Source organism: Nocardioides caldifontis, from assembly GCF_008087345.1.
Classification (GTDB): domain Bacteria; phylum Actinomycetota; class Actinomycetes; order Propionibacteriales; family Nocardioidaceae; genus Marmoricola_A; species Marmoricola_A caldifontis.
Genome location: NZ_ML701735.1, coordinates 336,740 through 393,398, shown reverse-complemented (window position 1 = coordinate 393,398; position 56,659 = coordinate 336,740). Strand labels below are relative to the sequence as shown.

Genomic DNA, 56,659 nt, shown 5'->3' with positions numbered 1-56,659 from the left:
GCGTGAGCTCGAGCCCGCGCTCGTTGGAGAAGTTCGCCTCGGCCAGGGAGACCTCCCCGAGCCGGCCGTCCTCGATCCACCGCTTCATCTCCCGGTGCCCGGACAGCCGCCGGGAGCTGTGGCCGACAGCGAAGACGCCGCCGGTCTCCGCCACGACCGCGGCGATGCGGTTGGCGTCCTCCAGGCTGTGGGCGATCGGCTTGTCGGTGTAGACGGCCTTCCCCGCCCTGAGCGCCTGGGTGATGACGTCCATGTGGGTGTCGTTGGGCGTGGTGATGATGACGCCCTCGACCGCCGGGTCGGCGAGCAGCTCCTCGTAGCTCCCGGCGGACCGTTCGATCCCGAACTCCTGCTGGAACGCGGCCCGCTTCCCCGGATCGCGGCTGAAGCAGCTGTAGAGCTCGACCTTGTCTCCTCTCTGCGCGCCGCGCGCGAGCACCCGCGCCCACCGCCCGAGACCGACAGAGGCGAGTCGGACCTTGTCACTCATGCTGTCTCCTTCGATTCGTTGGTCGCGCGGGTGCGGCGCGCGTTCATCACCACGTCGATGCCGGCGAGGACGCCGGTGGCCACCACATCGGTGAAATCCTTGGACCGTTCGACGGTGGCCCAGTGGGGGTTGCCGTACCACCCGTCGTCCGCGAGCTCGGTGACGTCGGTGATGAACCCGTAGACCTCCGGGGACCTGCGCATCTCGTCCATCTCCAGGGCCCCGGCCGGGCGGGTCGGCTCGCCGACGACCTCGGTCTTCACCAAGGACTCGTCGTAGGCGAGGATCGCCAGCGTCTCGATGCCGCCCCCGTGGGTGAGCTCCCCTCCCTCGGGACGGTAGAGCCGTTGAGCGGTGTAGCAGGCCTGGGCCGCGATGAACGTGACGTCGTGCCGGTCCTGCAGGTCGGTCGCGACCGCGTTCATCGAGGCGATGTTCCCCTCGTGCCAGTTCACGAGGATCACCGTCCCCGCGCCGCCCGAGATGAGCTCGGTGCAGACGTCCTCGAGCAGGGCCTCGAACGTCGACCGGCGCAGCGTCACCGAGCCCGGGTGGCCCGCGTGGATCGGCGTGACGCCGTATGGGCAGAACGGCGCGTAGACGGCTCCGAGCCGGTCGGCGACCTCCTTCGCCACCAGCTCCGCGGCCATGGTGTCGGTGCCGTTGGGCAGGTGCGGGCCGTGCTGCTCGATGCTCCCGATGGGAAGGACGACGATGCCCGAACGCTCGATCGCCGCTCGCGCCTCCGGGCTGGTCATCCTGGCCAGGTCGTTCGTCACGTCGTTCGATCCTCCACTCGGGTCGGGACGGTCACCACGGGGTCCCGCAGTGGCTCTCCGGACAGGAGCCGGGCGGCTTCGTCAGCCGCCTTCTCACGCATGTCGCGCTCGGACTCCTCGGTGTACCAGGCCATGTGCGGGGTGAGCAGGAGCTGGTCCTGCACCTCGACGAAGCCACTGACGTCGACGGGCTCGTGGGGATAGACGTCGAGCGCCGCGCGGGCGGGACGCCCCTCCCGCAGTCCCCGCACGAGAGCGTCGAGGTCCACCAGCGATCCGCGAGCTGTGTTGACCAGGACGCTCCCCGGCCGCATCCGCGCGAGGCGGGTCGCGTCGAGGAGCGGGGTGCCGTCATGCGTGCCCGGGGCGTGGAGGCTCACGACGTCGCAGGACTCCAGCAGCTCGTCGAGCCCGACCGACCGGACCCGGGCGTCGGCGGCTGCGACGTCGACGTACTCGTCGTGCGCGAGGACGGTGAAGCCGAGCCCCGAGAAGTAGTGGGCGGCCTGTCGACCGATGCGGCCGAACCCGACCACGCCGGCGACGAGGCTGCTCGGCAGGTGCAGGGGGCGCAGGTCGGCGAACCCCCAGCCGCCGGCGCGCACTGCCCGGTCAGCCTCGGGGAGGCGACGGACCAGCGCGGTCGCGGTGGTCACGGCGTGGAAGGCGACGGCCTCGGTCCCGTAGTCCGACACGCGAGCGACGGCGACACCCTGCTCCCGGGCCGCATCCAGGTCGATGGAGTCGGTGCCGACGCCGTACCGGACGATGCCGCGACACCGCAGGCCGCTCAACACCTCCGCGGTGAACTTCGGCGCGGATCCGGCGAGGACCACGTCTGCCTCGGCAGCGACCTCGAGGATGGCTCCCGGGCCGTCACCCGGGCCGCTGACGAGCTGCGCCCCCAGCGGGTCGAGCACCTGCTTCTCCACGGCGAAGTCCCGGTAGCGGGTGCCCAGGATCGCGACGAGGGGAGCGCTCACGTGTGTCCTCCCAGGGGTCGGTGTGACGTCGGCAACGTACTGCCAATCGTTTGCATGGTCAACCCTGCACAGCGGCGCGACCATGACGGGCGCGGGCGCGCGGTGGAGCACACTGGGCGCAGGGACGAGCGGCAGGAGGCGGGCCGATGAGCCGGGGTCTTGCGGTGCTCTGCCTGCAGACAGTGCTGTTCCAGACCGTGACGTTCCTGCTCCGCGTGACCGCCTCCTACGGGGCGGTCGGGCTCGACGTCGGTGCCGCGTTGCTGGGCTTCCTCGCGGCGGCCTTCGCGCTGGTGCCGTTGGTGCTGGCGCTGCCCGCCGGCGGCCTGGCTGACAGGTACGGCGAGAGCCGGGTCATGGTCGCCGGGGCGGTGCTGGTCGCGGCGACCGCGGGGGTGCTCGTGGTGCGCGCCGACAGCTTCGCCGTGCTGGTGTCGGCCATGGTCGTGCTCGGCACCGGCCACCTCCTGTGTGCGGTCGGACAGCAGTCGCTGGTCGCGGAGCTGGCTCGTCCCGGACGCTTCGACAGCGCCTTCGGCTACTACACGTTCGCGGGCTCGGTAGGCCAGGCGGCCGGCGCCGGTCTGCTCACCCTGTACGGCGCGTCGGCAGCGGTGCCCGACACCGAGGACGCGTTCCGCGGTGCGGGCGTCCTCGCGGTGGTGCTCGTGCTCGTGAGCGTCCTCGTCCGCCCCGCCGGCCGTCGGAGCGGCCTCGCGCGCACCGAGACCGGTGGGCTCAGTGCCGTGCTGAGGACGCCGGCTCTGCTGCGCGGCCTGCTGGTGAGCAGCCTGGTGCTCGCGGCCATGGACGTGACGCTGGTGTACCTGCCCCTGCTGGGGGCCGAGGAGGGGCTGGCGGTGGGCGTCGTCAGTGCGCTGCTGACCGCGAGGGCGCTGGCGACCATGTCCTCCCGGGTGCTGACCGGTGTCCTCACCGCCGCCCTGGGGCGCCGGTTGCTCCTCACCACCTCCATCGCCGTCTCCGGCGTCGCGACCGCGGTGGTGGCGCTCCCCGCGCCGCTGTGGGCGCGCTTCGTCGCCGTGGTCGTCATGGGGTTCGGACTGGGGGTGTGCCAGCCGGTGATGCTGGCCTGGCTCGCGGAGATCTCGCCGCCCGGGCTACGGGGCCGCGTCGTCTCGCTGCGGCTGGTGGGGAACCGGCTCGGCCAGACCGTGATCCCGGGAGCGCTCGGCCTCGCGGCCGGCGGGCTCGGTGCCGCGGGGGTCCTGGTCGCCACCGCCGGGGGCTTGCTCGGTGCTGCCCTCGCGACGCGCGGCGTCCCCATGGACCAGGAGCCGGACCCGGAGTGAGAAGGGGCTGCGGCCGACCCCAGCGCCGCGCCCGAGCCATCCATACGTTTGTATTCCGACCGCCACGAGGTGCACGATGTGCTTCGAGCCGGCACGATCCGGGCCGCGGCGTACGGACGCCGGCGCACCGTGGCCGAGCGCACGGCGTGAGCCGGGCTGCCTCGCGGCTGCCCTAGACTCCTCGAACCGACCGCAGGAGGTGACCATGGGTAGCTCTCCTGAGTCCCGTGCGGTGGGGCAGCCGGCCGGCGGGGGCAGGAACCGCTCCCGCCCACCGACGCTGCGAGAGGTTGCGAGCGCTGCGCAGCTCGACATCTCCACGGTCTCGCGGGCCCTGCGCCCGGAGACCCGCGACCGGGTGAAGCCGGAGACGGTGAAGCGGGTCCTCGCGACAGCCGAGGCGCTGGGCTACCGCGCGAACCCGTTCGCCAGGGGGCTGAAGGTGCAGCGCTCCATGACGATCGGGATGCTGGTGCCCGACCTCGGCAACCCGCTGTTCCCCCCTATCGTGCGCGGCATCGAGGACGGTCTCCGGGACCGCGGCTACGCGATGATCCTGGGCAACACCGACCAGGACCTCGGTCGTGAGGAGAACCTGCTCGACGTCTTCCTCCAGCGCCGAGTCGACGGGCTAGTGCTCGCGACGGCGCTCCGGTCCTACCCCCTGCTGCAGAACCTCGTGGATGGCGGTGTGCCGGTGGTGCTGGTCAACCGCACCACCGACGAGGCGCCGATGTCGATGGTCGCAGGGGACGACCACCAGGGTGTCGGCCTCGCGGTCCGCCACCTCGCCGACCTCGGCCACCAGCGGATCGCCTTCGTTGGCGCGGCGCTGTCCGCCTCCACCGGTTTCAACCGGTACCACTACTTCCGGGCCTGGATGCACGCCCTCGGGCTGGAGGTCGACGAGGAGCTCATCGTCTTCGCTCCCTGGTTCACCAAGGACGCGGGTGCCGAGGCCACCAAGGAGCTGGTCGGTCGCGGGCGACCCTTCACCGCCATCGTCGCCGCGAGCGACATGATCGCTCTCGGCTGCTACCGCGGGCTCCGCGCGCACGGCCTGCACGTGCCGGACGACGTCTCCGTGGTGGGGTACAACGGCTCGCGCTGGTGCGACGAGTTCGACCCGCCGCTCACGAGCATCCACGTCCCGAAGTACCAGATCGGGCGCGAGACCGCGCGGCTCCTGCTCAACATGCTCGACACTGCGGACACCTCACCGGCGAGCGTGCTCCTCCCGACGTCCCTGCAGGTGCGGGCCTCGACCAGGCAGGTGTAGCCGTCGGGCGCCGGCGGCCCCTGACGCGTCTCGCGCCAAGCGTTTGCGGAGAGCCCCGGCCATCCGTTGACACCGTGGCTCGGGCTTCCTACTGTAGTGGCCTGCCAAACGTTTGCCAGCGACGGAGGACTCGATGTCACCGACCCCATGGCCGAGCAGTGAGCCGAAGTGGCTCGCCACCGACGTCCTCGTCGTGGGGGGCGGAGTCGCCGGTTGCCTGGCCGCCATCCAGGCCCGCGACGAAGGGGCCGCCGTGCTGGTCGCCGACAAGGCGAAGTTCCTCGAGCGCGCGGGCAGCGTGGCTGGTGGCGTCGACCAGTTCATGACGCCGCTGAACACCGAGGCGGAGTGGGACAGCCCCGAGCACCTGATGAAGTTCGTCCCCGGTCTGACCGACGGGCTCAGCGACCTGGACGTCGCCGAGCGCGCGGTCCACGAGCTTCCCCGGGTCTTCCAGAGGCTCTGCGACATCGGCATCGACTTCACCGACCCGACGACCGGTGAGTACTTCCGGACCCGTGCGTTCGGGCTCCCGGGGGAGTACCACCTCAACTTCGACGGCAGCAGGTTCAAGTACAAGCTGGGGCGCTACACCGTCGGCCACGGCGCCAAGTTCCTGCCCCGCACGATGATCACCGACCTGGTCACCGACGCGGCCGGTGAGCGCGTCGTCGGCGCCGTGGGCTTCAACTGCCGCACCGGTGAGCGCTACGTGATCCGTGCTCGCTCGGTGGTGGTGTGCACCGGAGACATCAACCGGATCTCGCGCAACATCAGTGGGATGCCGTTCGACAGCTGGCACTTCCCCTACAACACCGGGGACGGCCACGCGATGGCCTTCCGGCACGGCGTGCGGCTCACCAACATGGAGCTCGTCGAGGCCACGCTGACGCCCCTCGGCTTCTCGGTGCAGGGCACCAACTCCTACGCCGGCCAGGGAGCGTACTTCCTCAACCGTCACGGTGAGCGGTTCATGTTCAAGTACGACCCGAAGGGCGAGAAGGCGCGGCGCACGATCCTGGTCAACGCGGTGATCGAGGAGGTGCTCGCCGGCAACGAGCCGCTCTACATCGACATCCGCCACCTCCCCGAGGAGCAGCTGGACGACTTCGTCCGGACGCTCGGTGTCGACCGGTACACCTTGCCCGGCTACTTCGCCCAGCGGAACCTGGACATCCGCAAGGAGCTGTTGCCCTTCGGGATCTCGGAGATGTCGATCCGCCGCGGAGGTTCCTACTTCCGTGGCAGCGGGTTGGTGGTCGACACCTCCGGGCAGACGAACCTCACTGGGCTCTACAGCGCCGGTGACTGCTCCATGGTGAGTGGCGGCATCTCCGTCGCCGCCGCGATGGGCGCCATCGCGGGCCGCGGAGCCGTCGAGTCCCTCGGCGCGGCGGAGGACGAGGACGCTGCCCTCGACCCCGGTTCCCTGGACACGGCGCTGGCCCGCATGGAGGAGCCGCTGCTGTCGAACAGCGGCCGTCGCTGGTCCGACTTCGAGGACGACGTCCGGGCCCTGGTGACCGACTTCGTCGGGATGCGGCGCACCGAGAAGGGCTTGCGCCACGCCCGGGAACGGCTCAGGGCGCTCGCCGCCGAGGAGGGGGAGCTCGACGCGACCGGTTTCCACGAGCTGATGAGGACCCTGGAGTCCAAGAGCATCCGGCTCGCCGCCGAGCTGATGACCGAAGCGGCGCTGCACCGCACGGAGAGCCGCTCCGGCGCTGCGCACCGACGGCTGGACCACCCCGAGACCGACGACCTGCACTGGAAGAGGGCGATCGTCCTGAGGCAGAGCGCCCAGGGCGAGCTCGCGCTGGAGTCGATGACCGAGAGAGAACCCGAAGTCGCCGTAGGAGGGCAGGCTTGATGACGACCGACACTGCTGCCGCAGGCGCTGCCGCGGCGCCGGCCCCGCACAATCCCATCGACGTCGACCCCGAGACGTGCGTCAGGTGCATGATCTGCGACTACGTCTGCCCGGGCGACGTGATCCACAAGGAGCCGCGCTCCAAGAGCCTCCCGGTCATCGCGTACCCCGACGAGTGCTGGTACTGCGGGCTCTGCGAGCAGGCCTGCCCGGCGGACGCCATCACGGTGGTGTTCCCCGAGAACATGCTCGCCCCGACGACGCCGGTGACGTCGCTGCTCGGGCGGGATCCCGAGTGAGGGCAGCGACGCTCAGGAGGTGAGGCGGCCATGACCCTGACGGAGAGCACCGACGGGGACCTGGGGGAAGCAGCACGGACTGCCGTCGTCGACGTCGCCGACGTCGTGGTCCGGTTCGCGGGCGACTCCGGCGACGGCATGCAGCTGACCGGCGGAAGGTTCACGCAGGAGACCGCACGGCTGGGCAACGACCTGGCGACACTGCCGAACTTCCCGGCGGAGATCCGGGCGCCGCAGGGCACGCTCGCCGGCGTCTCGTCGTTCCAGATCCACTTCGCCGGCCGACAGGTCCGCACCCCCGGCGACTCCCCTGACGTGCTGGTGGCGATGAACCCCGCCGCGTTGCGGGCGAACGTGGGCGACCTCCGCCCGGGCGCCACCGTGATCGTCGACAGCCACGACTTCACCGGCCGCAGCCTGGCCAAGGCGGGTTACGCCACCGATCCTCTCGACGACGGGACGTTGGGCCACCTCGACGTCCAGGCGGTGGACATGACGGCCCTGACCGTCGAGGCGGTACGGCCGTTCGGGTTGTCGCGCAAGGACGCTGCCCGGACGAAGAACATGTTCGCCCTCGGCCTCGTCTCGTGGATGTACGGGCGCCCCGTCGACGGCACGGTGGCCTTCGTGAAGCAGCGCTTCGCGCGCACGCCGGAGCTGCGCGACGCGAACGTGGCCGCGCTGCGGGCGGGGTGGAACTACGGCGAGACCACCGAGGCCTTCGCGGTGACCTACCGGGTGAAGCCCGCAGCGACGCCTCCGGGCACCTACCGCACGATCACCGGCAACACGGCCCTGTCCTACGGGCTGGTCGCGGCGGGCGTCCGCAGCGGGCTGACGGTGTTCGCCGGCGCGTACCCCATCACGCCGGCCTCCGACATCCTCCACGAGCTCAGCAAGCACAAGGCGCTGGGCGTGACGACCGTCCAGGCCGAGGACGAGATCGCCGCTGTCGGGGCGGCGCTCGGGGCGTCGTACGGCGGTGCGCTCGGCGTGACGACGACCTCCGGCCCCGGGCTCGCCCTGAAGGCCGAGACCATAGGGCTGGCGGTCATGCTCGAGCTGCCCCTCGTGGTGGTGGACGTCCAGCGCGGCGGGCCTTCCACAGGGCTCCCCACAAAGACCGAGCAGGCCGACCTCCTGCAGGCCTTGCACGGCCGGAACGGCGAGGCGCCCGTACCGGTGGTCGCACCGAGATCACCTGCCGACTGCTTCGACGCGGCGCTGGAGGCGGCACGCATCGCAGTCACCTACCGGACGCCGGTGCTGCTGCTCTCCGACGGCTACCTCGCCAACGGCTCGGAGCCGTGGCTCCTCCCGGCCACGGAGGCCCTGCCCGTGATCGACCCGGCCTTCGCGGACGGACCCAACGACGGCGTCTCCTTCCTCCCCTACCTTCGCGACCCCGGGACACTGGCCCGACCCTGGGCCGTGCCGGGCACGCCAGGGCTCGAGCACCGCATCGGCGGTCTGGAGAAGGCCGACCGCACGGGTGACATCTCCTACGACCCGGCGAACCACGACTTCATGGTGAGGACGCGACAGGCGAAGGTGGAGCGGATCGCGGCCTCCCTCCCACCGCTGGAGGTCGACGACCCTTCCGGCGACGCCACGGTCCTGGTCGTGGGCTGGGGGTCGACGTACGGACCGATCGGCGGCGCGTGCCAGCGGCTGCGCGAGGAGGGGTGGCGCGTCGCGCACGTCCACCTGCGTCACCTGAACCCGCTGCCACCTGGACTGGGGGAGCTGCTGCACCGCTACGACCGTGTGGTGGTTCCCGAGATGAACCTCGGCCAGCTCTCCCGACTGCTCCGGGCGGAGCACCTCATCGACGCAAGGTCGGTGACCAGCGTCCGTGGCCTGCCCTTCGCGACCGAGGAGCTCGCGGGCGAGCTGGAGCACCACCTGAGGGAGGCTTGCTCATGACGACGCACGCGCAGCAGGACCTGCCCTTCCCCGGGCTCGCGGGCGTGCCGGAGGCGGACGCTCCCCAGACCAGGAAGGACTTCGCCTCCGACCAGGAGGTGCGGTGGTGCCCCGGCTGCGGTGACTACGCGGTCCTCGCCGCGGTCCAGGGCTTCCTGCCCCAGCTCGGGTTGCGCAAGGAGAACATCGTCTTCGTCTCGGGGATCGGGTGCTCCTCGCGGTTCCCCTACTACCTCGACACCTACGGCATGCACTCCATCCACGGACGTGCCCCTGCGATCGCCACCGGTCTCGCAGTGACGCGTCCGGACCTCTCGGTCTGGGTCGTCACCGGTGACGGTGACGCGCTCTCGATCGGCGGGAACCACCTGGTCCACGCGCTGCGGCGCAACGTGAACGTCACGATCCTGCTCTTCAACAACCGCGTCTACGGTTTGACGAAGGGCCAGTACTCGCCGACCAGCGAGCTGGGGAAGGTCACGAAGTCGACCCCCTTCGGCTCCGTCGACGCCCCTCTCGATCCGGTCCGGCTCGCCCTGGGCGCCGAGGCGACGTTCGTCGCCCGCACCATCGACTCCGACCGTCAGCACCTCACGGAGGTCCTGACCGCCGCAGCGGCGCACCGCGGTGCTGCCCTGGTCGAGATCCTGCAGAACTGTCCCGTCTTCAACGACGGTGCGTTCGATGCCCTGAAGTCGAAGGACTCCGCCGCCGACTCGATCGTCCGGCTCGTGGAGGGGGCGCCCGTGCGCTTCGGCGCGCCGGGGGAGGACGGGCTGGGGGCGCGGGCCGTCGTACGTGAACCTGCGTCAGGGATGCTGCGGGTGGTGGACCAGGTGGCTGCCGACGACGAGGTCGTGGTCCACGACCCGCAGGACGTTGCGACCGCCTTCGCGCTGGCCGGGATGTCAGCGTCCGGTGCTGCGGCGCCGACCCCGGTCGGGATCTTCCGGCAGGTGCAGCGTCCGACGTACGACGACCTGGTGCGCGAGCAGTCGCGGCAGGCCGGTTGGGGGGAGACCGACCGCGAGGCGGGGCTCGAGGATCTCCTGCACGGCGGCGACACCTGGTCCGTGGCCTGACCGGGGCTGATCAGAGTCCGGCAGCCGCGGGCCGGAGGAGAAGGAGCACCCCGACCAGCGAGACCCCGGTCGCGACCAGGGTGGCCCAGGCGGCGAGCGCCACCGTCCGCCGCTCCACCTGTCGCACCGCGGCGACGGTGACGGTCGCTCCGAGCCCGAACATGGCCGCGGCGAGCGCCAGGCTCGCCGCCACGTCGACGCCGTCGAGCACGACGGTGGGCAGCAGACCCGTGCTGCGGACCACCACAGCTGCCGCGAACGCGACGACGAACCACGGCACGACCGGTCCGTCGGACGCCTCGCCGCCGCCGCCCGCGAGCCGGCGGCACGCCACGAAGACGACGCCGAGCAATGCCACTCTCGCCAGCTTCACCGTCGTCGCCGGAGCCAGGGCCGCGGGACCGAGGAGAGCAGCGGAGCCGACGACCTGGGCAACCTCGTGCACCGACGCGCCGATCCACACCCCGGCGCGCACGTCGTCGAGGCCGACGAGGGCGGAGAGCAACGGCAGCGTCGGGATCATGGCCGTCCCGAACGCGGTGACCAGGGCGATCGCGACCGCCACGTCGGCAGCGCGGCGGCGCACTCCGGACTCCACGGCGGCGATCGCTGCGGCGCCACACACGGAGAAGCCCGCGGCGACCAGGGCGACGAGACCGGCATCCAGCCCGAGACGCCGGCCGACCACCCACGTGGCCGCGAAGGTCACGAGGACGACGGCGACCGCGATGAGCAGCCCGGGAACGCCGACGTCGCCGAGCTCTGTCAGCGACAGCCGCAGGCCCAGGAGGACCACGCCGCCGCGCAGCAGCACCCGGGTCAGGACCGGGTCGTGCCAGGCCCGCTCGCGGACACGTCCCACGTTGGCCACCACAATGCCGGCGACCAGCGCGACCAGCAACGGGCTGATCAGCGGCAGGAGGTGTGTGACGGCCACGGCGACCAGCGCGACGCAGGCGGCCGGTGCGAGAGCCGGCGGTGGCAGGCGTGGCCGCGACGCGCCCTTGGCCTCCACGCTCGTGCTCACGCTGCCAACTCTCGGCGGAGCACAGCTGCGGTGGAAGGCGGCAGTCTGACCATGCGATATAAGGTCGGGTTATGGCACGGGCTGACGTGGAGGGGCTGCGGTTGCTGCTCACGGTTCGTGAGGCGGGCAGCATCGCCGCCGCAGCGGCCCGGCTCGGAGTCACGCAACCGGCCGCCTCGTCCCGCCTCCGCGCCCTGGAGAACCGGCTCGGGCTGACCCTCGTCGTGCGCCGCCCCGCCGGGTCCCACCTCACGGAGGCAGGACACGCGCTGTGCGGTTGGGCCGAGCCGGTGTTCGAGGCGCTCCACCAGGTCGAGCTGGGGATCGATGCGCTGGTCGCCGACGCCGGCAGCGACATGACCGTCTCCGCGTCGCGGACCGTGGCGGAGCACCTGCTGCCGACCTGGATCTCCCGGCTGCGCCGTCGCCGCCCCGACCTCTCCCTGCAGCTGAGCGTCACCAACAGCCGGGGTGTCCTGGAGGCAGTGAACGGCGGGAGCGCGCAGATCGGCTTCATCGAGACGCCGCTCCCTCCGCCCCGCGAAGTGGCCTCGCGGATCGTGGGGTGGGACGACCTCGTCGTGGTGGCTCCGCGGAGCCACCCCTGGGCGCGAAGGCGCCGTTCCGTCACGGCTGAGGAGCTGGGGCGTGAGCCGCTCGTCGTGAGAGAGGCGGGGAGCGGGACGAGGGAGACGCTGGAGCGCTACGTGGGTGCGCCGGTCACGGCCGTGGCGATGCAGGCGGACTCGACCAGCGCCATCGTGGGAGCGGTCCTCGGCGGGCTCGCTCCGGCCGCCGTCCCGCGACGTGCGGTCGTGGACGAGCTGGCGGCCACGAGGCTCGTCGAGGTGCCGCTCGACACCACCTTGCGGCGCCCCTTCCGTGCGGTCTGGCGCAGGGGCGAGCGGCTCCGGGCGCCGGCGACCGACCTGCTGGAGTGCGCCGTCGAATGACCGCGGACGCCCGGAGGCGCAGTGAGCTCAGGCCGTCAGCTGGGAGAGGAGCCGCTTGAGGTTCCCGGCCGACACGGCCGCCACTGTCTGCTCGTCGATCCCCGGCACGGAGCGGAGCAGGCCGAGAGGGTCCTGGTCGCCCATCTCGAAGGGGTGGTCGCTCCCGAGGACCACCCGTTCAGGGCCGACGACGTCGAGCAGGAAGCGGAGAGCGGCCGGCGAGTGGACAACGGTGTCGTGGTGGATCTCGGCGAGCCACTCGCTGGGCGACCTGGTCAGGTGGACGGCGGCACCGCGCGCGTTGCGGGCGTAGCCGTGGTCCCACCGGCCCAGCTGGTAGGGAGCGAAGCCACCGCCGTGCACGAGACAGAAGCGCAGCGCCGGGTGCCGCTCGAGGACGCCTCCGAAGATCAGGTGGGCGACCGCGATGGTCGACTCCGCGGGGTTGCCCACCAGGTTGCCGAGGAAGTAGCGGGAGACGCCGCGACCCGACAGCGACGCGTAGGGGTGCAGGAGCACGAGGCACCGCAGCTCCTCGGCGGCCTCCCAGAACGGTTCCAACGCAAGGTCGTCCAGCTCGCGCCCGTCGACCGTCGTGGCCAGCTCGACGCCCACCATGCCGAGGGACGCCACCGCATGACGGAGCTCCTGGGCTGCCCGGTGGGGGTCCTGCAGCGGAACGGTTGCCAGCGCCTCGAACCGGCCCGGCACCTGGGCAGCGGTGGCGGCCAGCGCCTCGTTGAACATCCGCGCGTAGCGAGCGCCCACCTCGGCCGGCAGGGCGTAGGCGGTCATGTCGATCCAGCTGGACAGCACCTGGACGTCGATGCCGGCCCGGTCCATCGCGGCGACACGCTGCTCGACGTCGACGAGGTCGTCACGGAGCACTCCGGTGCGCACGCGCCCGTCCACCACGGCATGGCGCTTGCCCTCGTGCTCCACGACCTCGATCCCGTAGCGTCCGGCGTCGCGGCGGAGCGTCTCGACGACGCCGAGCGGGACGCAGTGCGCGTGGACGTCGATGGCCGCCGCGGTCTCGAAGGGACGGCCGACGCTCACAGCGCCGCCTTCCCCATCCGCGACGCCAGCTCCTCGTCGGGCCGGACCACGAACAGCCCACCGTTGACCCGGTCGGTGACGTAGATGTCGAGGTCGGCGGTGACGAACACGTCGTTGATCTGGGGCGCGAGCTGGCCTGGCGGTGTCGGCGGAAGCCAGTGCGCGATCTCGACGGGAGCCGCCGCGTCCTGGACGTCGTACACCCGTAGCCCGGCGTTGAAGTAGGTCACGAAGACCAGCTCGGCGCTCCGGTAGCTTCCCGGCCGGTTCTCATGAGTGTTGTGGGGACCGAAGCGCAGGCCGCGTTCGCAGTAGTCGCCTTCGGGCGGCGGGCAGATGGAGACGACGCGGGGGAGAGCAGGGTCGGAGATGTCGACGACGCGGACCAGGTGCTCCTCGCCCTCGCAACCGTCGGTGACGGTCTCGTCGGTCACGACGAGCAGGTTCCTCCCCGGGAGCGGCATGCACGTGTGGGTGTCGCCACCGGGTGACCACTGCAGGTCGGCGAGGTGCCGGGGGTCGCGCCGGTCGGAGACGTCCAGCACGACCAGCCCTCCGTCCCCGTAGCCGACGAAGGCCAGGTCGCCGTCGAGCAGCGCGTGGTGGGCGGCGTACCTCTTGCCGTCGGGCCAGGTCGGCGTCTCTTCACCGCCGACCCACTGGCCGGGCCACCACCAGCGCCCCGCCTCCACCGGTTGGGTGGGATCGGCCATGTCGACCACCATCCAGATGCGGTCCTGGAACCCCTCGGGGATGGCCGAGACGTAGGCGTAGCGGCCGCCGGTCCACACGATGCGGTGGACGCCGCGTCCGGTGGACTCGAACCAGCCGATCTGCTGGGGGTCGAACGGGTCGGTCAGGTCGTAGACCGCCATGCCTGCGCTGAACGGGTGGCCGCCGCGGAACTGCTCGTGGTTCACCAGGAGGAGCCCGTCGGCGACCTGGACCTTGTGCGTGTGGCTCCCGGACGGCGAACGCCACTGCTTGACGAGGCGCGGTCGCGTGGGGTCGGACCCGTCGAGGACGCTGGTGCCCATGCCGCTGGGTCCGAAGTGGCCGACGTAGACCGCGTCCTCCTCGACCATCACCTGCATGCCGTCCCCGAACCCGCCGAGGTCGTGGTGGCCTACGGTCCGCAGCCCGCGTGACTCACCTCCGACGTACGGGTCGTAGGCCGGCTCGGTCGGGTGGTCGGTCGACATGTCGGTCACGAGGCCTCCGGACGGTCGGCCACCACCGTGCACGAGGGTGGCGTCGGGCACCGGCTCGAGCGGCGAGCCTGCGCTTGCCGATGCAATCGTTTGCCCATCGTAGGGAGGCGGAACACTTCGGTCAACGCATCGGACCGCGGTCGGCCCGCGGGCTGTTCGCGCACCTCACCCCCGCACCGCGTTCACCACGAGCACGGCGGCTGCGACGACGAGCCCGGCGAGGACCAGGCGGCGGAACAGGTCGGCCGGCAGCCGGCGGGAGACCCGGTTCGCGAGCGGCAGGACCACGGCGATCGGCACCAGGGCCAGGAGGCTCTCGCGCAGCAGACCGGCGGTGTAGAACCCCAGCCCTGCGATGGTGGCGACCTGGACCACCGAGAAGATCAGGAACAGCGTCGAGAGCGACAGCACGTAGGCGGCAGGCGTGAGCGCGAAGCCGTGGAGGTACGTCGAGAGCAGGGGGCCGGAGACGCCCGTGGCTCCTTGGAGCCCGCCGGCGACGAGCCCGACCGGGGGAGACGTCCAGCGAGTCAGCCTGGCACTCAGCGACAGGTCGGGGCGCCACGTCACCACGACGACGTAGGCGAGGATCACCGAGGCGAGCACCACGGAGAGCAAGCGGCCGTCGACCGAGGTGAGCGCGACCGTGCCGACGCCCGCTCCCAGGATGCCCGCGACAGTCAGGGCGGGGAGGTCACGCGTGGCCGGCACCATGTCGCGGTTCGCCCACACCAGCCAGGCGTTCGAGACGATGCCCGGGATCGCCATGACGACGACCGCGCGCTCGACCCCGAGCGTCGCCGCCATCACCGGGATGGCGATCTGGGGAAGGCCGGTGCCGGTCAGTCCCTTGACGAAGGCGCCGACCGACAGGGCGACCACGATGATGAGCGCTTCACCGAGCTGCTCCACCGTCAGTCCGACCCGTCCGCGGAGCGCGATCCGCTCCTCCGGCTGCGCGTCTCGGGAACCAGCGCGACAGCGGCGACGGTGATGACGACGAGGATCGCCGTGATCGCTCCGACCGCGGCGACGCGGCCCGCGTGGTCGTACACGACTGCCGCCACGAGCGGTCCCCCGACCAGTCCGACGTCGGCGAAGAAGCGGTATCGGCCCAGGCTCCGGCCGAGGTGAGCCGGGTCGACCCTGTCCGCCAGCACGGTCGCGGCGACCGCGTGCGCGGACGCGCCCAGCGACAGCAGGACGACCGCGGCGAGCCAGACGGCGGCGCCCGCGTCGGCAACCAGCAGTGCGACGCCCAGGAGCTGGAGCACCAGGCAGGGCACCAGCGCTGCCCTCCGCGAGACGCCGTCCGAGATCGCGCCGGCCGTCAGGGCGCCCACCACACGGGCAGCGCCGCCGACCCCGATGGCTGCGCCGATCAGTGACACCCCGAGGTCCAGCTCGGCGGCCCCGATGAGGGGGACGAGAGTCTGCGGCATCGCCCCGACGGTCAGGAACACGCCGAAGCCGACCGCGTAGACGACCCCTCGTTCGAGGGCGGAAAGCGGTGGGCCGGTCGTCGCCCCGCGTCGGGCGCCCCGGCGGCCGGAACCCGGACGACCGTGGCGCCAGGAGAGCCCGACGGCGGCGACCACCAACCCCATGGCGGCGCCCGACATGGCGGCGACGCGCCAGTCTGTGAGCCCCGCCACCAGCCCGGACAGCGACGGGCCGAGCGCTTGGCCAGCCAGCAGGCACCCGGAGTACATCGCCATCGCGGAGCCGCGACGGTGTGCCGGCGCGGCGCCCGTCAGGGAGGTCATGCCGGTCGTGTTGGCAGTCGCGCTCGCGGCACCCAGGAGCAGGAACGCCGTCATCACCGCCGCCTGGTGGGCGGCACCCGCCAGCAGGGCGCTTCCTGCGCCCATCACCAGCGCTGAGGTCGCCATCAGGCGCATGGGGTGGAACCGGTCGGCCAGGTTGCCAGCTGGCAGGTCCAGGGCGAGCCGCCCCAGGCCGAAAAGGGTGACCGCGATCCCGAGCGCGCTGGGCGACATCGAGAGGTCGTCGCCGATGTCCGGCAGCAGCGGCACGCGGACGTGCGCCAGTGCCGAGACCAGGAGGACGCAGGCGGCGACCGGGAGGGCGGGGCGCAGCCAGCGGTCGTCGGGGCCGCTGGCAGGCGGGGTGGCGGCCGTGCTCCCTGATGCAGACGTCATGGCACCCCTCTTCGGCTACAAACGATTGGCAGCCTCTGGTGCAAGCCGGGGCTTGTCAAGGCGGCATGCCCTCAGCGCGAGGTCGGAGCCGCCGTGGAGCCGCGAGCGACGAGGGAGACGGGGAGGAGCACCGAGCGGGCCGGACGTGCCTTCTCGGAGATCGCCTCGAGCAGCATCCGGCACGCCTCGACGCCGATCTGGTGGTGCGGTGCGCTCACGGTGGTCAGCGGCGGGCGGAGCTTGTCGAGGAACGGCATGTCGTTGAACCCGACCACGCTGATGTCGTCGGGGCATCTCAGCCCTCTTGTGGCGAAGACGTCGTAGCAGCCGAGCGCGATGAGGTCGTTGCCGGCCACGACCGCCGTGAACTCCGTGCCGCGGTCGAGCACCGCGGTGAGCGCGCGCGCCCCCTCGTCCTCGCTCCAGTACTCGCAGCGCTCGACGAGCGCGGGGTCGGTCTCGAGCCCGAGGTCGCGGACGGCGTGGGAGAAGGCCCGGGCGCGGATCACGCCGGTGGACGTCGTCTGCGGTCCGGCCAGGTGGAGGATCCGGCGGTGGCCCAGCCCCGCGAGGTGGCGCACGGCCATCTCGACGCCGCCGGCGTCGTCGGGGGTGACCGTCGGGAGCTCGACCTTCTCGGGACGCCGGTTGACCAGCACCATCTTGACCTTCTGCTTGTGCAGCTCCTCCAGCAGCGGGTGCTCGAGGAGGGCGGTCGCGACGATCAGCCCCTCGACGTGCCACGACAACAGCGAGCCCACCTGCGAGCGCTCGACCCCCGGGTCGTTGTCGGTGTTGACGATCAGCCCGCTGTAGCCGGCCTCGCGCAGCACGTCCTGCACGCCGCGGACGATCGGTGGGAAGAGCGGGTTCATCAGGTCTGGGAGGACCATCCCGATCGTGCGGCTCCGCGCGGTCTTGAGGCTGCGTGCGATCGGGTTGGGCACGTAGCCCAGCGACTCCGCCGCCCGCATGACCCGGCGCGCCGTCTCGGCGTTGACGAGCCCGCGGGTCTCGGGGTTGAGAGCCCGGGACGCCGTCGCCGCGTGCACGCCCGCAGCCTCGGCCACGTCGCGCAGGGTCGGGTTCGCCACGCCAGGCATCCTAGGCGCGCCCCGCCCCCTGCCGCTGCGCGCGGGCACGGTAGTCACGTCACCACGCCCGGCTCGGGTCCCTTGCCCCGGCGCCGCCAGCGGGCCCGGCCGCCGGCGGCGGCGACGCCGAGCGGCAGCGTGACCAGCGCCGCAGCGAGGAAGATCACCCGGTACCGCTCCTGCTCGGCGAGGTCGGAGACGAGCACCGCGGCGACCGAGCTGCCCACGAAGAGCGCGCCGGCGAAGAGCGAGACGATCGTGGCGCGCACGTCCGGAAGGACCTCGGTCGCCCACGTCTGCAGGGACGAGTGCATCGACGCCCACCCGATCCCGAGCAGCGTCGCCGCTGCGGCCCCCGCCCAGGGCGTCTGCGACACCGCCATGACGGTGCTCGCCAGCAGAGCCGACGACGCGCCCAGCGCGATGAGGCGCGCAGGGTGCTGGGTGCGCGACAGTCGACCGACAAGCGTGGCGCCGAGGAAGACCGATGCGCCGTAGACCGCGGTCACCGCGCCGGCGAGGGTTGCCGATGAGCCGGAGGCCTCGACCGCGGCAGGCAGCAGCGTGAGGACTCCGAGGAGGACCGCGCCCTCGAGGAACGCCATCGCGAGCACGAACACGGCGACGCGCGACCTGAGCACGACCAGCAGGGGCGCCAGGGCGCTCGTGTGCGTTCGCGTCACGCCCGGCTCCGCCAGCCGCCCGAGGGCGACGGCGGTCGCGAGGGCGCAGAGCCCGGTGAGGACGAACGTCAGCCGCCAGGAGAGCATGTCCGCGAGGAGCCCGGCGCCCGCGGAGGCCGACGCCGTGCCCAGGGCGACGCCCACCATCAGCTTCGCGATCGATCCCTGCCGCCGCTCGGGCGCGACGGTGTCACCGAGGTAGATCAGGCTGGAGGGGTACGCCGCGGCGAAGAAGCCGCCGGCGCAAGCGCGCGCCACGGCGAGCAGCAGGACCGATGGCGCGGCCGCCGACGCGATCGTCGCCATCGCGCCGAGCGCCAGCGTGAGCCGCATGGTCCGCACCAGGCCCAGCCGGTCGGACACGACGCCCCAGAAGGGTTGCAGCAACCCGTAGGTCAGGAAGTAGACCCCCGCAGCCTGCACCACCGACGACAGCTGCGCGTCCAGGTCGGCCGCGATGGTGACCAGGAGCGGAGGCATCGCGAACCGGTCGAACGTGCTGACGAACGTGGTGACCTGCAGGAACCGGAGCGGGGCAGGGGAGCGGCGCGGCTCAGCCATCCTTGCCGTCGCGCCGCGTTCTGATCGGTGTGACAACAAGTCCGGTCGGTGTGACAACAAGTCCGGAGCCCGGCTCGAGGGCACCAGCGAGCACGTCGGTCCCGTCGACCTGCTCCGGCAGGTGGCGCCGGCGCAGCCCGACGAGGGTGCCGAGGGCCTCGACGTCCACCTCGTCGTCCACCACGAGTCCCTCGTCCGGGTCGCGCAGCCTTTCGACGTAGCGCTGTGCCAGCTCGGGGGTGAGGGACAGGGTCTTCGCGGCCTCGTCCGCTGCCATCTCGGCGAGCTCCCCTCCCACGATCTGCCGGGCGGTCCACCGGAGCGAGGCCGCGAGCAGCCGGGCGTCCTCGAGGTGGGCGGTGCCGGCGACCGCGACCACCGTCCCGAGGTACGGCGCGCAGTGCTCGGCGACCGAGGCCAGCCGCACGCACCCCGCGTCCTCCGCGACGAGCTCGTTGCCGGCATTGAGCATCGTGACGTCGCACCGCCCCTCCCGCAACGCCTCGAGGCGGCGTGGTGTGGACCCGAGCGCTACCACGTCGTACTCCTCTCGGCGGACGCCGAGCGCCTCGGCCAGCGCGTACATCGCCAGCGCGAAGCCGGAGGTCGGCACGTCGACGCCGGCGGTCGCTCCGCGCAACCCCTCCGCGGCGAGTCCCGGCCGGCCGTAGAGCGCCAGGCCGAGCCCGCGGTCGACCGCGGAGACGATGGCGACGTCGGCGGTCGCCCCGAGCGGGTTGCCCGGGCTGAACCGGTAGGCGATCACGTTGTCCGGGCTGGTGAGCGCCACGTCGAGCTCGCCGTCCAGCAAGGACCGGAACTGGGCGGGCGACGAAGCGACCGGCACCTCCCGCACCCGGAGTCCGACCTCCTCGAGGGCTCCGGCCCGGGCTGCCGTCGCGAGCAGCACGGACCTCGTGAACGACCCCACGACGAGCTCGGTGACCACGGGACCTCCTCCGGTCGCGGCATGCTACTGCAAGCGATTGCAGATGAGAACCGGCCGTGTCCGACCGAGGCGCCGGGGAGCGGCCCCTCTTGACAGGCCGAGCGAGACCACCGGAGGCTGCACTCGATTGCACTCAGTGCGCCAGACAGGGAGGTGGATCGTCATCGACCAAGACGAGCGGGTCGCGTCCGCGATCAGCAACTGGGCCCCGCGCTTCACGACCAACGGTGTGACGGTCTCCGACTTCCAACGGGTCACCTCCGGCATCCGCCGGTGGAGCGAGTGGTGCTCCGCCTGGAGCGCGGTCGGGCTCGAGCACGAGGAGCTCGGCCGGCGCGCCCTCGACCAGGGGCGGACGCTCTCCGCGGGCCAGCACCTCGCGCAGGCGGCGGTCTACTTCCACTTCGCCAAGTTCGTCTTCGTCGAGGACGTCGCGCAGATGCGCGAGGCGCACCGTCGTGCCGTCACCTGCCTCGACGCGGCGCTGCCGCACCTCGACCCGCCGGGACGCAAGGTGCAGCTCCCGTTCGAGTCGACCGCTCTGGCGGGCGTCCTGCGGCTGCCGCCGGTGGAAGGGCCGCACCCTGTCGTCGTCCTGCTCTCCGGGTTGGACTCGACCAAGGAGGAGCTGCGCTCGACCGAGGACACCTTCCTGGCCAGGGGGATGGCCACCCTCAGCGTGGACGGCCCGGGGCAGGGCGAGGCAGAGTATGACCTGCCGATCCGGGGTGACTGGTCGCCGGTGGCGGAGGCGATTCTCGACGCCGTGCACGGCATGCCCGAGCTCGACGGCTCGAGGGTCGCGGTGTGGGGCGTCAGCCTCGGCGGCTACTACGCCCCGCGCGTCGCCGCGGCCCTGGGCGACCGGGTGAAGGCGTGCGTGTCGCTGGCAGGCCCGTGGGACTTCGGGGCGTGCTGGGACGGGCTGCCGCAGCTGACCCGGGAGACGTTCGAGGTGCGCTCGCGCGCGGCCGACGACGCCGGCGCCCGCCGCATCGCGCACACGCTGTCGCTCGAAGGTGTCGCCCAGCAGATCACCGCGCCGCTGCTGATCGTCTTCGGGCGGCAGGACCGGCTGATCCCCTGGCAGCACGCCGAGCTGATGCGCGACTCCGCCGGTGGCCCCACCGAGCTGCTGATGCTGGAGGACGGGAACCACGGGTGCGCCAACGTCGCGCCGTGGCACCGGCCCTACACCGCGGACTGGCTCGCGGCCAGGCTGACCCCGCGTTGACTCGGTTCCGCGTGGGGGACTACGGTTGACTACAAACGATTGCAAAGGCGGAGAGATGACTGAGAACGCGCACCCCCGGCTGAAGGTCGGGTGGATCGGGACCGGCCGGATGGGCATCGCGATGGCGACCCGGCTCGCGAAGGCCGGGGTCGACCTCACCGCCTGGAACCGCACCCGGGCCAAGGCGGAACCGCTGACGGAGCACGGCGCTGCCGTCGCGGACTCGATCGCCGACCTGCGCGGACTCGACGTGGTCTTCACGATGGTCTCTACCCCTGCCGACCTCGAGCAGGTGCTTCTCGGCGAGGGCGGTCTGCTCGCCGACCCGTCGCAGGTGCCCGCGACGGTGGTCGACTGCTCCACGGTGTCGACCGACTCCTCCGAGGCGATGCGGGCGGCCTGCGACGAACGGGGTGTCGCCTTCCTTGCCGCGCCGGTCAGCGGCAACGGCAAGGTCGTCCGCGCCGGTGGCCTCAGCCTCGTCGTCTCTGGGCCGGAGCAGACCTACCGCGACGTCGAGCACCTGCTCACGCCGCTCGGCAAGTCGGTCACCTACGTCGGCGAGGGCGACGTGGCGCGGCTGGTGAAGATCTGCCACAACCTGATGCTGGGCGTCGTCACGCAGTCGCTCGCGGAGATCACGGTGCTCGCCGAGAAGGGCGGCGTCCCGCGGGCGGCGTTCCTCGAGTTCCTCAACAACTCGGTGATGGGCTCGGTGTTCACCCGCTACAAGTCGCCGGCCTTCGTGAACCTCGACTTCACCCCGACGTTCACCCCGATCCTGCTGCGTAAGGACTTCGACCTCGGCATGGCCGCGGCCCGCGAGCTCGACGTACCGATGCCGGTGGCCGCCGCGACCCAACAGGCCGTGCAGGCCAGCATCGGCAGCGGCCGCGTCGACGAGGACTTCGCGATCCTGCTCGAGCTCCAGGCCGCCGCCTCGGGGATCGAGCTCAAGCCGGAGAACGTCGAGGTCGACGACGGCCTCGGCGCAGCGGACGAGGCGGTCTGACCGTGTCCAGCGCGAGGCCCCTGTCGGCGCCGGGGCACATGCAGGTCGACTACGAGGAGCGGGTCGACTTCGAGAGGCTGCGGCAGTACCGCCTCGGCCGTGCCCGGGCGGCCCTGGAGGGCAGCGAGTGCGGCGCGTTCCTGTTGTTCGACTTCTACAACATCCGGTACACCACGCAAACTTGGATCGGCGGCGCGCTCGGGGACAAGATGACCCGCTACGCGCTGCTCACCAGGACCGACGAGGACCCGTGGCTCTGGGACTTCGGCTCGGCGGTGCGCCACCACAAGCTCTACTCCAACTGGCTCCCGGACGAGAACTGCCTCCCGGGGATGCTGGGGATGCGCGGTGCGGTGGCGCCGAGCGCGGGGCTGATGGAGTCGGCGGTGCGCGAGATCAAGGGGCTGCTCGAGGACGCCGGCGTCGCGGAGATGCCGGTGGGCATGGACATCGTCGAGCCGCCGTTCCTGTTCGAGATGCAGCGGCAGGGGCTCACGGTCGTCGACGCCCAGCAGCTGATGCTCGACGCGCGTGAGATCAAGTCCCAGGACGAGATCACCTTGCTCACGCAGGCGGCCGCGATGGTCGACGGGGTCTACCAGGACATCGTCGAGGTGCTGAAGCCGGGGATCCGGGAGAACCAGATCGTCGCGCTCGCCAACAAGCGGCTCTACGAGATGGGTTCCGACCAGGTCGAGGCCGTCAACGCTATCTCGGGCGAGCGGTGCAATCCTCACCCGCACAATTTCACCGACAGGTTGATCCGTCCGGGCGACCAGGCGTTCTTCGACATCATCCACTCGTTCAACGGCTACCGGACCTGCTACTACCGCACGTTCAGTGTCGGCAGCGCGACGCAGAGCCAGCGCGACGCCTACACCAAGGCGCACGAGTGGATGATGGCCGCGATCGACATGATCAAGCCCGGCGTCGGCACCGACCAGGTCGCCGCGGTCTGGCCCAAGGCGCAGGACTTCGGCTTCGACAACGAGATGGCGGCCTTCGGGCTGCAGTTCGGCCACGGGCTCGGACTGGGGCTCCACGAGCGCCCGATCATCTCGCGGCTCAACAGCATGAAGGAGCCCATCGAGCTCAAGGCCGGCATGGTGTTCGCGCTGGAGACCTACTGCCCGGCCGACGACGGGTTCTCCGCGGCCCGGCTCGAGGAGGAGGTCGTGGTGACCCCCGACGGACCCCGCATCCTCACGCTGTTCCCGTCGCATGAGCTGATGGTCACCAACCCCTACTGATCCGCCCCTTCCCGGCATGGAGGTTCACCCGATGGCAGACGACGCTCCCACCGACCTCTACATCGGCGGCAGCTGGGTCGGCGCGTCCGACGGCGGCCGCTTCGACGTGCTCGACCCCTCGAACGGCGAGGTGATCGCCTCGGTCGCGAACGGCACGGTCGAGGACGCGGTCGCCTGCGTCGACGCCGCCGAGCGCGCCGCAGAGGGATGGGCGGCGACCGCGCCGCGGCAGCGCGCCGAGATCTTGCGGAAGGCCTGGGAGCTGATGACCGCGCGCTCCGAGGAGCTCGCACGCCTCGTCACCCGCGAGAACGGCAAGGCGCTCACCGACGCCCGCGGCGAGGTCGCGTACGCCGCCGAGTTCTTCCGCTGGTACGCCGAGGAGGCCGTGCGGGCCCAGGGGAGCGTGCAGACCGCACCCTCGGGGACCAACCGGATCCTCGTGCTGCAGCAGCCGGTCGGGATCGCCGTGCTCGTCACGCCGTGGAACTTCCCGGCGGCGATGGCCACCCGCAAGATCGGTCCGGCGCTCGCCGCCGGCTGCACCGTCGTGCTCAAGCCGGCCAGCGACACCCCGCTGACCGCGCTGGCGATGGCCGCGATCCTCGAGGAGGCCGGCGTCCCCGCAGGTGTCGTGAACGTGCTCCCGGCACGGCGCTCGGGTGCGGTCGTCTCCGCGATGCTCCACGACCCGCGCGTCCGCAAGCTCTCCTTCACCGGCAGCACGGAGGTCGGTCGGGTCCTGCTCGCCGAGGCCGCCGACCAGGTGGTCAACTGCTCGATGGAGCTCGGCGGCAACGCGCCGTTCCTGGTCTTCGCGGACGCCGACCTCGACGCCGCGGTCGATGGCGCGATGATCGCCAAGATGCGCAACGGTGGGGAGGCCTGCACGGCGGCCAACCGGTTCTACGTCGAGGCGTCGGTGGCGGAGGAGTTCTCCCAGCGGTTCGCGGAGCGGATGCGCGCGCTGCGGGTGGGGCCGGGGCTGGAGGAGGGCACCCAGGTCGGACCGCTCGTCAACGAGGACACCGTCTCCAAGGTCGACGAGCTGGTGCAAGGCGCGGTCTCGTCAGGAGCGAAGGCAGTCGTCGGCGGCTCCCGCGGCGAGGGCGCCGGCTTCTACTACGCGCCGACGGTGCTGCTCGACGTCGAGCCCGGGTCGGCGATCCTGCGCGAGGAGATCTTCGGCCCGGTAGCGCCCGTGGTGACGTTCGAGACCGAGGACGAGGCGGTCCGGATGGCGAACGACACGGAGTACGGCCTGGTCTCCTACGTCTACACCGGCGACCTGGCCCGGGGGCTGCGCGTCAGCGAGCGGCTCGACTCCGGGATGGTGGGGCTCAACCGTGGCCTGGTCTCCGACCCGGCGGCGCCCTTCGGCGGCACCAAGCAGAGCGGCATCGGCCGTGAGGGCGGCCACGACGGGATGCTCGACTACATGGAGTCGAAGTACATCGCCGTCGACTGGTGAGCTGCCGGACGCGACTCTGACGCCGTCGGGAATGTCAGCGGTCCTCTTGACGATCGAACCAACGCCCGCCCTGCGGAGGTCCTCGGGGCCGTCGGCGCTCCGGCTGCCCAGTAGCTCCAGGGCGTCGCCACCCGAAGTGGCGGCAGGCGCACGAGACTCGATGGTTGAGGAGCGAGCGCAGCGAACGTCTCTAGACGACGGATGCACTGACATGCCGAGATGAGCGAGTTGTTCGAGGGGCAGACGTAAGCCCCGCACCCGTGAGCGGACCAGGTGCGGGGCTGAGGTCGGTCCGCTGGGCCCTGAGTTTGGACCCAGCGGACCTGACGAGTCGCCGTTGGCGCCTTCTGAGCGGTCCGCTTCTGACGACAGTACGTGCAAATAGTCGGAATAGCGAATGGTCCCTGACCGGGCTTGCCGGGCTTCGCGCAGGTCGGTGCGTGGGGCCGTGGGGAACACCCGACCCACCTGCGCGATCGCAACCGTTCCGTCGCGGCGTTGTAGGGTGCAGGTACAGCGAGCCGTTCAGCAGAGGCGGCCCGCGATGGGTTTGCAGCGTTCCGTGTCGGAAGCGCCTCTCTGTGTGCCTGTCATCACCAAGGCATACGGAGCACCCCTTGAACCCCCGATCTGACGTTGGGCAGGCGATCGCGCTTGCCGCTCGCACCATCAATGAGCCGCAGAGCCTCGACGAGACGTTGCAGGCCATCACCGAAGCGGCGACCCACTCGGTCCCCGGCTTCGACCAGGTAGGCGTGTCGATCATGCGCAAGAACGGCACTCCCGAGACCCGTGCGTTCACCGGTGACCTGGTGCCGCGGCTCGACCAACTCCAGTACGACCTGTCCGAAGGGCCGTGCGTCGACTCGCTGCGCCACAGCGACGTGATCGCGGCACCACGGCTGCGTCATGACCAGCGCTGGCCGCGCTACATTCCCGAAGCCGTCGGACTAGGCGTCAAGGCACAGCTGGGGATCAGTCTCCACCTCGATCACCGTGGCACGGCGGTCGCGGGTCTGAACCTGTACTCAACGACCTCCGAGGACCTCGATCCCGAGGCGGAGGCGGCCGCCAAGCTGTTCGCCACCCACGCCGCCATCGCCTTGGGCAACGCCACCCAGCGCGAGCAGCTGAACGAGGCGCTGCAGTCACGCAAGGTGATCGGCCAGGCGCTGGGCATCTTGATGGAGCGCTACGACATCAGCGAGGACCGCGCCTTCGCCTTCCTGGTCCGCGCCTCCTCGCACGGCAACGTCAAGCTGCGCGAGGTTGCCGAGGCGTTGGTCTCCGAGCGCCACCGCGCCTAGCACTTCGCACCCGGAAGGAGGGTGATGGTCATGAAGCCGACGCCGGAGACCGTCGAGGCTCTTCGAGAGCTTGCCCGTCACGGCGAGGTGTCGTTGGGCATCGAGCTGCACGCAATGGCCGCCCGCGTCCGTGCGATCGTGCCCGAGCTGATCGGGTTGAGCCTCGCCGTGATCGAGGACGGCATCACCTTGACCCTGGTCGCCAGCGCAGAGCAGATCGCCGCCCTCGACGCGGTCCAGTACCTCGACGGCGGTCCGTGCGTCGCAGACCTCGACCGCAAAGAACCCCTGGACGTGAACATCGACGACCTGTTCGACGAGCACCGCTGGCAGATGTACGCCCAGGCCAGCGGCGCCTTGGGGGTGGCCAGCAGCCTCTCGCTCCCAATCATGGACGCCGACCGGGTGATGGGCGGCGTGAACTTGTACGCCGCCACCCTTGACGCCTTCACCGGCCGACACGAACAACTGGCCGACGCCATCGGGACCGACGCAGCGCTCGCGATCGCCAACGCCGACCTCTCCTTCCGAACCAAGAAGCAAGCCGCGGAGGCACCCGGCAGGGTGCGGGCACTCGGCGACATCAACATCGCGCTCGGCATCATCGCCGAGAGCCAGGGCGTGACCATGACCACCGCCCGAGAACGCCTACGCGACGCCGCGGCTCAAGCCGGCATCAGCGAGGAACAGGCCGCCCAGACGATCCGGTTCGTCCGCGGTCCGTAGAAGCGAACGTCCTCATCTGCCGCGTTGAGGGCGGCTACGCTCGCCCGGATCTGCCGCGTAGAGCGCGCACATGTAACCGATGTGCGGGCAGCCCCGTCAGTCAGGTTGGGCCTCGAAGCCGGTCGTGCGGATGAGCTTGGCTGGGACGCCGGCGACGATGGCGTTGGCCGGGACGTCCTTGGTCACGACGGCGCCGGCGCCCACGATTGCACCGTCGCCGATGGTGACACCGGGGACGACGGTGACGGCGGCTCCAAGCCACACCTTGCGGCCGATTCGGATGGAGGCGGGAATCATGTCGGCTCGCCGTTCGGGGTCGACGTGGTGGTTGAGGGTGGTCAGCATGCTGCCGTGGCCGATGAGGGTGCCGTCGCCGATGGTGATGCCGCCGGTGTCCTGGAAGCGGCAGCCGAGGTTGATGAAGACGCCTCGGCCCAGGGTGAGGTTCTTGCCGAACTCGGTGTGGAACGGCGGGAAGACGACGACCGAGTCGTCGATCGGCTTGCCGGTGAGCTCTGCGAGCAGGGCGCGGACCTCTTCGGGCGTGCGGTGCCCGTCGTTGATCTGGGCGGTGATCCGAAACGCGTCTTGGGCGGCCTCGTGCATGAAACGGTGCTGCTCGGAGCCGCCCTCGACGGTGGCGCCGCTGTTCACGTGGGCGAGGAAGTCCTGCAGCTGCATCGCGGTCACCGTGCCTCGATGGTGGCAGTGAGCGAACCGTCCATGTCCGCGATCCGCTCGGCGGCGTCCCCGTCCATTCGTCCGAGGGTGACGATGCCGGGGAAGTAGGACTGGTCGCCGTAGTACAGGACGAGGTCGTTGCCGGGGGCGTAGTAGCCCACGTGCCCCCCGTCCGGGTCGGCGCCCTCGGGCTGGCCTTCCAGCGACAGCGGACCCGGCAGGGGGCCGGTCTTCTCGACGCCGCCGTGGTCAACCATCTCGACGGTGAGGGGGAGCTGCGCGAGGAGGTCGTGTGTCGTGGGGCTGTCCTGCAGCTCGGCGGTGAAGGTCTGGTCGCCGATGGTGATCTGGATGTTCATGCGGTTCTCCTGGCTCTCGGCCGGCTCGCCTGCCGCGTTGCCCGCGGGGCTGCGTGAGGGTGTCGGCGGCGGGGTTGAGTGGGTGGTCGACTCGGGGTCGGCAGCGACCTGGTCGTCGCTGGTCTCGACGGCGTTGCCACATCCGGCGCCGAGCAGCGCGGTCAGGATGACCGTGGGCACTGCGGTCAGCCTCGTTCTCCTGAGGGGCATCGGACTCAGACGGTGAGCAGGACCTTGATGGCGGTGCGCTGGTCCATGGCCTGGTAGCCCTCGGCGGCCCGCTCGAGCGGCAGGGTGAGGTCGAAGACCTTGCCGGGGTCGATCTTGCGGTCCCAGATGAGCTGGACGAGGTCGGGCAGGTAGCGCCGCACGGGGGCGGGTCCGCCGAGTGCGTGGATGCCGGCGAAGAAGAGCTGGGTCCCCGGGATCTGCACGTCGTGGTTGACGCCGACGTAGCCGAGGTGACCACCGCCGCGGGTCGCGCCGACGGCCTGCATGAAGGACTCCTGGGTGCCGACGGCCTCGACCACCGAGTGGGCACCGAGCCCGCCGGTGAGCTGGCGGATCTTGGCCACGCCCTCGTCGCCGCGCTCGGTGACGATGTCGGTGGCTCCGTAGAAGCGGGCGAGCTCCTGGCGTTCGGGGTGGCGTGACATGGCGATGATCCGCTCCGCGCCGAGCTGCTTGGCGGCGAGGATCGCCATGAGACCGACGGCGCCGTCACCGACGACCGCAACGGTCTTGCCGGGGCCGGCCTGGGCGGCGTCGGCGGCGAACCAACCGGTGCCCAGCACGTCGGAGGCGGCCAGCAGCGATGGGATGAGATCGTCGTCAGGCTGGCCGGGCGTGGCGACCAGGGTGCCGTCCGCGTGCGGGATGCGTGCCTTCTCGGCTTGGGTGCCGATGCCGGCGTGGACGAACTCGGCGTGCACGCACTTGGACTGGAAGCCGGCCTGGCAGATCTCGCAGGTGTTGTCGGAGATGACGAAGGAGCCGACGACGAAGTCGCCCGGCTTGAGCGTCTTCACGTCAGCCCCGATCTCCTCGACGACGCCGACGTACTCGTGGCCCATCAGGGTGTGGTCGACGGGCTCGACGCCGCGGTAGGGCCAGAGGTCGGACCCGCATATGCAGGTCGCGGTCAGGCGGATGATGGCGTTGGTCGGCTCGATGATCCGCGGGTCTTCGCGGTCCTCGACGCGCACGTCACCGGGGGCGTGCATGACAACTCCACGCATGGCTGATGCTCCACTTCGTTGTTCGGGTTCGCGGGCGACTGCCGCACGGCGCGGACCAGGGGGCCCGCGAGCTCGAGTCAACGCGCCGTTTCCGCACGGCGGGAGTCCCTGTTGATGGGTGCACCGACAGGGCACCCCTGGGCGCTCGGACACGATGCGGTAGCGGCATACCCTCGACGACGTGGACAACCGAGCAGAGGTCCGTGAGTTCCTCACCACTCGCCGCGCCCGCCTCACCCCCGACCAGGTCGGCCTCCCGGCGGTCGGCACCCGGCGCGTGCCGGGGCTGCGGCGCAGCGAAGTCGCGGCCGTCGCCGGACTCAGCGTCGAGTACTACGCCCGTCTCGAGCGGGGGCAGATCGCCGGCGCGTCGACGGGCGTCCTCGACGCGCTCGCACGGGCATTGCAGCTCGACGAGACCGAGACCGCTCACCTGTTCGACCTCGCCCGGGCCGCCGACGGCATCCCGACATCGGGCCGCCCCCGGCGTCGTACGCCGGGCAAGGCCGCCGCACGACCCAGTTTGCGCTGGGCGTTGGAGGCCATCACCGGCGGCGTCGCGTTCGTGAGAGATGCTCACCAGAACATCCTGGCCACCAACAGTCTCGGCCGGGCGTTCTACTCGCCCGTGATCGGCAACGGCGGGCGTCTGCCCAACCTGGCCCGGTTCCAGTTCCTCGACCCCGCTTCCCGCGACTTCTACCCCGACTGGGACCTGTTCGCCGCGATGTGCGTCGGCATCATGCGCACGGACGCGGGTCGGGACCCCCACGACCGCGGACTGCAGGACCTCGTCGGTGAGCTCTCCACGCGCAGCGAGACCTTCCGCAGGCTCTGGGCCGACCACAACGTCCGAACCCACGGCACCGGGACCAAGCGCTTCAACCACCCCGTCGTCGGGGAGCTCGCCCTGGCCTACGAAGAGCTCGCCATGACCGCCGAACCCGGGCTGACCATCTTCATTTACACCGCAGAGCCCGGCTCCCCGTCCGCCGAAAGACTTCATCTGCTTGCGTCCTGGGCGGCACCCGTCCGAACCGTTCCCGACGCCTGAGCCGAACCTAGTTGAGAGCACCCAACAGCTGCGCCCCGAAGCACTGCGATGTCCGCACATGCCGCACGTGCCGCACGTGCCGCACATGGTGAACCACGCGGGGATTGACTCAGCGCTGTAGTAGCGGAGCACTGAAGCGATGGAGAACTCGCAACCGGGCCCGGCCGTCTCCGGTGTCGTCGTCACCACCTCCCACGTCCGCCGGTTGGCCGTGGCCGCATACCTTGCGCGCTTCAAGGGGCAGTCACGCATTCACACCGAGTCCGACCTGCGCGGCTACCTCACCTGGTGCGAATCGCGAGGCCTGGATCCGCTGGCCGCCACTCGGCCGCACATCGAGATCTACCTGCGGTGGCTGCAAGAAGTGCGGCAGTACCGGCCATCGACGGTGTCGCGCCGCCTGTCTGTGGTCGCCGGCTTCTACCGCACATGCGTCATCGACGCGGTGCTCGAGCACTCACCAGCCGAGTACGTTCGTCGGCCCAACGTGCCCGCCGAGTCCCCCACGCTAGGACTGACCCACCTGCAGTTCGAGGCATTGCTGACCGCCGCTAAGGACTCGACGTATCGCTGCGACTTCGCACTGGTCACCATGCTCGGCCTGCTGGGGCTACGAATCTTCGAGGCCACCGGCAGCAACATCGAGGACCTTGGCGAGGAGCATGGTCACCGCGTGCTGCGGGTCCGCGGCAAGGGCGACAAGGTTGTGCTTGTGCCGCTCCCGCCGGTCGGCCGCGCGATTGAGCGTGCCATCGACGACCGGCCCGCCGGCCCGGTCTTGCTCACTCGCCGCGGCACCCGCATGGACCGTCACTGCGCCACGCGGAGGCTCCGTCGACTCGCCAAGGACGCCGGGGTAAAGCTCCCGCGCATGCATCCACACATGCTTCGGCACACCTTCGTCACACCATGCTCGACGCCGGCGTCGACCTGCGTGATGTTCAGATCGCCGCACGGCACGCCGACCCGCGCACCACCATGCGCTACGACCGGGCCCGCAAGAACCTGGACAGACACCCGAACTACATCCTCGCTGCTTACATGGCCTCAGGGACCTGAACGGCCGTCCGGTCGTGCCAATGACCGCTCACCCGGGGATGCCGTCATTCGTACGTCGATAATCCGACGGCGGCTCGCTCCAGGCCACGCCTTGGATGAGCATGGTCGGGTAAATGGGAGTCCCCGGGCTGGGACGTGCGAGAAGCCCGTCGCCCTGTTGTCGGTCAGGCCCCGAAGGCGGCGCGGCCTTGCATAGCGGAGGTGCCCAGGTCGCTCTTGGGGAGGGCTTCACCGGCGGTGACGGCGGCCGTCCAGGCCTCGGTGGTTGCGACGGCGGCAAAGTTGGAGTGCAGAAGCACGAGAAGGGTCTCGTGCAGCTGGTCCGCGGACACCTTGCCGGCCTCATTCGCCAGATGGATGGCGCCGGTGGCGTCGGAGAGGATCTCGGCGGCTAGGCCGAGCTCCTCAGCACCCACGGCCGTGGCGATGTCGCAGTTGTTGGTCATATACCCGACGATCGTGATGGTGTCGATGTCCTGCTCGGCCAGCCACTGGGCGACATCGGTGCCGGCGAAGACGCTGCCCTTAGCCTTGGTGACCCGCTTCCAAGACGGGTTCAGGCGCTGCTCGATCTCGGGGTGCAGCGACCAGCTCTCGCTGTCCATGGCGAAGACCGGTGCACCCTGCGGGAGCTCGTGCTGTACCACGACCACGGGCAGCCCCTGCTGCTGGGCGACCTCGAGGGCGGACACGATGTTGGCGAGCGTCTTCTCGCGCAACGGGGCCTGGATCTGCAGGATCCCGTTGAAGTACTCCTGCTGGACGTCGACGACGATGAGTGCTCGGCGGGGAGCGGTCATGGCTTTCTCCTTTGGGGGTGACGAAGGCTTCCGATTCAGCCTGCCCTGGCCGACCGGGCTATCGTGAGTGGCGCGAACGACCTCATTCGATGAAATCGGGCCAACCATGCGGATCGCTGTGTACGCCTTCGACGGCATCACGATGTTCCATCTCGCTGCCCCCTTGCTGGTCTTCGGTGAGGTCGGCCGGCAGGGCCTGGCCACGGGGTGGGACCCGGTGGTGTGGACTCAGGACGGCCGCGGCATCCGGACCGTCGAAGGTCCGCGGGTGGAGGACGTCAGCGGCCCCGACGCGGTCGATGACGCCGACCTGGTGGTGCTGCCGTCCTGGCCGACCGACCTGCCCGCCACGCACGACGCCCTGGCCAACAGCATCCGCGCCGCGCAGGCACGCGGGAGCCGCATTGCGGGCCTATGTCTGGGTGCCTTCCCGGTCGTCGACACCGGGCTGCTGGATGGCCGCGGCGTCGTCACGCACTGGGGCGCGGCGGAGCAGCTCGCACGCCGACGCCCCGAGGTGAAGGTCAGCGCAGCCGCGCTCTACGTCGACCACGGCGATGTCCTCACCTCAGCCGGCACAGCTTCGGCGATCGATGCCTGCCTGCACATCGTTCGTTCCCACCTTGGCTCTGCCGCCGCCGCTACCGTCGCGCGCAACCTCGTGGTCGCTCCGCACCGTGACGGCGACCAGGCACAGTTCGTCGACCGCCCGATGCCCCAGCCAGGCGGCGTTGGGCACCTGGGCCCGATCATCGACTGGGCACTGGCCCACCTCGACGAACCGCTCACCGTCGATAACCTCGCGGCCCACGCACGGATGAGCCGGCGCAACTTCACCCGCCGATTCGCCGAGGTCACGGGGACAACCCCTGCGCGTTGGGTTTTGGCCCGGCGCCTCGACGAAGCGCGGCGCCTGCTTGAGACGACGACTCTGTCTGTCGGCCGCATCGCTTCCGCCTGTGGTTTCAGCAGCGTGGTCACGTTCAGGCAGAACTTCGTCGCCACCTACGCGACCACCCCGACGTCGTATCGGCAGCGATTCTCACTACCCCAGAAGTGACGTCGGCGCGCCACAGTCGTCGCAGCCGAGTTGCCTCGCCGACAAGGACCCCCGCTACACACGTCGAGTCTCGTCCGCCGGCGCCTGATTCACGAGCGGGCTGTGGGTACCGCCGACCGGAAACGGCGTAGGCGGAGGCTGTTGGCCACGACGAACACCGAGGAGAACGCCATCGCGGCCCCGGCGAGCATCGGGTTCAGCAGCCCGGCAGCCGCCAAGGGCAGAGCGGCGACGTTGTACCCGAACGCCCAGAACAGGTTGCCCTTGATCGTGCCGAGCGTGCGGCGCGAGAGCCGAATCGCGTCGGCCGCCACCCGCAGGTCGCCCCGCACCAGGGTGAGGTCGCTGGCTTCAATGGCCACGTCGGTGCCGGTGCCCATCGCCAACCCCAGGTCGGCCTGCGCGAGCGCGGCGGCGTCGTTCACGCCGTCGCCGACCATCGCGACGACCCGGCCCTCGGACTGGAGCTGCTTGACGACGTCGACCTTCCCGGCCGGCAACACGTCGGCGATGACGTCACCGGCGTCGATGCCGACCTGGGCGGCGACGGTGTTCGCGACCGCGGCGTTGTCGCCAGTGAGCAGCATCGGCCGCAGCCCGAGCTGACGCAGCTGAGCGATGGCCTCGGCGGAGGTGTCCTTGACCTTGTCGGTGACCACGAGTACGCCACGGGCCTGACCGTCCCAGCCGACCGCGACCGCGGTGCCGCCGGCGGCCTGGGCGTCGGCGAGGGCCTGCTCGAGGTCGGGAGTGAGGTGCTGGGACCACTCGGCGAGCAGCTGCGGACGTCCCACGAGGACCGCGTGACCGTCGACGACACCTTGGACGCCGAGCCCCTCGACGTTGGCGAACCCTTCGGTCGTCGGCAGGGAACCGTGCCCGGAGCGGGCGGCGTCGGCGATAGCGCGGGCGATCGGGTGCTCGGAGGCGTCCTCGAGCGCCCCGGCGAGCCGAACCACCTCGTCGGCGTCCTCGCCGGCAGCGGGGACGACGTCGGTCAGCGTCATCTGGCCGGTGGTGACGGTGCCGGTCTTGTCGAGCACGATGGTGTCGACCCGACGGGTCTGCTCGAGGACCTCGGGGCCATTGATGAGGATGCCGAGCTGGGCGCCGCGACCGGTGCCGACCATCAGCGCGGTCGGCGTCGCGAGGCCGAGCGCGCAGGGGCAGGCGATGATGAGCACCGCGACAGCGGCGGTGAACGCGGCGGTGGCGTCGGCGCCGGTGCCGAGCCAGAACCCGAGGGTTCCGGCGGCCAGTGCGATCACGATCGGGACGAAGATGCCGGAGATGCGGTCGGCGAGCCGCTGGGCGGCGGCCTTGCCGTTCTGGGCGTCCTCGACGAGCCGAGCCATCTGGGCGAGCTGGGTGTCGGCACCGACGCGGGTGGCGCGCACGACCAGCCGTCCGCCGGCGTTCACGGTGGCGCCGACGACGCTGTCACCGGGGCCGACCTCGACCGGGACCGACTCACCGGTGAGCATGGAGGCGTCGACCGCGGAGGTGCCGTCGGTGATGACACCGTCGGTGGCGACCTTCTCACCCGGGCGGACCACGAAGAGGTCACCGACCGTGAGCTCGTCGACGCCGATGCGGTGCTCGACCGGCCCGGTGGGGCCGTCGCGGAGCACGGCGACTTCCTTGGCGCCCATGTCGAGCAGCGCCCGGAGCGCCGCGCCGGCCTGTCGCTTGGACCGGGCCTCGAAGTAGCGGCCGGCGAGGATGAAGGTGGTGACGCCGGCGGCGGCCTCGAGGTAGATGTTGCCGGTGCCGCTCATCCGCTCGATGGTGAGCTCGAACGGGTGCGTCATCCCTGGTTCGCCGGCGGCGCCGAGGAACAGTGCGTACAGCGACCAGCCGAACGCCGCCAGGGTGCCCATCGAGACCAGGGTGTCCATCGTCGAGGTGCCGTGCCGCAGGTTCGTCCAGGCCGCCTTGTGGAACGGCCACGCCCCCCACCCCACGACGGGTGCGGCGAAGGTGAGCGAGAGCCACTGCCAGTAGGTGAACTGCCAGGCAGGGACCATCGCCATCGCGATCACCGGGACGGTGAGGAGCGTCGAGATCAGCAGCCGCTGCCGCAGCGACCGGACCGCCGCCTCGTGGGCGTCCGGCACCTCCGCCGTCTCCTGACCCGCGTCGCTGGCCGCGGGCCGGCGGGGAGGCGTCGGGAGGGTGGCGGTGTACCCGGCGGCGGCGACCGCGGCGATGAGGTCCTCGGTGGTGACGCCGGCACCGTCCGGGTCGTAGCTGACCTTCGCCTTCTCGGTGGCGTAGTTCACCGTCGCGGAGACCCCGTCGAGCTTGTTCAGCTTCCGTTCGATGCGGTTGGCGCACGAGGCGCAGGTCATCCCGGTCAGCAGCAGCTCGACGTTCTCGTTGGTGTGCTGCTGACTGGCGGGTGGGGTGGTCTGCTCGGTGGTCGGCTCGGTGGTCGAGCTCATCGGGTGCTCCTGGTGGGCGGTTCGCCGTGGATGGGACGTGGTCAGTGGGTGTGGTCGGTGTCGCCGTGGCCGCTGTCCGAGCTCGCCTCGGTGTCGCTGCTGACGACCCGGCCGGCGTCTAGGATCAGATGGGCGGTGCGGACCACGTCGTCGTGCTGGAAGTCGAGGTAGAGGTGGTAGCGCCCGGTGCTCGGCACTTCGGCGCCGAACGCGATCTCCGGGCCCGGCTGGGTCTCGCCGTCTCCGGGCTCACCGCCGGGGTGGACGTGCAGGTAGGCCAGATCCCCTTCGCGGAGCGCGACCAGGTGGCCGTAGGCGCCGAGGTAGGGCTGCAGGTCGGTGACCGGTGCGCCGTCCTTGCTCACCCGCAGCGTGAGCGCGGAGTGCTCACCCGGCGCCAGGGCGCCGTCGACGGTGACGGTGTAGCCGTCCACGACGTCGGAGCGGGTCTCCTCGGCGGTGGCCGGCGCCTCGACCTCGCCGGGGACGAGGAGATCGGCGCCCAGCACCAGCGCGGGTCCGCCGGTGGCGGTGAAGTCGGCGAAGACACGCCAGTTGCCCGCGGTGAGCTCCGCATCGGCGGTCCAGGTCCCGGTCGTCTCATCCAAGGTCGGGTGGAGGTGCTGGAAGCCGGCGTGGTCGCGGCGCACCACGATCAGGTGCAGCTGCTTCTCGTGCTCGACATGGAACTCGGTCACCGGCTGCCCGTTGGGGCCCTCGATGCTGAACGCGACCGGTTGGATGCCAGGCTCGACCGTGGTGTCGGTGAGCACTAGGCGGTAGCCGTCTCCGGCGACCGCCAGACCAGGCAGCGTGGCGCTGCCGGTGGTCGCGGTGTTGCTCATGTCGTCCTCCTGCTGCTTAGCCTGCTCAGGCTGCTCCGAGCGGTGGGTGTCGGCGCCGGCGCTGTCACCGCTGCTGTGCCCGCTGCTGTGAGTTGCGTTGTCTGCCTCGGCGGTCGTTCCGATGGGACCGACCTGGGCACCTGCGGCCCACGCGCCGCCGAACACGACGGCGAGGACTACCGCGAACCCGGCGACCTTCGTCGCGGTACCGGCGCCGGTGCGGGTCGAGGTGCTCATGCGAGCTGGTAGCCGGCCTCGGCGACGGCGTCCTGGACGGCGTCGTCGGTGAGCGGCTGGTCGCTGGTCACGGTGACCGTGGAGGTGCCGCCGGCGACGAGGTCGACGCTCACCTCACGGACACCGGCGAGCTCCTCGAGCTCTTCGGTGACCGAGGCGACGCAGTGGCCGCAGGTCATGCCGGTCACCGGGTAGCTCTGCGTGTAGGTCGAGGTGGTCACGTCGTTCTCCTTCGCGGTGCTCGCAGCGGGCTCACTGGTGGTCGCGCTGGTGCTCTGACTGGTGGTCTCGTTCGAGGTGGTGTCTGTAGTGGTGGTGCCGCAGCCGCAGCCCCCGCAGCCGCAGCCGCCGCCCTGGGCGTCGTTCGCGGCGCCCGTGGCCGAGTCGGTGTTCAGCAGCGGCAGGGTCCAGGCGGTGGTCTCGGGGGCGTTCGTCATCGTGTGGCCGTCCTTCGGCTTCAGGGGGAAATGGGATGCTGGGGGTTCGCGTTGGCCTGAGGGCTTAGGAGCGGACCATCCGGGCGATGGCCTCGGAGGCCTCGGTGACCTTGCGGTCGCGGTCCTCGGGGTCGGTGGCATGCGCGAGGCAGTGGCCGAGGTGGTCGTCGAGCAGCAGCAGCGCCACCGACTGCAGAGCCTTGGTGGTCGCGCTGACCTGGGTCAGCACGTCGATGCAGTAGGTCTCGTTCTCGACCTGGCGCTGCAGGCCGCGGACCTGACCCTCGATGCGGCGCAGCCGCGCGAGCAGCGCGTCCTTGTCGCTGATGTAGCCAGCCATGGTGTGGGTCTCGGTCGAACTCACGGGTCCTCCTCAGGTGGTCACTCGATCAACACGGTACCCCCTAGGGGTATTTCGTCAAGCGCAAGTTGCGGCGGTGCGCTGTAATTCAGCACACCTGACCAGTGACTTGCCTTGGATACCCCAACGGGGTACCAATGAGGCCGGCACAGATACCCCCCACCCGTACCTAGCTTGGCGCCCTCCCTGAAAGGAACGAACGTGTCGCACCTCGAAACCCCTGCCGCACCCGGCGGGGCCGCACCCCCGGCCACGACCACCCGACGCCCGCTCGGGCTCGCGCTGCTGGTGATCGCGACCGCCCAGCTGATGCTGGTGCTCGACGACACCGTCGCGAACGTCGCGCTGCCCAGCATCCAGGCAGACCTCGGCCTCTCCGACTCAGCCCTGCCATGGGTGATCAACGCCTACGTGCTCGCCTTCGGCGGGCTGCTGCTCTTCGGTGGCCGGGTCGGCGACCTGTACGGCCGCCGCCGGGTGCTGCGCATCGGTATGGTCGTGTTCACCGCCGCGTCGGTGCTCGGCGGCCTCGCCCCCAACGGCGAGCTGCTGATCAGCGCCCGCGGGCTCCAGGGCATCGGCGCCGCCCTGGCCGCACCGAACGCGCTAGCCCTGGTCGCGACCACGTTCCCGGCCGGGAAGCTCCGCAACCAGGCGATGGGGGTGTACGGGGCGATGTCCGCGCTCGGCATCACCGGTGGCGTCCTGCTCGGCGGGTTGCTCACCGGCGCGCTGTCGTGGCGGTGGGTGCTGCTCATCAACCTCCCGATCGGGCTCGCGGTGCTGGCCGGCACCAAGGTGCTCGTCGACGACGAACGCCGCACGGGCCGCCTCGACACCTTCGGCGCCGTCACCGGCACCGGCGGTGTCGCCGCGCTCGCCTACGGACTGACCCGCGGCGGTGAGCACGGCTGGGCCGACACGACCACGCTGACCGCGTTCGCGGCCGCCGTCGTCCTCCTCGTCGCGTTCGTGGCCTCCCAGGCCCGCAGCGCCCATCCGCTGCTGCCGCTGCGCCTGCTCACCGACCGCAACCGCACCGGCGCCTACGTCGTCGTGCTGTTCGTCGGCGCCGGGCTCATGGGCACCTTCTACCTCGCCACCTTGTTCATGCAGCAGGTCCTCGCCTTCGGACCCCTGCGCGCCGGCGCAGCCGCCCTCCCGTTCGGGGTCGGCATCATCCTCGCCTCCGCCGCCGCCTCCAAGCTCGTCGAGAAGCTCTCGCCCCGCGCGGTCGCGGCACCCGGGCTGCTGCTCGCCGCCGGCGGCATGTTCTGGCTCTGCACCCTCGAGGCCAGCTCCGGGTACTGGACACACCTGATGGCACCGATCTTCCTCACCTCTGCAGGGCTCGGGCTCGCGTTCGTGCCGATGACCCTGACCGTTGTCCACGGCGTCGCCGAACAGGAGACCGGAGTGGCCTCCGCCCTGCTGAACACCGCCCAGCAGATCGGCGCAGCCCTCGGCCTCGCCCTACTGACGACCGCCGCGACCATCGCCGCAGCAGACCACGGGCCCAGCCCCGCAAAGGCGCTCGCGCACGGGTACGGCACCGCGTACCTGGCCGGCGGCGTAGCGCTGCTGGTTGCAGCGACCCTCGTCGCCCTGCTCGTCACCGCCGGGCCCCAGCAGGACCGGCAATGAAGGGCCGAGCATTAGACGTCAGGGCCGTCAGTCGTGACGTCCCGTCTGCCGCGTTGAGGGCGGCTACGCTCGCCCGGATCTGCCGCAGTCCGCGCGGTTGTGCCGAGCGCGCGATCGTGCCGATGAGCGTGCACCATCCGTTCGGCCGAACGTCAGATGACCTGGACTCCTTCGAGCCAGTAGCCGAGCTCTTTACCACCCTCGATCGCCTCCGGCGACGTTGTGGGGGCGAGACGTGGGTCGGTGGCGATGTCTACCATCATGTCGACTGGGACGGGGAGGTCTAGGTCGCGAGGGTCGCCGGTGATCTCGGCGCCGGAGTAGCGCAACACGAGCGAGTGGTCGTCCAGCTCGGCGATCACGACGATGAGCCCGGGGTCTTCCTGCGGCGTGAGCTCATCCCACGTGAGCGTGACGCCTCCGCCGAGGTTGGCGCAGTGGCCATCGTCGCAGTACGGGTCCTGCTTCGGCCGCTCCGGTGAGACGCCGACGGTGACGACGTTGCCCTCGCCGGCGAAGTTGATCGTGGCGGCGACGGCGCGCTTCGGGTGCGGGAAGAGACGGCGGTAGTCGTCAGCCGCCCAGTCAACGCCGGCCCTGGTGGGGTCGAGTTCGACATGCTCCGAGACTACGTAGGCCAGCGAGCGTGGCGTCGCAGGCTCGTCGCCGCCCTCGGGTGCCTCGGGCCAGAGGACGACGAACACCACGGCGCCCACGACACAAGCGGCCAGCAACCCGGCAGCGGGCAGCCAGGCACGGCGCGGCCTCATCCGTCCCACCTCCTCTCTTGCGGCAGGCCGATGCTGGCACACCGGGCGTCAGGAGGATCAGCAGGCCAGGCGACACATCTCGGACTCACTCGGTCGGCTGTCAACGTCCCATCCGTACGGTCATGCCGCAGATAGCGAGCGGTCCGAAGTCAGATGAGGTCCTACGGTGACCTCGTGTCGACTACGGGCATCGTTCGAGAGTGGCACGTGGAAGAAGGGTGGGGCGTCTTGTCCTCACCGAAGACCCCAGGCGGCTGCTAGGCCCATTTCAGCGCAGTGAAGGGCGGCGGTGACCTGGAGCCGGGCCAAGCAGTGTCGTTCGTGTTCAAGGTTGGCGAACAGGACGGCTACAAAATCGGGCCCTGCAGGGTGAAGCGATCTGACGTCCGCTTCTGCCGCTGTCCGCGCGGTCGTGCAGATTAGTACCCGACGAGAACAACGCAGGTTGCGCACACGATGGCGGCCCCCGAGATTGCCAGGGCAGCGTTGCCCATGCCACGGGCTATTGGTCCCCGCGTGCGATGAAGCCGAGCGGACGGACATCCGGCTCGGCCTAACGCGTGTCGGCGCAAGAACTCTGGTCTTCTGCCTGCACCTGTCGAGGGTAGACGCTGGCATCCGCTGATGCCGCGATCCGTGCGGTCGAGCCGATGGGTGCTCGTTCTGTCAGGATGGCGGCGTCGCCCCGCTCGCCGGCCTCGCGACCATGGGGCGGACGACGTCAGGCCAGTCCGAGCTCGGCGGCTGACTTCTCCCGCATCTCGACCTTGCGCACCTTCCCGGTGACGGTCATGGGGAACTCCTCGACGACCATGACGTAGCGGGGGATCTTGTAGTGCGCCAGCTTTCCGTTGGAGTAGGCACGCACGGCGTCGGCGTCGAGCGGCTCGGTCCCGGTCCTCATCTTGATCCAGGCACAGAGCTCCTCGCCGTACTTCTCGTCCGGAACGCCGATGACCTGCACGTCCTCGATGTCGGGATGGGTGTAGAGGAACTCCTCGATCTCGCGCGGGTACACGTTCTCTCCGCCGCGGATCACCATGTCCTTGATGCGGCCGACGATGTTGCAGTAGCCGTCGTCCCGCATCTCGGCGAGGTCGCCGGTGTGCATCCAACCGTCCTCGTCGATCGCTTCGCGGGTCTGCTGCTCGTCGTCCCAGTACCCGAGCATCACGGAGTAGCCGCGGGTGCAGAACTCGCCGGTCCGTCCACGCTCGACGGTCTCGCCCGTGACCGGGTCGACCACCTTGATCTCGACGTGCGGGTGCACCCGTCCGATGGTGGCGGTGCGTCGTTCGAGGTCGTCGTCCGCGCGGGTCTGGGTCGACACCGGCGAGGTCTCGGTCATGCCGTAGCAGATCGACACCTCGGCCATGTGCATCTCCTCGACGCACCGCTTCATCACCTCGACCGGACAGATCGAGCCGGCCATGACGCCGGTGCGCAGGGTGGAGAGGTCGTGGTCGGCGAACGTCGGGTGGTTCTGCATGGCGATGAACATCGTCGGGACGCCGTACACGCCGGTGCAGCGCTCCTGGGCGATCGTGCGAAGGGTGATCTCCGGGTCGAAGCCCGGCGCCGGGATCACCATCGTCGCGCCGTGCGTGGTGCAGCCGAGGTTGCCCATGACCATCCCGAAGCAGTGGTAGAAGGGCACCGGGATGCAGAGCCGGTCCTGCTCGGTGAAGTTGATCAGCTCGGTGGTGAAGAACCCGTTGTTCAGGATGTTGCGGTGGCTGAGCGTCGCGCCCTTGGGAAAGCCGGTGGTGCCGGAGGTGTACTGGATGTTGATCGGGTCGTCCGGTGAGAGATCGGTGAGGCTGTAGTCCAGGACCTCCGCGAGCGTGGTCCCGGGGTCGTGCACGTTGTGGTCGGCCCACTCGGGCGACCCGAGGAAGAGCACCTGCTCGACCGCCGTCTGGTCGACCACCTCGTCGACCATGGCTCTGTAGTCACTGGTCTTGAACTCGGTCGCGGAGATCAGCAGCTTCGTCCCGGACTGGTTGAGGGCGTAGGCCAGCTCGTGGGTCCGGTAGGCCGGGTTGATGTTCACCAGGATCGCGCCGATCTTCGCGGTGGCGTACTGGGTCAGCGTCCACTCGGCGCAGTTCGGCGCCCAGATCCCGACCCGGTCGCCCCTTCGGATGCCGGCGCGGGCCAGCCCGACCGCCAGCGCGTCGACGTCGCGATCGAGCTCGGACCACGTCCAGCGCCGGCCGCTGGCGACCTCGACCAAAGCCTCCCGATCCGGATGCGCCGCCACCGTCCGCTCGAAGTTGGCGCCGATCGTCTCCTCCAAGAGCGCCGGCTCGGTCTCGCCGGCGGCGTAGGACTCCATGCATCCTCCTCGAGCAGGGCCGGTCGGTGGGCTCCGGAGGAGCCAGGGACACGGCGGTCGGTGGCCACGATGCCACCTCGCGGCTCTGCTCGGCCACAGACGACGTGCGCGCAGAGCAGCCACGCCGCTCAGCCGTCCTTGGTGGAGGTGGAAGGGGTGCCGACCGGGTTGCCGCTGGTACGCACCCGCAGCCCGCAAGAGCTGACATCGTTGTCGGATCGGTAGGACCGGCGTGGAGGCCCGGTCCGAGGACTCACCCCTTGACGTACGAGAGCTTCTCGGAGATCAGGCCGTCGCGGAACCGGAGCACGTCGACGCCGCGCACGAACCCGGGTTCGGCGCCTCCCCAGCCGTAGCGCCAGCGCACGACCGCCCGGTCGCCCGCCACGAACGACTCCTCCTCGGTGAACGACATGCCGGGCGTCCCCATCACCTCCGACCACGCCATCCGGACCGCGTCCCGGCCCTCGTGCCGCTGCCCCTCGGGCGACGGGGAGGTGCTCTCGAACAGGATGTCGTCGGTGACGAGCGCGAGCGCTCCTTCGAGGTCGCCGCCGCCGAAGCTGGCGTTGAACCGCACCAACGTCCGGTGGTTCGGTCCCCAGGCCGGGTCGCGCCCGAACCGGGCCAGCAGGTCCTCCTGGTCCACGCCGGTGAGCCGGTGACGTGCGGCGATCGCGCCGGCGCCGCGGTACACCTCCTCGCGCTCGTCGAACCAGGAGGCCACGCCGTGCACGAGGTGGGGATCCATCCGGGTGTCGCCGCCGGTGGCGACCGCCAGGTCCCAGCCGTGCACCAGGTGGTCGGCGGCCAGCTGCAGGACGTACTCCTCCTTCGGCGTCTCGCCGAACGACAGCTGCACGGTGCCACCCGAAGGCAGCTGCTCCGCGACCGACTCGATCGCGGCCCGCGCCGCCGACAACGCCGACCCGATCGGGTCGCTGCCCAGGACGTCCCCGTCGAACCGGTCGCCGACGTCCTGGATGGTGGCGCCCTCCATCAGCGGCACGGTCCAGAGGTCCTCGCCGGCTACGTGGTTCGCGAGGTCGCGCACCGTCCATTCCGTGCACGGTGTCGGGTCGTCCCACTGGTCGTCCGTCACGGCGTTGACCCGATCGGCGAAGTACTCGACGCACCGGTGGTACAGGGTTCCAGCGTCCATCGCGGACTCCTTCAGGACCGGCCGGTCCATGCGTCCATCGTGCCCGCGGGTCACCGGGCCGGCCAGCCCCGGACCAGACGATCAGAACGGCACGAACGTCGTCATCAGCCCCGTGCCTGAGCCGCGTCCGGACAGGATCCGGCAGAACTCCTCGGCGTCGAGGCTGATCGACTCGCCGGCCGCCCCGGACGACCAGTGGCCCCCAGCCGGGCCGGTGAGGGTGAGGTCGAAGGGCCGTCCGTGGCGGAGCGCCCACTCCGCGACCACGTCGGCGACGATCAGGCCGTCGTGCTCGGGAGTCAGCTCCATCGGCCGGCCCAGCGCCAGGGCGATGTCGCTGCGGTGCATCCAGGGATCACGCGTGAGGATCGTGTCGGTCAGGAACCCGATCTTCCAGCGCTCCGGGCTCGCACCGTCGGGCCCGCTGTCGGCGAACGTCATCGCCCGCAGCAGCGCCGGTCGACGTCGGCGCCCGGCCACCGCCTTGGGCCCGATGCGCCGGACGGCTTCCACGAGCTCGGAGGTGCCGAGGTGCTCGTGCTTGCGCACCTGCAAGCCTGTGAGCTCGTCGATCTGCGGCCTCCCTGATCGTTTCGCTGCACGGCCGGCGCGAGCCAGCTGGCGTGCCATCTCGGGCAGCGACGCTGCGAACTCGGCCATTCCCAGCGTGTGGCCGGCCATGTCGCGAATCGTCCAGCCGGGACAGCTGGTCGGGGCCCGCCAGTCCTCCTCTGCCAGGCCGGCGAGCACCTCGGCGAACCGGGAGTACTCTTCGGCTGCCAGCGCCATGGCGGTCTCGTGGTCGAACCTGCTGTCGTGGACGGTCGGTCTCTCTGCGACCTGCATGGACATGGCTCTCTCCTCAGAATCCGAAGTGGTCGGCGAGCATGCCGAGAGCGCGGTCGAGCTGCCGCGCATAGCGGTCGCCGCCGGGGTCGTTGGCCAGCTGGGCGTCGACGAGCCCTCCGACGACGGCCGAGTAGAGGTCGAGGTCCGCCTCGGCGGTCAACCCGAGCCTGGCGAAGTGGGTCCGGCCCAGCTCCCAGACCGCCAGCGAGGGCGCGTACGCATCCGGGCTCGGCTGGAAGTCGGCGCTGATCCGGGCGTTCATCAGCTGGTTGCGGGCCTGGTCGGCGACGGCGTACTCGAAGTAGGCGCGCCCCATCGCGAGCAACGCCGCTCGCGGCTCCTCCGGGAGGCCGTCCGCCACTGACGCCTGAAGTGCGTCGAGGCAGCCCTGCCACGCCTGCCCGAACATCGCGTCGTAGATGGCGTTCTTCGAGGCGAAGTGCGAGTAGAGCGACGGCGGACGCATCCCGACCCGGTCGGCGACGTCCTTGAGGGTGAGGGCCGCGATGCCCTTCTCCCGGGCCACCTCCCACGCCGCGTCGAGGATCTCCCGGCGGGTGGCCTCACGACGTTCGGCGACCCTATCGCGCGTAGGAGTTCCTAACATGGTTAGGAGAATCCGCCTCCACGCGACCCCCGTCAAGGGGCCGCGGCGCCTCGTCTAGAGCGCTCAGCCGACCCCGGCGCCGACCCTCACGCCGATCCGGCCCAGCCCCTCGGCGTCGACGAGCCAGCTCGCCTCGCCGTCCAGCGGGATCGGGGGGACGACCGAGCCGGTGATGACGACGTCGCCCGCGCGCAGCCCGGCCCCGCACGCTGCGAGGGTGTCCGCCATCGACGCGAGCACCGAGCCCAGCTCGCCCGTGATCTCCTCGGGCTCGGCGGTCCGCGCCACCTCGACCCCGTCGCTGGTCACGACGAACACCAGCGGCTCGGGACGCTGCCCGACCACGGGACCCAGCAGGACGTGGCGGTGGAAGATGTTCCCCGCCACGATCTCCTCGACGTCGTCGGGCGCGCGGTCCACGTCGGCGAGCTCGATGGCGACCGACCAGCCGCCGACGGCGGCCAGCGCCTCGGCAGCCGTCGCCCCGGCGCCGAGGTCGGCCCCCATGTGCGCGGCGACCTCGGCCTCGAGCACCGGCCTCTTCCAGCCCGAGACGTCGACGGAGCCGCCGTCGGGCAGCAGCCGGTCACGGGTGAGGAACCCGACCAGCGGGCGGTCGGTGCCGAGCGACGCGAGCGACGACGGCGCGCCGAAGCCGGCCTTCCACCCCAGCCGCTCGGCGCCCTTGTCCACCGCGTCGCACTGGACCTCGAGCAGCCGCTCGGTGCCGCGGACGATGCGCGGGTCGACGTCGCTCATTCGGGGTCGTCGAACGTCTCGTCGGGCCCCGGGAGCCCGTAGCCGGCGGCCTTCAGCGAGCCGGCGCCGCTCCAGCCCCAGATGAGGAGCACGTCCTCGTCACCGGTGTTGACGAAGCCGTGGTAGTTGCCGCGCGGCGTGAAGATGACGTCGCCGGCCTGCGACGGCTCGCGTCCGGTGTTGGTGTGGATCTCGCCGCGTCCCGACATCACGACGAGGAACTCGTCGGCGTCGGTGTGCAGGTGCCGGTCGTGGCGGGCGCCGGGCGGCAGCACCGTGCGGCCGACCGTCAGCGCGTCCGAGCCGCCGCGCTCGGAGTTGATGAGGTACTGCACCTGCATGCCCACCCAGCCCTCGTCCTCGCGGAGGTCCTGCTCGAGGGGGACCTCGTCGACCGTGGTGCGGAACGGGGGCATGGCGTCGGTCATCGGACCACTCCTGCTGCTCGTCGGTACACGTCGGACACGCTGATCAGGAAGTCGCGGTCGGCCAGCTCGCTGCTGCGCGCCGCGCTGAGCATCTCGCTCGCCGCCGAGCACGTCGGCACCATCGCTCCGAGCCGCCGCCCCAGCTCCTGGGCGAGGACGAGGTCCTTCTGCTGCAGCTCGACGTCGGCGTACACCGTGTCGTCCTCGACGAGCAAGGGCGCGCGGTAACCGATCACCGGCGAGGCCACCACGCTCTTCAACGCCGCGTCGACGACCGCGGCGCGGTCGACGCCGGCCTTCTCCACCAGCGCGACCGCCTCCGCGAACGCGGTGACGGACACGACCAGCGTGAGGTTGATGGCGACCTTGGTGAGGATCGCGTGGCCGTTGGTGCCGATGTAGGTCACCTTCGGTCCGATCGCGTGCAGCAGCTCCTCCACGTGGTCGTACGCCGCCCGGTCGCCGCCCACCATCACCGACATCTGGCCGGCGGCCAGCGTCGCCGGGCTCCCCGACACCGGGGTGTCGAGGTAGAAGGCGCCGGTCTTCGCGACCTCCTCGGCGAGGGCGACGCTGGCGTCGGGCGCGATGGTGCTCAGGTCGGACCAGACGGTCCCCGGGCGCAGTCCAGCGAGAAGCCCGTCGGGACCGTGGGCGTTGGCCTCGATCGCCGCGGTGTTCGTCAGCATCGTGAGGACCACGTCGCACTGCTCGGCGACCTCGCGCGGCGTGTCCGCCCACCCCATGCCGGCGTCGAGCAGCTCCTGGGCCTTGCCCTTGGTGCGGTTCCACCCGACGACGGTGTGGCCGGCGTCCATTATCCGACGCGCGATCCCGCTGCCCATCGCGCCGAGCCCCACGAACCCGACCCGCTCGATCGCGCGGAGGTCGCTCACCGGGCCGCCCAGTAGTCCTCGCGGGCCTTGGACGTGGCGAGCGCCTCGGCGTCCTCGAACCCCGGCGCCATGGAGGCGGCGGTGCCCGCCATGTACTGGTGGTGGTCGATGTCCAGCAGCCGGATCCAGCTCTGCTGCCCGAAGGTGAGCGCGATGACGCACCCGAGCTCGACGAGCTCGTCCTCGCTGAAGTGGGCGTGCAGCCGGCTCCAGAGCCCGTCGCGGTCCTCCTCGTTCCACGCGATCGCCTGGGCGTAGGCGAGGGCGGCCTTCTGGCGCTCGTCGAACTTGTCCGAGCTCTCGAAGTTCAGCAGCTCGTCGTACTGCCCCTCGACGAGCCCTTCGCCCCGGCCCTTCTCCGAGCGCTGGTTGCCGCAGAACTCGCACTTCACGGTGCGTGAGATGTAGACCCGGCACAGCTCCTTGATCGCGTGGTCGCAGACGCCGTTGCGGAACATCTCCTCCCACGGCTTGGCGAACGCCCAGAAGGCTGCGGGCACGTGCGCCCGCACGGCGTTGCTCTCCGGTCGCGGCGTGCCCTCGCGCGCAGCGCGGCGCATCTCCGCCTGCATCTGTTCGTCCATCTCCTCGAACGGGACGTAGGAGATACGGGGCTTGCTCATGGTGACTCCTCCTGAGGGTTCACTCGGACTGCTCGATGGCCCTGACGACCGACGCGGCGTCGAGGGGCAGGTCGCGCACCCGGACGCCGAGCGCCCGGTGCACCGCATTGGCTACGGCGGCGGCGGTCGGTCCCTGGGCGGCCTCGCCCGCACCGACGGACGTCGCCGACGAGTCGACCAGGTGCACCTCGACCTGGGGCGCCTCGCTGAAGGTGAGCAGGGGATACTGCTCCCAGTCCGTCGAGGTGATCCGGCGCCGGTCGAAGCGGACGCGCTCCTTCGTCGTCCAGCTGACCGCCTGCGTCGCGCCGCCCTCCAGCTGGTTGCGGGCCCCGTCGGGGTTGACCACGACGCCGACGTCGGCGACGACGGTCAGCCGGCGGACGTCGACCGACGAGGTGACCGCGACCTCGGCGACGACGGCGCAGTAGGCGCCCTTGTCCTTGTACCGCGCGTAGCCGAGGCCGCGGCCGACCTCGTCCGGCACCGGCTCGGACCAGCCGGAGAGCCGCGCCGCCTCGGCGACGACGTGCGCCGCCCGTGGGTCCGACAGGTGCGCCAGCCGGAGCTCCACCGGGTCGGCGCCCGCCGCCAGCGCCAGCTCGTCCATGAAGCTCTCGACGGCGAACACGTTGAAGTACGCGCCCAGGGCCCGCATCGCCGAGGTGCGGAACGGGCTGTCCACGCGCCGGTGGCCGACGACCCTGCGGGGACCCACGTCGTAGCCGGGCACGGCGTTGCGGGTGGTGCCACCGCCACGCGCGGGCGGCGGGTCGGTCGGCTGCGGCAGCGGGACCGGGGTCGCGAGATGGGCCCCGGCGAGCAGGCTCGGGGTGGCTCGCGAGCCGGGGCGCGAGGTGTGGCCGGTGCTCCAGACTTCGTAGGACCAGCCGGAGATGCGGCCGTCCCGGATCGAGGCCGAGACCGTCGCCGTCATGGCGGGGGAGAGCGGCGCCCACGAGAGCTCGTCGGCACGCGTCCACCGCAGCAGCACCGGGCGTCCTGGCACCGCGCGGGCCAGCAGCACCGCGTCGAAGGCGGCGTCGTCGGCGGCGTTGTGGCCGTAGCAGCCGGCGTTCTCGACGTGCTCCACCACGACGGTCGTCGGGTCGAGGTCGAGCGCCCCGGCGATCGCCGCGCGAAGCTGGTGGATCCCTTGGCTGTGGGTCTGCACGAGGAGCCGGTCACCCTCCCACCGCGCGAGCGCGGCGCTCGGGGCGATCGACGCGTGCACCAGCAGGGGCTTGGAGTACGACGCCGACAGCGCGCCCTCGGGAGGTTCCTCGTCCAGCACCTCGATGGTCTCGTGCGGCCCCGCCCGCAGCCACTCGGCCACCGCCGTCTCGTCGGGGAGCGTGTCCTCCTCGTCCCACAGGGCGTCGCGGGCGAGCTGCTCGAGCGCGCGGTCGACGTCGACCTCCCGCTCACCCACGACGCCGAGGAACGAGCCGTCGCGCACCAGCTCGACGCCGGTCGCCTTCCAGTCGGGGTCGAGCGAGCGCAGCCGCGCCGCGGGCGACGGCGGGCGCAGCACGCGACCGTGCAGGAGCCCCTCGGGACGCAGGTCCGAGAGGTAGCGGGGGCGGCCGAGCACCTTGTCGGGCAGGTCGAGCCGCGGCTCGCTCCGCCCCACCGCAGCGGCGGGGACGTCACCCGCGGTCGGCGCCGTGGTGAGGTCGGTGTCGGGGTCGAGGGCGCCGACGCGGTCGACGTACCCGGGGGACGAGGGGTCCGCGAGCGCACGGACGACCGCACCCACGTGGCGCAGGGCCGGCCCGGCTTGGAACACCGAGAGGCTCCCCGACGTCGAGCCCTGGTCGGGGCCGTGGACCGTGTGCGCCGGCACCACGCGCAGCCGCTCGACCGGCAGGGCGAGCGCGTCGGCGGCGATCTGGGCGAGCGCGGTGAGGATGCCCTGGCCCAGCTCCACCTTGCCGACGTGCACCTCCACGAGACCGTCGGCGACGGTGACCCACGTGCCGAGCCGCGGGTTGGTGACGACGTGGGCGGGCAGCTCGGTCACGCGTGCTCCCGGGCGGTCAGCACGGCCTCGACGATGCGCCGGTGGGTGCCGCACCGGCAGAGGTTGCGGTCCAGCGCCTCGGCCACCCGGTCTGCGTCGGCGTCCGGCTCGTCGCGGAGCAGGGCGGCCGCCCGGACCAGGACCCCGGAGATGCAGAAGCCGCACTGCGCGGCCTGCCGGTCGAGGACCGCCTGCTGGACCGGGTGCGGCTCGCCGTCCCGCGACAGCCCCTCGACCGTCGTGACGGACGCGCCCTCCACCTGCCACACCGGCGTCTGGCAGGCGGGCACCACGGTTCCGTCGACATCGACGAAGCAAGCGCCGCAGAGGCCCTGGCCGCAGCCGAACCTCGTGCCGGTGAGCCCGAGCTCGTCGCGCAGGGCGGTGAGCAGGGGCGTGTCCCGGTCGCTGGTCAGCGCGACGGGGGAGCCGTTGACCATGAGCTCCATCAGTCGAAGACCTCCGGGTGGTGCGACAGCTCGATGCGGGTGCGCCGGATGTGCCCCTCGAGGTAGCGCTCGGCGTCGGTGGCGTCGCGCCGCACCACGGCGTCCAGGATCAGCCGGTGCTCGGCGTTGACGACCCACATCCGGTTGCGCCCGCCGAGCGCGACGTACGCGCGGCGGTAGTGCTGCGTGGAGTTCCAGAGCCGGGTGATGTTCTGGTTGAGCAGGTCGATCGCGCAGCCGCTGTAGGTGAGCATGTGGAACTCGCGGTCGAGGTCGAGGAACTTCTCGAGGTCGTCGTTCTCCTCGATCCGGCGCTGCACCTCTTCCAGCCGCTCGTGGTCGGCGGTGTCGAGCCGGGGGAGGCTCTCGACCAGGGCGAGCGGCTCGAGCCGCTCGCGCATGCGGTAGACGACGTCGACCTCGTGGTGGCTGAGCCGCGGCACGCGTGCGCCCTTGTGCGGCAGGTGCTCCGTGAGCCCCTCGGCCTCGAGCATCCGCAGCGCCTCGCGCACGGGGAGGCGGCTGGCGCCGAGGCGCGCGGCGACCTCCTCCTGCCGGATCCGGTCGCCCGGGCGGAGGTCGCCGCCGAGGATCGCCTCGCGGAGGTACGCCGCGACGCGGCTGCTGCCGACGTCAGCCACGGCTGCCGTCCGCCCCGCGCGGGTGCTCGTTGTGCCATTTCTTGCCACCCGGATAAGAAACCAGCTCGAACTGCATCCCCCAGGGGCTGAGGAAGTAGACCCAGCGGTTCCCTTCGGCCGGCCCCTTGCTCGCGGTCGGCCCTTCCAGCACCTGGACGCCCTCGCCCTCGAGGTGGCGCACCGCCGCGTCGATGTCGTCGACGTAGAGCGCGACGTGGTGGCCGCCGATGTCGCTGTTGCGGGGGATGGCGTCCCGCTGGTCCGGGGACTCGTAGTGGAAGACCTCGAAGTAGACCTGGTCGCCACACCGGAACCAGCGGTTCTCGACCATCTCCGCCCGGGGATGCACGTTGAGATGGGTCGCCATCCAGTCGTCGTCGTGGCGGAACGGGCCGAGCGAGTAGAGGTACTCGCACCCCAGGACGTCGACGAGGAACCGGTGCGCCTGGTCGAGGTCCGGCACGGTGAAGCCGACGTGGTCCATCCGGCGCATCCCGGGCATCGGCATCGACGCGACCCCTTTCGGATCCGATCAGTGATCAGAGCAGCAGCAAAGCACGCTCACCCGTATGACGTCCACCACATTGGAGGCTGGATTTTGGATCCAATGATGTGCCAAGGTGCTGCGGAGCGAAGGAGACACGCCCATGCCTGAGCACCACCCGCTCGAGCCCTCGCCGCCCTGGGTCGAGGTCGTGGCGACCGAGGCCGACTGGGACGCCGCCGACCCCCACCTGCTGCGGGCGATCTACGCGCAGCTGGTCTGGATCCGCGCCTTCGAGCAGCACGTGCTCGACCTGGCCACCAACGGGCTCATCCACGGGCCCGCCCACTCGAGCATCGGCCAGGAGGGCGGTGCGGTCGGCTCCGTCCTCTCCCTGACGAGCAGGGACACTGTCAACGGCTCGCACCGTGGTCACCACCAGTTCCTCGCCAAGGCGCTGCACCACGTCGAGCCGAAGGGGCTCGACCCGCTCGAGCAGCCGTCGGAGCAGGTGCGTGAGGTGCTCCTCCGCACGCTCGCCGAGATCTGCGGCCTCGACCGAGGTTGGAGCCACGGCCGCGGCGGCTCGATGCACCTGCAGTGGAAGGACGCCGGCGCGATGGGCACCAACGCCATCGTCGGCGGCGGTGTCCCGCAGGCCGCCGGCTTCGCGTGGTCGCACCGGTTCTCGGGCGGTGACGCCGTCTCGGTCACCTACTTCGGCGACGGCGCGGTCAACATCGGCTCCACGCTCGAGACGATGAACCTGGCCGCGGCCTGGTCGCTGCCGGTCTGCTTCTTCATCGAGAACAACCAGTACGCCGTCTCCACCTCGGTCCACGAGGCGACCGGCGAGCCGCGGCTGTCGGCCCGGGGGATCGGATTCGGAATCGCGAGCTGGAAGGTGGACGGCATGGACCCGCTCGCGGTCCACCTCGCGATGAACGAGGCCGTCGAACACATGCGCCGGGGGCGCGGCCCGACGGTGGTCGAGGTCGACACCTACCGGTTCTTCCACCAGAACGGCGCCTTCGCCGGCAGCGCGTTCGGCTACCGCGACAAGGAGGAGGAGCGGGCGTGGCGCGCGCGTGACCCGCTCACCCAGACCGCCGCCCACCTCCAGCGGCGCGGGATCATGACCACCGAGGAGACCGACCAGGCACTCGCCACGGCCAAGGCCGCCATGGAGGAGATCGGCAGCCAGCTCGTCGAGCCGCTGCCCGGCGGCAAGCCCGGGCAACGCCGGATCAAGCCCGACGAGTGGCCGGACCCGAGCTGGGTGGACGTCGGCGTACGAGGTGACCTCTCCGAGCTCGCCTCGGCGCGCGTGGTCCAGCCGAGCGGCTTCGCGGTCCCCGTGCAGGAGACGAAGTTCATCGAGGCGGTGGCCGCCGTCATGGGCCGCCGGATGGAGACCGATCCTGGCGTCGTCGTCATGGGGGAGGACGTGCACCGGCTCAACGGCGGCACCAACGGCGCCACCCGCGGCCTCCCGGAGCGGTTCCCCGGCCGGGTGCTCGGCACGCCGATCAGCGAGAACGCCTTCACCGGCCTCGCCTGCGGCATCGCGCTCGACGGCAGGTACACCCCCGTCGTCGAGTTCATGTACGCCGACTTCATGTGGGTCGCCGCCGACCAGCTGTTCAACCAGATCGGCAAGGCCCGGCACATGTACGGCGGCGGGTCCGGCGTACCCCTCGTGCTGCGCAGCAAGGTCGCGATGGGCACCGGTTACGGCTCGCAGCACTCGATGGACCCCGCCGGGATCTTCGCCACCAACCCGGGCTGGCGGATCGTCGCGCCGTCGACGCCCTACGACTACGTCGGGCTGATGAACGCCGCGCTGCTCTGCCAGGACCCCGTCGTCGTGCTCGAGCACGTGGACCTCTACGGCTCGACGGGCCCCGGTCCGGTCGACGACCTCGACTACGTCCTGCCGGTCGGCAAGGCCGTGGTGCGCCGCCCAGGCGCCGACGTCACTGTCCTGACCTACCTCGGGATGGTGCCGTTCGTGCTCGAGGCCGTCGAGGAGTTCGGCCAGGTCGACGCCGAGGTGATCGACCTGCGGTGGCTCGACCGCGCGAGCATCGACTGGGAGCTGATCGAGGAGTCGCTCACGAAGACCAACCAGGTGCTGATCGCCGAGCAGGGCGCGGTGGGCACGTCTTACGGCGGGTGGCTGGCCGACGAGATCCACCGCCGGTTCTTCGACCTGCTCGACGCACCGGTCCGCCGGGTCACCGGCGGGGAGGCGTCGCCGAGCATCAGCAAGGTGCTCGAGCGGGCGGCGATCGCCCAGAAGGACGAGGTCGTCGCCGAGCTCGCCGAGATCGTGAGGTACTGACGTGCCCACGGTGCTGCGCATGCCGGAGGTCGCGGCCAACGCGACCGAGGCCGTCCTCTCCGAGTGGTTGGTCGCGGAGGGCGCGGAGTTCGGCGCCCTCGACGCGATCGCGACGGTCGAGACCGAGAAGGCCGTCGTCGACGTCGAGGCGGAGGCCGCCGGCGTCGTGCTCAAGACCCTGGTCGCGCCGGGCTCGCAGGTCGAGGTCGGGTCGCCGATCGCGGTGCTCGGCTCACCGGGCGAGGCGGTCGAGGACCTCGACGCCGTGCTGGCCCGGCTCGGCGTCGAGGTGGCCACCGAGAGCGTCGTCCCCGAGCGGCGCGAGGTCCCCGACCCGCCGCCGGTCGACCCGGAGTCGGGCGCGCCCGTCACGTCGGGCCCCTCGGTGCCGCCGGTCCCGCTGACCTCGGCCACCCCCACGCCGCCACGGCGCCAGAACGGCCGCGTCTTCGCCAGCCCGCTGGCCCGACGGATCGCGCGCGACAGCGGTCTCGCACTCGAGGAGCTCGTCGGCACCGGACCACGCGGCCGGATCCTCCGTCGCGACGTCGAGGCAGCGCTCGAGACCCGCCCGGCGGCGCAGGAAGCCCCGCCCGTCCTGGCGCCGTCCGCCGCCGGCGAAGTCCCGCACTCCCGGCTGCGCCGCGCGATCGCGAACCGGCTCACCGAGAGCAAGCAGACCGCGCCGCACTTCTACGTCCGCGCGACGGTGCGGGCGGACGCGCTCGTCGCGATGCGCGCCGAGATCAACGGCGGCGACGTGAAGGTGTCGCTCAACGACCTGGTGGTCAAGGCGGTCGGCGCCGCCCACCGTGCGGTGCCGGAGATGAACGTGGTCTGGACGCCGGACGCCGTGCGCACCTTCGACACCGTCGACGTCGCCGTGGCGGTCGCGACCGAGCGGGGGCTCCTCACCCCCGTGGTGCGGGACGTCAACGCGCTGACGGTCGGTGCGGTGTCGTCCCGGATCCGCGACCTCGCCGAGCGGGCGCGCGGGGGCAAGCTCAAGCAGGACGAGCTGGAGGGCGGGACGATCAGCGTCACCAACCTCGGCATGTACGGCGTCGAGGAGTTCGCCGCGATCATCAATCCGCCGCACGCCGCGATCCTCGCGGTCGGCGCGGTGCGCGACGAGCCCGTCGTCGAGGACGGTGCGGTCGTGCCCGGGAAGCTGATGACCGTCACGCTCTCGGTCGACCACCGGCCGGTCGACGGGGTGGTCGCCGCGCGCTGGCTCGCCGCCCTCAAGGAGCTGCTGGAGCACCCCGCCCGGCTGCTCGCCTGACTCCGGCGCCGCACCGGCGCCACCGATGTCTCGTGGAGGGACTCATGGAGGTAAGCAGGAGAAGCGTTCTGGGCGGAGGTGCCGCGGCAGCGGGCGCCGTCGCCGCCGCAGCCGCAGCCGCACCCGCGGCGGCGCACCCCGGCAGCGGCAAGCCGCCCAAGCACCGCGAGTACGTCGTGCGCGGTGCCCACGTCGTCTCGATGGACCCCACCATCGGCGACCTCCCGGACGGCGACGTCCACGTCCGCGGCGGGAAGATCGTCGCGGTCGGCCGGAACCTCGAGGTGAAGGCCCCCAAGGTCGACGGCAGCGGCATGATCGCGATGCCCGGGCTGATCGACACCCACTGGCACCTCTGGACGACGCTCTACCGGGCGATGTCGAGCAGCTCGCCCGAGACGGCGTACTTCGCCCTCAACGTGGCCAACGGCGTGCGTGCGCTGCCCTCGGACCTCTACCACGGTGCGCGGCTGGCCCTCGTCGACGCGTTGAACACCGGCATCACCACCGTGCACGACTGGTCCCACAACCTGCGCTCGCCCGAGCACGCGGACGCGAACCTGCGGGCCCACCGGGAGATCGGGCTGCGCGGTCGGTTCTCCTACGGCACGCCGCAGGGTCACCCGGCGACGTCGCTGGTGGACCTCGAGGACATCCGGAGGGTCAAGCGTGAGTGGTTCGACGCCGGCAAGGTGCCGTTGCTCCACCTCGGCCTCGCGGGACGGCCGCCGGGGCTGGTCGAGGAGGCGGTCTACCGCCCCGAGTACGACACCGCGCGCGAGCTGGGGCTACCGGTCAGCTACCACGCCAATTCCACTCGCGCGCACGGCCAGATCGGGATGATCCGGCAGCTCGCGGAGCAGGACATGCTCACACCGGACACCCAGCTGATCCACGCGCTCTACACGACGGAGGCCGAGCGGGCCGCGGTGCGGGAGAGCGGGGCCTCGGTCAGCATCAGCCCGTGGTCGGAGCTGCTGATCGGCTACGGAGTGACGCCCGTCCCGGAGATGGAGAGCAGCGGCATGCTGCTGACGTTGTCCGTCGACACCATGTCGCTGGTCGGCTCGGCCGACCTGTGGTCGGTGCTCCGGCTCACCACCGGGCTCTACCGCGGCATCGCCGAGCAGGAGCTCGTCGTCGGCACGCGCCGCATCCTGGAGATGGCGACGATCGACGCCGCGCGGAGCCTCGGGCTCGGTGACGTCGTCGGCTCGCTCACCCCGGGCAAGCGCGCCGACCTGATCCTGGTGCGCCGCCACGACGTCGCGACGGCGCCCGTCACCGACGTGCCCAACACCCTGGCACTGGCGACCGGCGCGGAGAACGTCGACACCGTCATCGTCGACGGCCGCATCCGCAAGCACCGCGGGGAGCTCGTGGACGTCGACGAGGCACGCGTCGTGCGCGCCACGGAGAAGGCGCTGGCCGCCCTGCTGGCCCGCTGAGTCGCCGGTGGTGGGTCCGGCTCAGGTCGGGCCCATCACCGCCGCGGGATCGAGCCCGAGGGACGTCAGCACGGTCCGGGCGGCGTTGCGACCGGGACGCCCGGAGACCGAGCCGCCGGGGTGCACGCAGGAGCCCGTCAGGAACAGCCCCGGGACGTCGGTGTCGTAGCGCTGCCATCCGGGGACGACCTCGCCGGCGAGGACGAACTCCCCGCCGTGGCAGGAGCCGCCGACGTTCTGCGGGTTGTGCGCCGCCACGTCGAGCGGCGACTCGGTGCGCACCGACAGGAGCTCCGCCTCGTCCAGCCCGGCGGCCCGTGCCCGGACCAGCTCGACGAGGCGGGCGCCGTACTCGTCCTTCTCGTCGGCCCAGGAACGCCCGCCGGCGAGCTCGTAGGGCGCGATCGTGAGGATCTTGAACGTCCCGCCGCCGTCCTCGGGCCGGCGCGTGGGGTCCACCGCGGTCTGGTTGACGACGAGGAGCCACGGGTCGTCGGCGTCCCACTCGCCGGCGGCGAACCGGTCGAGGTGGCGTACGACGCCCTCGGAGGTGCCGAGGCCGGCGGCCGCGCTGGTGACCGCGGACGCTCCGAAGCGGAGGTCCGAGCGCAGCG

General features: G+C 71.2%; 53 protein-coding genes and 1 pseudogene (2 of these 54 cut by a window edge). 21 read left to right on the top strand and 33 right to left on the bottom strand.

The window, feature by feature from the left end:
• The 3 genes in view from FIP57_RS01855 to FIP57_RS01845 are tightly spaced (each overlapping or abutting the next) and all read right to left on the bottom strand, a layout consistent with a single transcriptional unit that may run on beyond the window.
• On the bottom strand, positions 1–490 hold the beginning of the coding sequence (locus FIP57_RS01855) for a Gfo/Idh/MocA family protein (protein WP_148571351.1). The gene continues 578 nt to the left of window position 1, outside the view; the window shows 490 of its 1,068 coding nt (coding positions 1–490); its start codon is at positions 488–490; the stop codon falls past the left edge of the window.
• Positions 487–1,269 (bottom strand): creatininase family protein, encoded by a 783-nt coding sequence (locus FIP57_RS01850; protein ID WP_148571349.1) that lies wholly within the window; start codon positions 1,267–1,269, stop codon positions 487–489. Before FIP57_RS01850 ends, FIP57_RS01855 begins: the two co-directional genes overlap by 4 nt.
• A complete protein-coding gene (locus FIP57_RS01845; protein ID WP_162529653.1) occupies positions 1,266–2,252 on the bottom strand; it encodes a C-terminal binding protein in 987 nt (328 codons plus the stop codon). Before FIP57_RS01845 ends, FIP57_RS01850 begins: the two co-directional genes overlap by 4 nt.
• A gap of 146 nt (positions 2,253–2,398) precedes the next feature.
• Here FIP57_RS01845 and FIP57_RS01840 point away from each other — a divergent pair, with 146 nt between their 5' ends.
• The 6 genes from FIP57_RS01840 (at position 2,399) to FIP57_RS01815 (ending at position 10,021) form a co-directional block, all read left to right on the top strand.
• Positions 2,399–3,565, top strand: coding sequence for an MFS transporter (locus FIP57_RS01840; protein ID WP_148571345.1), 1,167 nt, complete (start codon positions 2,399–2,401; stop codon positions 3,563–3,565).
• Positions 3,566–3,770: 205 nt separating this feature from the next.
• Positions 3,771–4,844: a LacI family DNA-binding transcriptional regulator gene (locus FIP57_RS01835; RefSeq protein WP_162529652.1), complete on the top strand. Its 1,074-nt coding sequence runs from the start codon at positions 3,771–3,773 to the stop codon at positions 4,842–4,844.
• 133 nt (positions 4,845–4,977) lie between these two features.
• Positions 4,978–6,714 (top strand): FAD-dependent oxidoreductase, encoded by a 1,737-nt coding sequence (locus tag FIP57_RS01830; RefSeq protein ID WP_148571341.1) that lies wholly within the window; start codon positions 4,978–4,980, stop codon positions 6,712–6,714.
• A complete protein-coding gene (locus FIP57_RS01825; protein ID WP_148571339.1) occupies positions 6,714–7,013 on the top strand; it encodes a 4Fe-4S dicluster domain-containing protein in 300 nt (99 codons plus the stop codon). The genes FIP57_RS01830 and FIP57_RS01825 overlap by 1 nt, the downstream gene beginning before the upstream one ends.
• Before the next feature lie 30 nt (positions 7,014–7,043).
• A complete protein-coding gene (locus tag FIP57_RS01820) occupies positions 7,044–8,939 on the top strand; it encodes a 2-oxoacid:acceptor oxidoreductase subunit alpha (RefSeq protein WP_148571337.1) in 1,896 nt (631 codons plus the stop codon).
• Positions 8,936–10,021: a 2-oxoacid:ferredoxin oxidoreductase subunit beta gene (locus tag FIP57_RS01815; protein WP_148571335.1), complete on the top strand. Its 1,086-nt coding sequence runs from the start codon at positions 8,936–8,938 to the stop codon at positions 10,019–10,021. The genes FIP57_RS01820 and FIP57_RS01815 overlap by 4 nt, the downstream gene beginning before the upstream one ends.
• 10 nt (positions 10,022–10,031) lie before the next feature.
• Here the strand turns inward: FIP57_RS01815 and FIP57_RS01810 are convergent, their stop codons facing one another.
• Positions 10,032–11,048, bottom strand: coding sequence for a YeiH family protein (locus tag FIP57_RS01810; RefSeq protein WP_162529651.1), 1,017 nt, complete (start codon positions 11,046–11,048; stop codon positions 10,032–10,034).
• Positions 11,049–11,119: 71 nt separating this feature from the next.
• Here FIP57_RS01810 and FIP57_RS01805 point away from each other — a divergent pair, with 71 nt between their 5' ends.
• Positions 11,120–12,001 carry a LysR family transcriptional regulator gene (locus FIP57_RS01805; RefSeq protein WP_148571331.1) on the top strand — a complete coding sequence of 294 codons (882 nt, stop codon included), beginning with the start codon at positions 11,120–11,122 and terminating at the stop codon, positions 11,999–12,001.
• Between the two features lie 27 nt (positions 12,002–12,028).
• On the opposite strand, the gene FIP57_RS01800 is transcribed toward FIP57_RS01805, so the two are convergent.
• The 7 genes from FIP57_RS01800 to FIP57_RS01770 all read right to left on the bottom strand — a co-directional run bounded on the left by FIP57_RS01800 (position 12,029) and on the right by FIP57_RS01770 (position 19,720).
• Positions 12,029–13,060 (bottom strand): amidohydrolase family protein, encoded by a 1,032-nt coding sequence (locus FIP57_RS01800; RefSeq protein WP_162529650.1) that lies wholly within the window; start codon positions 13,058–13,060, stop codon positions 12,029–12,031.
• A complete protein-coding gene (locus tag FIP57_RS01795; RefSeq protein WP_238993241.1) occupies positions 13,057–14,262 on the bottom strand; it encodes an LVIVD repeat-containing protein in 1,206 nt (401 codons plus the stop codon). Before FIP57_RS01795 ends, FIP57_RS01800 begins: the two co-directional genes overlap by 4 nt.
• Before the next feature lie 174 nt (positions 14,263–14,436).
• Complete coding sequence (locus FIP57_RS01790) at positions 14,437–15,183, bottom strand: sulfite exporter TauE/SafE family protein (RefSeq protein ID WP_162529649.1); 747 nt, start codon at positions 15,181–15,183, stop codon at positions 14,437–14,439.
• 2 nt (positions 15,184–15,185) lie between these two features.
• Positions 15,186–16,433, bottom strand: a complete 1,248-nt coding sequence (locus tag FIP57_RS01785; protein ID WP_148571325.1) for an MFS transporter — start codon at positions 16,431–16,433, stop codon at positions 15,186–15,188.
• A 71-nt stretch (positions 16,434–16,504) separates the two neighbouring features.
• Positions 16,505–17,527: a LacI family DNA-binding transcriptional regulator gene (locus FIP57_RS01780; protein WP_420846661.1), complete on the bottom strand. Its 1,023-nt coding sequence runs from the start codon at positions 17,525–17,527 to the stop codon at positions 16,505–16,507.
• 53 nt (positions 17,528–17,580) lie between these two features.
• Positions 17,581–18,771 carry an MFS transporter gene (locus tag FIP57_RS01775; protein WP_148571321.1) on the bottom strand — a complete coding sequence of 397 codons (1,191 nt, stop codon included), beginning with the start codon at positions 18,769–18,771 and terminating at the stop codon, positions 17,581–17,583.
• Positions 18,764–19,720, bottom strand: coding sequence for an ABC transporter substrate-binding protein (locus FIP57_RS01770; RefSeq protein ID WP_148571319.1), 957 nt, complete (start codon positions 19,718–19,720; stop codon positions 18,764–18,766). Before FIP57_RS01770 ends, FIP57_RS01775 begins: the two co-directional genes overlap by 8 nt.
• Before the next feature lie 136 nt (positions 19,721–19,856).
• Between FIP57_RS01770 and FIP57_RS01765 the strand changes: the two genes are divergently transcribed.
• The 6 genes from FIP57_RS01765 to FIP57_RS01740 all read left to right on the top strand — a co-directional run bounded on the left by FIP57_RS01765 (position 19,857) and on the right by FIP57_RS01740 (position 26,720).
• Positions 19,857–20,954, top strand: coding sequence for an alpha/beta hydrolase family protein (locus FIP57_RS01765; protein ID WP_238993208.1), 1,098 nt, complete (start codon positions 19,857–19,859; stop codon positions 20,952–20,954).
• Between the two features lie 55 nt (positions 20,955–21,009).
• Positions 21,010–21,966, top strand: coding sequence for an NAD(P)-dependent oxidoreductase (locus FIP57_RS01760; protein ID WP_148571315.1), 957 nt, complete (start codon positions 21,010–21,012; stop codon positions 21,964–21,966).
• A gap of 2 nt (positions 21,967–21,968) precedes the next feature.
• Positions 21,969–23,216, top strand: coding sequence for a M24 family metallopeptidase (locus FIP57_RS01755; protein ID WP_238993207.1), 1,248 nt, complete (start codon positions 21,969–21,971; stop codon positions 23,214–23,216).
• Positions 23,217–23,247: 31 nt separating this feature from the next.
• Positions 23,248–24,687 (top strand): NAD-dependent succinate-semialdehyde dehydrogenase, encoded by a 1,440-nt coding sequence (locus FIP57_RS01750; protein WP_162529648.1) that lies wholly within the window; start codon positions 23,248–23,250, stop codon positions 24,685–24,687.
• Between the two features lie 617 nt (positions 24,688–25,304).
• Entirely contained in the window at positions 25,305–25,994 is a 690-nt protein-coding gene (locus FIP57_RS01745) for a GAF and ANTAR domain-containing protein (RefSeq protein WP_148571310.1), read from the top strand.
• A gap of 93 nt (positions 25,995–26,087) precedes the next feature.
• Positions 26,088–26,720, top strand: a complete 633-nt coding sequence (locus FIP57_RS01740) for a GAF domain-containing protein (protein WP_162529647.1) — start codon at positions 26,088–26,090, stop codon at positions 26,718–26,720.
• 96 nt (positions 26,721–26,816) lie between these two features.
• Here the strand turns inward: FIP57_RS01740 and FIP57_RS24255 are convergent, their stop codons facing one another.
• From FIP57_RS24255 to FIP57_RS01725, 3 genes are read right to left on the bottom strand one after another with little or no spacing between them, the layout of a single operon-like run.
• The gene (locus FIP57_RS24255; protein WP_148571306.1) at positions 26,817–27,401 is read right to left on the bottom strand and encodes a DapH/DapD/GlmU-related protein; all 585 of its coding nucleotides are present in this window, start codon (positions 27,399–27,401) and stop codon (positions 26,817–26,819) included.
• Positions 27,402–27,406: 5 nt separating this feature from the next.
• Entirely contained in the window at positions 27,407–27,940 is a 534-nt protein-coding gene (locus FIP57_RS01730) for a cyclophilin-like fold protein (protein ID WP_203230994.1), read from the bottom strand.
• Positions 27,941–27,975: 35 nt separating this feature from the next.
• Positions 27,976–28,998, bottom strand: coding sequence for a zinc-dependent alcohol dehydrogenase family protein (locus FIP57_RS01725; RefSeq protein WP_203230993.1), 1,023 nt, complete (start codon positions 28,996–28,998; stop codon positions 27,976–27,978).
• A gap of 181 nt (positions 28,999–29,179) precedes the next feature.
• Here FIP57_RS01725 and FIP57_RS01720 point away from each other — a divergent pair, with 181 nt between their 5' ends.
• The 3 genes and pseudogenes from FIP57_RS01720 to FIP57_RS23890 all read left to right on the top strand — a co-directional run bounded on the left by FIP57_RS01720 (position 29,180) and on the right by FIP57_RS23890 (position 31,111).
• On the top strand, positions 29,180–30,052 hold the full coding sequence (locus FIP57_RS01720; RefSeq protein WP_148571300.1) for a helix-turn-helix transcriptional regulator: 873 nt from the start codon (positions 29,180–29,182) through the stop codon (positions 30,050–30,052).
• A 139-nt stretch (positions 30,053–30,191) separates the two neighbouring features.
• Positions 30,192–30,899: pseudogene (locus FIP57_RS24470) on the top strand (tyrosine-type recombinase/integrase); the annotation flags it as partial.
• 62 nt (positions 30,900–30,961) lie between these two features.
• Positions 30,962–31,111 (top strand): hypothetical protein, encoded by a 150-nt coding sequence (locus FIP57_RS23890; RefSeq protein WP_238993205.1) that lies wholly within the window; start codon positions 30,962–30,964, stop codon positions 31,109–31,111.
• A 164-nt stretch (positions 31,112–31,275) separates the two neighbouring features.
• Here the strand turns inward: FIP57_RS23890 and FIP57_RS01710 are convergent, their stop codons facing one another.
• Positions 31,276–31,911, bottom strand: coding sequence for an isochorismatase family protein (locus FIP57_RS01710; protein ID WP_148571298.1), 636 nt, complete (start codon positions 31,909–31,911; stop codon positions 31,276–31,278).
• 118 nt (positions 31,912–32,029) lie between these two features.
• On the opposite strand from FIP57_RS01710, the gene FIP57_RS01705 reads away from it, so the two are divergent.
• The gene (locus FIP57_RS01705; protein WP_203230991.1) at positions 32,030–32,971 is read left to right on the top strand and encodes a GlxA family transcriptional regulator; all 942 of its coding nucleotides are present in this window, start codon (positions 32,030–32,032) and stop codon (positions 32,969–32,971) included.
• Between the two features lie 89 nt (positions 32,972–33,060).
• Here FIP57_RS01705 and FIP57_RS01700 read toward each other — a convergent pair whose 3' ends face one another.
• The 4 genes from FIP57_RS01700 to FIP57_RS01685 form a co-directional block, all read right to left on the bottom strand.
• Positions 33,061–35,415, bottom strand: coding sequence for a heavy metal translocating P-type ATPase (locus tag FIP57_RS01700; RefSeq protein WP_148571294.1), 2,355 nt, complete (start codon positions 35,413–35,415; stop codon positions 33,061–33,063).
• A 41-nt stretch (positions 35,416–35,456) separates the two neighbouring features.
• A complete protein-coding gene (locus tag FIP57_RS01695; protein ID WP_148571292.1) occupies positions 35,457–36,497 on the bottom strand; it encodes a hypothetical protein in 1,041 nt (346 codons plus the stop codon).
• Positions 36,494–36,934, bottom strand: a complete 441-nt coding sequence (locus FIP57_RS24385; RefSeq protein WP_203230990.1) for a cation transporter — start codon at positions 36,932–36,934, stop codon at positions 36,494–36,496. The genes FIP57_RS01695 and FIP57_RS24385 overlap by 4 nt, the downstream gene beginning before the upstream one ends.
• Positions 36,935–36,998: 64 nt before the next feature.
• Positions 36,999–37,274: a metal-sensitive transcriptional regulator gene (locus tag FIP57_RS01685; RefSeq protein WP_148571792.1), complete on the bottom strand. Its 276-nt coding sequence runs from the start codon at positions 37,272–37,274 to the stop codon at positions 36,999–37,001.
• 222 nt (positions 37,275–37,496) lie between these two features.
• On the opposite strand from FIP57_RS01685, the gene FIP57_RS01680 reads away from it, so the two are divergent.
• The gene (locus FIP57_RS01680; RefSeq protein ID WP_148571290.1) at positions 37,497–38,939 is read left to right on the top strand and encodes a DHA2 family efflux MFS transporter permease subunit; all 1,443 of its coding nucleotides are present in this window, start codon (positions 37,497–37,499) and stop codon (positions 38,937–38,939) included.
• Positions 38,940–39,091: 152 nt separating this feature from the next.
• On the opposite strand, the gene FIP57_RS01675 is transcribed toward FIP57_RS01680, so the two are convergent.
• From FIP57_RS01675 to FIP57_RS01615, 13 genes are all read right to left on the bottom strand, one after another.
• Positions 39,092–39,646 carry a hypothetical protein gene (locus FIP57_RS01675; RefSeq protein ID WP_148571287.1) on the bottom strand — a complete coding sequence of 185 codons (555 nt, stop codon included), beginning with the start codon at positions 39,644–39,646 and terminating at the stop codon, positions 39,092–39,094.
• Positions 39,647–40,430: 784 nt separating this feature from the next.
• Complete coding sequence (locus FIP57_RS01670; protein ID WP_148571285.1) at positions 40,431–42,047, bottom strand: AMP-binding protein; 1,617 nt, start codon at positions 42,045–42,047, stop codon at positions 40,431–40,433.
• A gap of 253 nt (positions 42,048–42,300) precedes the next feature.
• Positions 42,301–43,239 carry a TIGR03086 family metal-binding protein gene (locus FIP57_RS01665; RefSeq protein ID WP_238993204.1) on the bottom strand — a complete coding sequence of 313 codons (939 nt, stop codon included), beginning with the start codon at positions 43,237–43,239 and terminating at the stop codon, positions 42,301–42,303.
• A 51-nt stretch (positions 43,240–43,290) separates the two neighbouring features.
• Positions 43,291–44,061 (bottom strand): maleylpyruvate isomerase family mycothiol-dependent enzyme, encoded by a 771-nt coding sequence (locus FIP57_RS01660; RefSeq protein ID WP_203230989.1) that lies wholly within the window; start codon positions 44,059–44,061, stop codon positions 43,291–43,293.
• Between the two features lie 10 nt (positions 44,062–44,071).
• Entirely contained in the window at positions 44,072–44,665 is a 594-nt protein-coding gene (locus FIP57_RS01655; protein ID WP_148571283.1) for a TetR/AcrR family transcriptional regulator, read from the bottom strand.
• 63 nt (positions 44,666–44,728) lie between these two features.
• Complete coding sequence (locus tag FIP57_RS01650; RefSeq protein WP_148571281.1) at positions 44,729–45,424, bottom strand: fumarylacetoacetate hydrolase family protein; 696 nt, start codon at positions 45,422–45,424, stop codon at positions 44,729–44,731.
• A complete protein-coding gene (locus FIP57_RS01645; RefSeq protein WP_148571278.1) occupies positions 45,421–45,852 on the bottom strand; it encodes a cupin domain-containing protein in 432 nt (143 codons plus the stop codon). The genes FIP57_RS01650 and FIP57_RS01645 overlap by 4 nt, the downstream gene beginning before the upstream one ends.
• Entirely contained in the window at positions 45,849–46,748 is a 900-nt protein-coding gene (locus FIP57_RS01640; protein WP_148571275.1) for an NAD(P)-dependent oxidoreductase, read from the bottom strand. The genes FIP57_RS01645 and FIP57_RS01640 overlap by 4 nt, the downstream gene beginning before the upstream one ends.
• Positions 46,745–47,371, bottom strand: a complete 627-nt coding sequence (locus FIP57_RS01635; RefSeq protein WP_148571273.1) for a carboxymuconolactone decarboxylase family protein — start codon at positions 47,369–47,371, stop codon at positions 46,745–46,747. Before FIP57_RS01635 ends, FIP57_RS01640 begins: the two co-directional genes overlap by 4 nt.
• A gap of 19 nt (positions 47,372–47,390) precedes the next feature.
• Complete coding sequence (locus FIP57_RS01630) at positions 47,391–49,394, bottom strand: xanthine dehydrogenase family protein molybdopterin-binding subunit (RefSeq protein WP_148571271.1); 2,004 nt, start codon at positions 49,392–49,394, stop codon at positions 47,391–47,393.
• Entirely contained in the window at positions 49,391–49,843 is a 453-nt protein-coding gene (locus FIP57_RS01625) for a (2Fe-2S)-binding protein (protein ID WP_148571269.1), read from the bottom strand. The genes FIP57_RS01630 and FIP57_RS01625 overlap by 4 nt, the downstream gene beginning before the upstream one ends.
• Entirely contained in the window at positions 49,843–50,484 is a 642-nt protein-coding gene (locus tag FIP57_RS01620) for a GntR family transcriptional regulator (protein ID WP_148571267.1), read from the bottom strand. The genes FIP57_RS01625 and FIP57_RS01620 overlap by 1 nt, the downstream gene beginning before the upstream one ends.
• Entirely contained in the window at positions 50,477–50,992 is a 516-nt protein-coding gene (locus FIP57_RS01615; protein WP_148571265.1) for a VOC family protein, read from the bottom strand. Before FIP57_RS01615 ends, FIP57_RS01620 begins: the two co-directional genes overlap by 8 nt.
• A gap of 139 nt (positions 50,993–51,131) precedes the next feature.
• Here FIP57_RS01615 and FIP57_RS01610 point away from each other — a divergent pair, with 139 nt between their 5' ends.
• From FIP57_RS01610 to FIP57_RS01600, 3 genes are read left to right on the top strand one after another with little or no spacing between them, the layout of a single operon-like run.
• Entirely contained in the window at positions 51,132–53,312 is a 2,181-nt protein-coding gene (locus FIP57_RS01610; protein ID WP_148571263.1) for an alpha-ketoacid dehydrogenase subunit alpha/beta, read from the top strand.
• A gap of 1 nt (position 53,313) precedes the next feature.
• Positions 53,314–54,597 (top strand): dihydrolipoamide acetyltransferase family protein, encoded by a 1,284-nt coding sequence (locus FIP57_RS01605; protein ID WP_148571261.1) that lies wholly within the window; start codon positions 53,314–53,316, stop codon positions 54,595–54,597.
• Between the two features lie 44 nt (positions 54,598–54,641).
• A complete protein-coding gene (locus FIP57_RS01600) occupies positions 54,642–56,045 on the top strand; it encodes an amidohydrolase family protein (RefSeq protein ID WP_148571259.1) in 1,404 nt (467 codons plus the stop codon).
• Positions 56,046–56,066: 21 nt separating this feature from the next.
• Here the strand turns inward: FIP57_RS01600 and FIP57_RS01595 are convergent, their stop codons facing one another.
• Positions 56,067–56,659, bottom strand: the end of a protein-coding gene (locus FIP57_RS01595; RefSeq protein ID WP_148571257.1) for a phytoene desaturase family protein. The gene runs 964 nt beyond the window's last position; 593 of the gene's 1,557 nt are visible here — the last part of the coding sequence; its start codon lies beyond the right edge, outside the window; the stop codon is at positions 56,067–56,069.

Bases quoted from the DNA above. Each gene is read 5' to 3' on its own strand.
- FIP57_RS01670 (WP_148571285.1), bottom strand. From the start codon at position 42,047: ATGGAGTCCTACGCCGCCGGCGAGACCGAGCCGGCGCTCTTGGAGGAG.
- FIP57_RS01830 (WP_148571341.1), top strand. From the start codon at position 4,978: ATGTCACCGACCCCATGGCCGAGCAGTGAGCCGAAGTGGCTCGCCACC.
- FIP57_RS01785 (WP_148571325.1), bottom strand. From the start codon at position 16,433: ATGACGTCTGCATCAGGGAGCACGGCCGCCACCCCGCCTGCCAGCGGC.
- FIP57_RS01775 (WP_148571321.1), bottom strand. From the start codon at position 18,771: ATGGCTGAGCCGCGCCGCTCCCCTGCCCCGCTCCGGTTCCTGCAGGTC.
- FIP57_RS01825 (WP_148571339.1), top strand. From the start codon at position 6,714: ATGACGACCGACACTGCTGCCGCAGGCGCTGCCGCGGCGCCGGCCCCG.
- FIP57_RS01835 (WP_162529652.1), top strand. From the start codon at position 3,771: ATGGGTAGCTCTCCTGAGTCCCGTGCGGTGGGGCAGCCGGCCGGCGGG.
- FIP57_RS01750 (WP_162529648.1), top strand. From the start codon at position 23,248: ATGGCAGACGACGCTCCCACCGACCTCTACATCGGCGGCAGCTGGGTC.
- FIP57_RS01660 (WP_203230989.1), bottom strand. From the start codon at position 44,061: ATGTCCATGCAGGTCGCAGAGAGACCGACCGTCCACGACAGCAGGTTC.
- FIP57_RS01795 (WP_238993241.1), bottom strand. From the start codon at position 14,262: ATGTCGACCGACCACCCGACCGAGCCGGCCTACGACCCGTACGTCGGA.
- FIP57_RS24255 (WP_148571306.1), bottom strand. From the start codon at position 27,401: ATGCAGCTGCAGGACTTCCTCGCCCACGTGAACAGCGGCGCCACCGTC.
- FIP57_RS01700 (WP_148571294.1), bottom strand. From the start codon at position 35,415: ATGAGCTCGACCACCGAGCCGACCACCGAGCAGACCACCCCACCCGCC.
- FIP57_RS01760 (WP_148571315.1), top strand. From the start codon at position 21,010: ATGACTGAGAACGCGCACCCCCGGCTGAAGGTCGGGTGGATCGGGACC.
- FIP57_RS01695 (WP_148571292.1), bottom strand. From the start codon at position 36,497: ATGAGCACCTCGACCCGCACCGGCGCCGGTACCGCGACGAAGGTCGCC.
- FIP57_RS01625 (WP_148571269.1), bottom strand. From the start codon at position 49,843: ATGGAGCTCATGGTCAACGGCTCCCCCGTCGCGCTGACCAGCGACCGG.
- FIP57_RS24385 (WP_203230990.1), bottom strand. From the start codon at position 36,934: ATGACGAACGCCCCCGAGACCACCGCCTGGACCCTGCCGCTGCTGAAC.
- FIP57_RS01710 (WP_148571298.1), bottom strand. From the start codon at position 31,911: ATGACCGCTCCCCGCCGAGCACTCATCGTCGTCGACGTCCAGCAGGAG.
- FIP57_RS01805 (WP_148571331.1), top strand. From the start codon at position 11,120: ATGGCACGGGCTGACGTGGAGGGGCTGCGGTTGCTGCTCACGGTTCGT.
- FIP57_RS01815 (WP_148571335.1), top strand. From the start codon at position 8,936: ATGACGACGCACGCGCAGCAGGACCTGCCCTTCCCCGGGCTCGCGGGC.
- FIP57_RS01610 (WP_148571263.1), top strand. From the start codon at position 51,132: ATGCCTGAGCACCACCCGCTCGAGCCCTCGCCGCCCTGGGTCGAGGTC.
- FIP57_RS01615 (WP_148571265.1), bottom strand. From the start codon at position 50,992: ATGCCGATGCCCGGGATGCGCCGGATGGACCACGTCGGCTTCACCGTG.
- FIP57_RS01655 (WP_148571283.1), bottom strand. From the start codon at position 44,665: ATGTTAGGAACTCCTACGCGCGATAGGGTCGCCGAACGTCGTGAGGCC.
- FIP57_RS01725 (WP_203230993.1), bottom strand. From the start codon at position 28,998: ATGCGTGGAGTTGTCATGCACGCCCCCGGTGACGTGCGCGTCGAGGAC.
- FIP57_RS01650 (WP_148571281.1), bottom strand. From the start codon at position 45,424: ATGAGCGACGTCGACCCGCGCATCGTCCGCGGCACCGAGCGGCTGCTC.
- FIP57_RS01645 (WP_148571278.1), bottom strand. From the start codon at position 45,852: ATGACCGACGCCATGCCCCCGTTCCGCACCACGGTCGACGAGGTCCCC.
- FIP57_RS01600 (WP_148571259.1), top strand. From the start codon at position 54,642: ATGGAGGTAAGCAGGAGAAGCGTTCTGGGCGGAGGTGCCGCGGCAGCG.
- FIP57_RS01820 (WP_148571337.1), top strand. From the start codon at position 7,044: ATGACCCTGACGGAGAGCACCGACGGGGACCTGGGGGAAGCAGCACGG.
- FIP57_RS23890 (WP_238993205.1), top strand. From the start codon at position 30,962: ATGCTCGACGCCGGCGTCGACCTGCGTGATGTTCAGATCGCCGCACGG.
- FIP57_RS01635 (WP_148571273.1), bottom strand. From the start codon at position 47,371: ATGAGCAAGCCCCGTATCTCCTACGTCCCGTTCGAGGAGATGGACGAA.
- FIP57_RS01665 (WP_238993204.1), bottom strand. From the start codon at position 43,239: ATGGACCGGCCGGTCCTGAAGGAGTCCGCGATGGACGCTGGAACCCTG.
- FIP57_RS01840 (WP_148571345.1), top strand. From the start codon at position 2,399: ATGAGCCGGGGTCTTGCGGTGCTCTGCCTGCAGACAGTGCTGTTCCAG.
- FIP57_RS01685 (WP_148571792.1), bottom strand. From the start codon at position 37,274: ATGGCTGGCTACATCAGCGACAAGGACGCGCTGCTCGCGCGGCTGCGC.